General features: G+C 64.5%; 51 protein-coding genes and 2 pseudogenes (2 of these 53 only partly in view). 21 read left to right on the forward strand and 32 right to left on the reverse strand.

What is annotated here, in order from left to right:
• From P6U27_RS16825 to fabZ, 6 genes are all read left to right on the forward strand, one after another.
• Positions 1–347, forward strand: the 3' end of a protein-coding gene (locus P6U27_RS16825) for a phosphatidate cytidylyltransferase (RefSeq protein WP_122403049.1). 496 nt of this gene lie to the left of the window's left edge; 347 of the gene's 843 nt are visible here — the last part of the coding sequence; its start codon lies off the left edge, out of view; its stop codon occupies positions 345–347.
• Between the two features lie 4 nt (positions 348–351).
• A complete protein-coding gene (gene dxr, locus P6U27_RS16830; protein ID WP_122403050.1) occupies positions 352–1,575 on the forward strand; it encodes a 1-deoxy-D-xylulose-5-phosphate reductoisomerase in 1,224 nt (407 codons plus the stop codon).
• A 44-nt stretch (positions 1,576–1,619) separates the two neighbouring features.
• Positions 1,620–2,771: an RIP metalloprotease RseP gene (rseP, locus tag P6U27_RS16835; protein ID WP_122403051.1), complete on the forward strand. Its 1,152-nt coding sequence runs from the start codon at positions 1,620–1,622 to the stop codon at positions 2,769–2,771.
• A gap of 176 nt (positions 2,772–2,947) precedes the next feature.
• Positions 2,948–5,470: an outer membrane protein assembly factor BamA gene (bamA, locus tag P6U27_RS16840; RefSeq protein ID WP_122403052.1), complete on the forward strand. Its 2,523-nt coding sequence runs from the start codon at positions 2,948–2,950 to the stop codon at positions 5,468–5,470.
• A 124-nt stretch (positions 5,471–5,594) separates the two neighbouring features.
• Positions 5,595–6,662: a UDP-3-O-(3-hydroxymyristoyl)glucosamine N-acyltransferase gene (lpxD, locus tag P6U27_RS16845; RefSeq protein WP_122403053.1), complete on the forward strand. Its 1,068-nt coding sequence runs from the start codon at positions 5,595–5,597 to the stop codon at positions 6,660–6,662.
• The gene (gene fabZ / locus P6U27_RS16850; protein WP_122403054.1) at positions 6,659–7,120 is read left to right on the forward strand and encodes a 3-hydroxyacyl-ACP dehydratase FabZ; all 462 of its coding nucleotides are present in this window, start codon (positions 6,659–6,661) and stop codon (positions 7,118–7,120) included. Before lpxD ends, fabZ begins: the two co-directional genes overlap by 4 nt.
• A gap of 6 nt (positions 7,121–7,126) precedes the next feature.
• Here the strand turns inward: fabZ and P6U27_RS16855 are convergent, their stop codons facing one another.
• Positions 7,127–7,471 (reverse strand): KTSC domain-containing protein, encoded by a 345-nt coding sequence (locus P6U27_RS16855; protein WP_122403055.1) that lies wholly within the window; start codon positions 7,469–7,471, stop codon positions 7,127–7,129.
• Between the two features lie 177 nt (positions 7,472–7,648).
• Between P6U27_RS16855 and lpxA the strand changes: the two genes are divergently transcribed.
• From lpxA to lpxB, 3 genes are read left to right on the forward strand one after another with little or no spacing between them, the layout of a single operon-like run.
• Entirely contained in the window at positions 7,649–8,440 is a 792-nt protein-coding gene (gene lpxA / locus P6U27_RS16860) for an acyl-ACP--UDP-N-acetylglucosamine O-acyltransferase (protein ID WP_122403056.1), read from the forward strand.
• Positions 8,441–8,447: 7 nt separating this feature from the next.
• A complete protein-coding gene (locus P6U27_RS16865) occupies positions 8,448–9,317 on the forward strand; it encodes an LpxI family protein (protein WP_122403057.1) in 870 nt (289 codons plus the stop codon).
• Positions 9,314–10,498 carry a lipid-A-disaccharide synthase gene (gene lpxB, locus P6U27_RS16870; RefSeq protein WP_122403058.1) on the forward strand — a complete coding sequence of 395 codons (1,185 nt, stop codon included), beginning with the start codon at positions 9,314–9,316 and terminating at the stop codon, positions 10,496–10,498. The genes P6U27_RS16865 and lpxB overlap by 4 nt, the downstream gene beginning before the upstream one ends.
• A 53-nt stretch (positions 10,499–10,551) precedes the next feature.
• Here the strand turns inward: lpxB and P6U27_RS16875 are convergent.
• From P6U27_RS16875 to gltX, 9 genes and pseudogenes are all read right to left on the reverse strand, one after another.
• Positions 10,552–10,599, reverse strand: a pseudogene (locus P6U27_RS16875) (hypothetical protein); the annotation flags it as partial.
• Positions 10,600–10,797: 198 nt separating this feature from the next.
• The gene (locus tag P6U27_RS16880; RefSeq protein WP_122403059.1) at positions 10,798–11,565 is read right to left on the reverse strand and encodes an SDR family NAD(P)-dependent oxidoreductase; all 768 of its coding nucleotides are present in this window, start codon (positions 11,563–11,565) and stop codon (positions 10,798–10,800) included.
• On the reverse strand, positions 11,562–12,671 hold the full coding sequence (locus P6U27_RS16885; protein ID WP_122403060.1) for an ABC transporter ATP-binding protein: 1,110 nt from the start codon (positions 12,669–12,671) through the stop codon (positions 11,562–11,564). Before P6U27_RS16885 ends, P6U27_RS16880 begins: the two co-directional genes overlap by 4 nt.
• A gap of 10 nt (positions 12,672–12,681) precedes the next feature.
• Positions 12,682–13,539, reverse strand: a complete 858-nt coding sequence (locus P6U27_RS16890) for a carbohydrate ABC transporter permease (RefSeq protein ID WP_162500260.1) — start codon at positions 13,537–13,539, stop codon at positions 12,682–12,684.
• Positions 13,532–14,454: pseudogene (locus P6U27_RS16895) on the reverse strand (carbohydrate ABC transporter permease). Before P6U27_RS16895 ends, P6U27_RS16890 begins: the two are co-directional and overlap by 8 nt.
• A complete protein-coding gene (locus P6U27_RS16900; protein WP_407194314.1) occupies positions 14,451–15,737 on the reverse strand; it encodes an ABC transporter substrate-binding protein in 1,287 nt (428 codons plus the stop codon). The pseudogene P6U27_RS16895 and the gene P6U27_RS16900 overlap by 4 nt, the downstream one beginning before the upstream one ends.
• A 58-nt stretch (positions 15,738–15,795) precedes the next feature.
• Positions 15,796–16,974, reverse strand: a complete 1,179-nt coding sequence (locus P6U27_RS16905; protein ID WP_174221580.1) for an ROK family transcriptional regulator — start codon at positions 16,972–16,974, stop codon at positions 15,796–15,798.
• A 232-nt stretch (positions 16,975–17,206) separates the two neighbouring features.
• The gene (gene gltA, locus P6U27_RS16910; protein WP_122403065.1) at positions 17,207–18,508 is read right to left on the reverse strand and encodes a citrate synthase; all 1,302 of its coding nucleotides are present in this window, start codon (positions 18,506–18,508) and stop codon (positions 17,207–17,209) included.
• A gap of 146 nt (positions 18,509–18,654) precedes the next feature.
• Positions 18,655–20,079: a glutamate--tRNA ligase gene (gene gltX, locus P6U27_RS16915; protein ID WP_129145025.1), complete on the reverse strand. Its 1,425-nt coding sequence runs from the start codon at positions 20,077–20,079 to the stop codon at positions 18,655–18,657.
• Between the two features lie 149 nt (positions 20,080–20,228).
• Here gltX and P6U27_RS16920 point away from each other — a divergent pair, with 149 nt between their 5' ends.
• Positions 20,229–21,905 (forward strand): glutamine--tRNA ligase/YqeY domain fusion protein, encoded by a 1,677-nt coding sequence (locus P6U27_RS16920; RefSeq protein WP_407194315.1) that lies wholly within the window; start codon positions 20,229–20,231, stop codon positions 21,903–21,905.
• A gap of 97 nt (positions 21,906–22,002) precedes the next feature.
• On the opposite strand, the gene P6U27_RS16925 is transcribed toward P6U27_RS16920, so the two are convergent.
• Genes P6U27_RS16925 through P6U27_RS16935 form a run of 3 tightly spaced genes read right to left on the reverse strand, consistent with a single transcriptional unit; the run spans position 22,003 to position 24,225 of the window.
• Positions 22,003–22,488, reverse strand: coding sequence for an adenosine-specific kinase (locus P6U27_RS16925; protein WP_122403068.1), 486 nt, complete (start codon positions 22,486–22,488; stop codon positions 22,003–22,005).
• 34 nt (positions 22,489–22,522) lie between these two features.
• The gene (locus P6U27_RS16930) at positions 22,523–23,203 is read right to left on the reverse strand and encodes a phosphoribosylanthranilate isomerase (RefSeq protein ID WP_122403069.1); all 681 of its coding nucleotides are present in this window, start codon (positions 23,201–23,203) and stop codon (positions 22,523–22,525) included.
• A gap of 20 nt (positions 23,204–23,223) precedes the next feature.
• Entirely contained in the window at positions 23,224–24,225 is a 1,002-nt protein-coding gene (locus P6U27_RS16935; protein WP_122403070.1) for an MBL fold metallo-hydrolase, read from the reverse strand.
• Between the two features lie 118 nt (positions 24,226–24,343).
• Between P6U27_RS16935 and P6U27_RS16940 the strand changes: the two genes are divergently transcribed.
• Complete coding sequence (locus P6U27_RS16940) at positions 24,344–24,793, forward strand: YbhB/YbcL family Raf kinase inhibitor-like protein (protein WP_122406644.1); 450 nt, start codon at positions 24,344–24,346, stop codon at positions 24,791–24,793.
• An 18-nt stretch (positions 24,794–24,811) separates the two neighbouring features.
• Here P6U27_RS16940 and glnA read toward each other — a convergent pair whose 3' ends face one another.
• Both glnA and P6U27_RS16950 read right to left on the reverse strand, forming a co-directional pair.
• Positions 24,812–26,242, reverse strand: a complete 1,431-nt coding sequence (glnA, locus tag P6U27_RS16945; protein WP_122403071.1) for a type I glutamate--ammonia ligase — start codon at positions 26,240–26,242, stop codon at positions 24,812–24,814.
• A gap of 124 nt (positions 26,243–26,366) precedes the next feature.
• A complete protein-coding gene (locus P6U27_RS16950; protein ID WP_122403072.1) occupies positions 26,367–26,549 on the reverse strand; it encodes a hypothetical protein in 183 nt (60 codons plus the stop codon).
• Between the two features lie 243 nt (positions 26,550–26,792).
• Between P6U27_RS16950 and P6U27_RS16955 the strand changes: the two genes are divergently transcribed.
• Positions 26,793–27,155, forward strand: a complete 363-nt coding sequence (locus P6U27_RS16955) for an SPW repeat protein (RefSeq protein ID WP_162500593.1) — start codon at positions 26,793–26,795, stop codon at positions 27,153–27,155.
• A gap of 193 nt (positions 27,156–27,348) precedes the next feature.
• Here P6U27_RS16955 and P6U27_RS16960 read toward each other — a convergent pair whose 3' ends face one another.
• Positions 27,349–28,677, reverse strand: coding sequence for an MFS transporter (locus P6U27_RS16960; RefSeq protein ID WP_122403073.1), 1,329 nt, complete (start codon positions 28,675–28,677; stop codon positions 27,349–27,351).
• Positions 28,678–29,075: 398 nt separating this feature from the next.
• Here P6U27_RS16960 and P6U27_RS16965 point away from each other — a divergent pair, with 398 nt between their 5' ends.
• Both P6U27_RS16965 and P6U27_RS16970 read left to right on the forward strand, forming a co-directional pair.
• On the forward strand, positions 29,076–29,309 hold the full coding sequence (locus P6U27_RS16965) for a DUF2171 domain-containing protein (RefSeq protein ID WP_122403074.1): 234 nt from the start codon (positions 29,076–29,078) through the stop codon (positions 29,307–29,309).
• Between the two features lie 96 nt (positions 29,310–29,405).
• A complete protein-coding gene (locus tag P6U27_RS16970; RefSeq protein ID WP_407194316.1) occupies positions 29,406–31,685 on the forward strand; it encodes a ComEC/Rec2 family competence protein in 2,280 nt (759 codons plus the stop codon).
• A 122-nt stretch (positions 31,686–31,807) separates the two neighbouring features.
• Here the strand turns inward: P6U27_RS16970 and P6U27_RS16975 are convergent, their stop codons facing one another.
• From P6U27_RS16975 to P6U27_RS17000, 6 genes are all read right to left on the reverse strand, one after another.
• Positions 31,808–32,242 (reverse strand): hypothetical protein, encoded by a 435-nt coding sequence (locus tag P6U27_RS16975; RefSeq protein ID WP_162500262.1) that lies wholly within the window; start codon positions 32,240–32,242, stop codon positions 31,808–31,810.
• A 552-nt stretch (positions 32,243–32,794) separates the two neighbouring features.
• Positions 32,795–33,496 carry a transcriptional repressor LexA gene (gene lexA, locus P6U27_RS16980; RefSeq protein ID WP_122406646.1) on the reverse strand — a complete coding sequence of 234 codons (702 nt, stop codon included), beginning with the start codon at positions 33,494–33,496 and terminating at the stop codon, positions 32,795–32,797.
• 175 nt (positions 33,497–33,671) lie between these two features.
• Positions 33,672–34,883: a gephyrin-like molybdotransferase Glp gene (glp, locus tag P6U27_RS16985; protein ID WP_407194317.1), complete on the reverse strand. Its 1,212-nt coding sequence runs from the start codon at positions 34,881–34,883 to the stop codon at positions 33,672–33,674.
• A 549-nt stretch (positions 34,884–35,432) separates the two neighbouring features.
• The gene (locus tag P6U27_RS16990) at positions 35,433–35,636 is read right to left on the reverse strand and encodes a hypothetical protein (protein WP_122403076.1); all 204 of its coding nucleotides are present in this window, start codon (positions 35,634–35,636) and stop codon (positions 35,433–35,435) included.
• Between the two features lie 156 nt (positions 35,637–35,792).
• Positions 35,793–36,416, reverse strand: coding sequence for an HAD family phosphatase (locus P6U27_RS16995; RefSeq protein WP_122403077.1), 624 nt, complete (start codon positions 36,414–36,416; stop codon positions 35,793–35,795).
• Positions 36,417–36,445: 29 nt separating this feature from the next.
• Positions 36,446–37,579 carry an alpha-hydroxy acid oxidase gene (locus P6U27_RS17000; RefSeq protein ID WP_122403078.1) on the reverse strand — a complete coding sequence of 378 codons (1,134 nt, stop codon included), beginning with the start codon at positions 37,577–37,579 and terminating at the stop codon, positions 36,446–36,448.
• Positions 37,580–37,882: 303 nt separating this feature from the next.
• Here P6U27_RS17000 and P6U27_RS17005 point away from each other — a divergent pair, with 303 nt between their 5' ends.
• On the forward strand, positions 37,883–39,220 hold the full coding sequence (locus P6U27_RS17005) for a S41 family peptidase (RefSeq protein WP_122403079.1): 1,338 nt from the start codon (positions 37,883–37,885) through the stop codon (positions 39,218–39,220).
• An 83-nt stretch (positions 39,221–39,303) separates the two neighbouring features.
• Here P6U27_RS17005 and P6U27_RS17010 read toward each other — a convergent pair whose 3' ends face one another.
• The 5 genes from P6U27_RS17010 to P6U27_RS17030 form a co-directional block, all read right to left on the reverse strand.
• On the reverse strand, positions 39,304–42,039 hold the full coding sequence (locus P6U27_RS17010) for an EAL domain-containing protein (protein WP_162500594.1): 2,736 nt from the start codon (positions 42,037–42,039) through the stop codon (positions 39,304–39,306).
• A gap of 334 nt (positions 42,040–42,373) precedes the next feature.
• Positions 42,374–42,904, reverse strand: coding sequence for a cyclic pyranopterin monophosphate synthase MoaC (gene moaC, locus P6U27_RS17015; RefSeq protein WP_122403081.1), 531 nt, complete (start codon positions 42,902–42,904; stop codon positions 42,374–42,376).
• A gap of 1 nt (position 42,905) precedes the next feature.
• Positions 42,906–43,727: an indole-3-glycerol phosphate synthase TrpC gene (gene trpC, locus P6U27_RS17020; protein WP_122403082.1), complete on the reverse strand. Its 822-nt coding sequence runs from the start codon at positions 43,725–43,727 to the stop codon at positions 42,906–42,908.
• 7 nt (positions 43,728–43,734) lie between these two features.
• Complete coding sequence (gene trpD, locus P6U27_RS17025) at positions 43,735–44,748, reverse strand: anthranilate phosphoribosyltransferase (protein WP_122403083.1); 1,014 nt, start codon at positions 44,746–44,748, stop codon at positions 43,735–43,737.
• Between the two features lie 14 nt (positions 44,749–44,762).
• The gene (locus tag P6U27_RS17030) at positions 44,763–46,661 is read right to left on the reverse strand and encodes a SurA N-terminal domain-containing protein (protein ID WP_122403084.1); all 1,899 of its coding nucleotides are present in this window, start codon (positions 46,659–46,661) and stop codon (positions 44,763–44,765) included.
• A 221-nt stretch (positions 46,662–46,882) separates the two neighbouring features.
• On the opposite strand from P6U27_RS17030, the gene tpiA reads away from it, so the two are divergent.
• From tpiA to P6U27_RS17045, 3 genes are all read left to right on the forward strand, one after another.
• Complete coding sequence (gene tpiA / locus P6U27_RS17035; protein ID WP_122403085.1) at positions 46,883–47,638, forward strand: triose-phosphate isomerase; 756 nt, start codon at positions 46,883–46,885, stop codon at positions 47,636–47,638.
• A gap of 139 nt (positions 47,639–47,777) precedes the next feature.
• A complete protein-coding gene (gene secG, locus P6U27_RS17040; protein ID WP_122403086.1) occupies positions 47,778–48,161 on the forward strand; it encodes a preprotein translocase subunit SecG in 384 nt (127 codons plus the stop codon).
• A gap of 166 nt (positions 48,162–48,327) precedes the next feature.
• On the forward strand, positions 48,328–49,959 hold the full coding sequence (locus P6U27_RS17045; protein WP_122403087.1) for a CTP synthase: 1,632 nt from the start codon (positions 48,328–48,330) through the stop codon (positions 49,957–49,959).
• A gap of 4 nt (positions 49,960–49,963) precedes the next feature.
• On the opposite strand, the gene P6U27_RS17050 is transcribed toward P6U27_RS17045, so the two are convergent.
• The 3 genes from P6U27_RS17050 to P6U27_RS17060 form a co-directional block, all read right to left on the reverse strand.
• Complete coding sequence (locus P6U27_RS17050; protein ID WP_162500263.1) at positions 49,964–50,626, reverse strand: class I SAM-dependent methyltransferase; 663 nt, start codon at positions 50,624–50,626, stop codon at positions 49,964–49,966.
• A gap of 112 nt (positions 50,627–50,738) precedes the next feature.
• Complete coding sequence (locus P6U27_RS17055) at positions 50,739–52,115, reverse strand: sensor histidine kinase (RefSeq protein ID WP_407194318.1); 1,377 nt, start codon at positions 52,113–52,115, stop codon at positions 50,739–50,741.
• Complete coding sequence (locus P6U27_RS17060) at positions 52,112–52,786, reverse strand: response regulator transcription factor (protein WP_122403090.1); 675 nt, start codon at positions 52,784–52,786, stop codon at positions 52,112–52,114. Before P6U27_RS17060 ends, P6U27_RS17055 begins: the two co-directional genes overlap by 4 nt.
• 187 nt (positions 52,787–52,973) lie before the next feature.
• On the opposite strand from P6U27_RS17060, the gene P6U27_RS17065 reads away from it, so the two are divergent.
• From P6U27_RS17065 to P6U27_RS17075, 3 genes are all read left to right on the forward strand, one after another.
• Positions 52,974–53,300: an NIPSNAP family protein gene (locus P6U27_RS17065; protein WP_122403091.1), complete on the forward strand. Its 327-nt coding sequence runs from the start codon at positions 52,974–52,976 to the stop codon at positions 53,298–53,300.
• A gap of 116 nt (positions 53,301–53,416) precedes the next feature.
• A complete protein-coding gene (kdsA, locus tag P6U27_RS17070; RefSeq protein ID WP_122403092.1) occupies positions 53,417–54,265 on the forward strand; it encodes a 3-deoxy-8-phosphooctulonate synthase in 849 nt (282 codons plus the stop codon).
• Entirely contained in the window at positions 54,265–55,470 is a 1,206-nt protein-coding gene (locus tag P6U27_RS17075; RefSeq protein ID WP_122403093.1) for an MFS transporter, read from the forward strand. Before kdsA ends, P6U27_RS17075 begins: the two co-directional genes overlap by 1 nt.
• A gap of 222 nt (positions 55,471–55,692) precedes the next feature.
• On the opposite strand, the gene queF is transcribed toward P6U27_RS17075, so the two are convergent.
• Together queF and P6U27_RS17085 are read right to left on the reverse strand one after the other, a co-directional pair.
• On the reverse strand, positions 55,693–56,154 hold the full coding sequence (gene queF / locus P6U27_RS17080) for a preQ(1) synthase (RefSeq protein WP_122403094.1): 462 nt from the start codon (positions 56,152–56,154) through the stop codon (positions 55,693–55,695).
• A gap of 39 nt (positions 56,155–56,193) precedes the next feature.
• A protein-coding gene (locus P6U27_RS17085) for a lyase (RefSeq protein WP_122403095.1) crosses the window boundary here: on the reverse strand, positions 56,194–57,064 show its 3' portion. The gene runs 107 nt beyond the window's last position; 871 of the gene's 978 nt are visible here — the last part of the coding sequence; the start codon falls outside the window, past its right edge; the stop codon is at positions 56,194–56,196.

The following is a 57,064-nucleotide window of genomic DNA, read 5'->3' on the forward strand; positions in this document are numbered from 1 at the left end:
CGAAGCTGTGGCCGCGCGTCAGTCCGAAAAAGACCTGGGCCGGAGCGCTCGGCGGCTTTGCGGCGAGCCTTGTGGTTGCGGCCGGATTTGCCGCCTGCGGGATCGGAAAGGCGGTTCCACTGCTGCTCGTCAGCGCCGTCCTGTCGGTGGTTTCGCAGCTCGGCGATCTCTTCGAATCCGCCGTGAAGCGGCGCTTCGGGGTCAAGGATTCCAGTCACTTAATTCCCGGTCATGGCGGGCTTCTGGACCGTCTGGACGGTTTTGTCGCCGCCATCCTGGCGGCATGGATTATCGGCTTCGTCCGCCATGGTGTGCATAGCGCCGGAAGCGGTCTTATGGTTTGGTGAGGATATGAGCGCGGTCCCATTGCGTAACAACAGGCTTGCTGCGTCCGACGTCCGCAGCGTCACGGTCCTCGGCGCCACCGGCTCGATTGGCGACAGCACGATGGATCTGTTGCGCGCCTCGCCCGAGCGCTACCGCGTCGAAGCGCTGACGGCGAACGGCAATGTCGCAGCGCTGGCCAAGCTCGCCAGGGAATTCTCCGCGCGCTTTGTGGCGATCGCCGACACCTCCAAGCTCGCCGAGCTCAAGGCCGCACTGGCCGGCACCGGCACCGAATGCGGCGCCGGCGAAAGCGCGGTGATCGAGGCCGGCGCGCGTCCGGCCGATTGGGTGATGGCGGCCGTGAGCGGCGCTGCCGGACTGAAGCCGGCGCTGGCGGCGGTCGACCGCGGCGCCCATGTCGCGCTCGCCAACAAGGAATGCCTCGTTTGCGCCGGCGATTTCTTCATGCAGCGCGCGGCGAAAGCGGGTGCCTGCATCCTGCCCGCCGATTCCGAGCACAACGCGCTGTTCCAGGCGCTGAGCTCAGGTAACCGTGACGAGCTCGTCCGTGTCATCATCACGGCCTCCGGCGGCCCGTTCCGGACCTGGAAGCCTGCCGACATCGAGCAGGCGACGCTCGATCAGGCCCTGAAGCATCCGAACTGGAGCATGGGCCAGAAGATAACGATCGATTCCGCCTCGATGATGAACAAGGGCCTCGAGGTGATCGAGGCATCCTATCTGTTTGCGCTCTCGCCGGACGAGATCGACGTTCTCGTTCATCCGCAGTCGATCATCCACGGCATGGTCGAGTTTTCCGACTGCTCGGTGGTCGCCCAGCTCGGCGCGCCCGACATGCGCACGCCGATCGCGCATTGCCTCGGCTGGCCTGATCGCATCAAGGGGCCGGCGGCCAAGCTCGACCTTGCCAAGATCGGTCAGCTGACTTTCGAAGCGCCGGACTTCGAGCGGTTCCCCGGACTACGGCTGGCTTACGATTCGCTCCGAACCGGGAAGGGGGCGACCACGGTTTACAACGCCGCCAACGAGGTCGCGGTCGCCGCCTTCATCGCCGGCAAGATCCGGTTCGGTGCGATTGCCCGGCTGGTCGAGGCGACCCTTGACGATTGGATCAAGGGCGGGAATCAGGCGCCCCTGACGTCCGCCGACGATGCAATCTCCGTTGACCATGTTGCTCGAAATAGGGCTGCCGCCCTATTGCCTCAAATTGCCTTAAAGGCATCCTAGTTGGTTCGCGACCAGGGCCTTAAGGCGCTGGGTGAGGGAATTCGATGATCGACTTTTTCGTCCATAGTTTCAATACGTTGAGCCATGGGCTCCTCGGCTACGCGGTTCCCTTCCTGTTCGTCCTGACCATCGTCGTGTTCTTTCACGAGCTCGGCCATTTCCTGGTCGCGCGCTGGGCAGGCGTGCGCGTATTGACCTTTTCGCTCGGGTTCGGCCCTGAGCTGGTTGGTTTCAACGACCGCCATGGCACCCGCTGGAAGATCTCGGCCATCCCGCTCGGCGGCTACGTCAAGTTCTTCGGCGACGAGAGCGAGGCCTCGACCCCGTCGGCCGAGACGCTCGCGGCCATGACGGCTGAGGAGCGCGCCGGCAGCTTCCACCACAAGAAGGTCGGCCCGCGTGCGGCCATCGTCGCGGCAGGACCGATCGCCAATTTCATCCTGGGTGCGCTGATCTTCGCCGGCATGGCGCTCTATTACGGCAAGCCGAGCACGATCGCGCGTGTCGACGGCGTCGTTGCCGAGGGGGCGGCAGCAGCGGCCGGCTTCAAGGTCGGTGACGTCGTCGTCCAGATCGACGGCAAGCCGATCGAGAGCTTTGCCGACATGCAGCGAATCGTTGCGATGAACGCCGGTTCGGCGCTTAGATTCCAGGTGAAGCGGGACGGCGCCATCGTCTCGCTGACCGCGACCCCGGCGCTGCTCGAGCGCAAGGATCCGTTCGGCAACAGCCACCGTCTCGGCGTGCTCGGCGTCGAGCACAAATCGCAGGCCGGGGAGGCCTCGACCGCACCGGTCGGCGTCGGTGAAGCGCTCAAGATCGGCGGCGAGCAGGTCTGGTTCATCATTACCAGCACCTTCAAGTTCCTGGGGTCGCTGTTCGTCGGACAAGGCAATCCGAACGAGGTCAGCGGCGTCCTGGGCATCGCGAAAATGTCGGGGCAGGCGGCCAGCGCCGGGTTCCAGTTCGTGATCAATCTCTGTGCGGTGCTGTCGGTGTCGATCGGCCTGTTGAACCTGTTCCCGATCCCGCTGCTCGATGGCGGCCACCTTATGTTCTACGCGGCCGAAGTGGTCCGGGGGCGGCCCTTGTCCGAGCGGACTCAGGAAATGGGGTTCCGAATCGGGCTCGGCTTGGTGCTGATGCTGATGGTATTTGCGACCTACAACGACATCCTGCGGATGGCCGCATCCTGATAGAGGCTTTTTTGTGGCGTTGCTGTTGAGCAACGTCTTGGAATGAAATTGAAATTGCGGCGCTTTCGGCCGTTTGCGGCGTCGGCGAAATTGGCTACAAGCGGCCTGAAGTTGGGGAATCTCCGGACCGGCGTTGGGGTTGGGTCTGGCTCGGAATGATAAGGGCGCGTTGCGCAATGAAGTTTGGACTGCGACTCCGGGGGGGCTTGCTCGCAACCCTGATCTTGTTCGGCGCGCCGGTGGTTGCCCCGGTTGGGGCTGTTTTGGTGTCTTCGTCTGCGCTCGCTCAGACCGTTCAGTCGATTACCGTCGAGGGAAATCGCCGGGTCGAGGTGGAGACGATCCGCTCCTATTTCAAGCCCGGTCCGGGCGGCCGGCTGGATCAAGCCGCCATCGACGACGGCCTCAAGGCGTTGATCGAGACCGGCCTGTTCCAGGACGTCAGGATCAACCGCGGTTCCGGCGGCCAGCTCATCGTCTCCGTGGTGGAAAACCCGGTGATCGGCCGCATCGCCTTCGAAGGCAATAAGAAGATCAAGGACGAGCAGCTCACCGCTGAGGTCCAGTCCAAGGCGCGCGGCACCTTCTCCCGCGCCATGGTGCAGTCCGACACGCTGCGAATCGCCGAAATTTATCGCCGCTCCGGCCGCTATGACGTGCGCGTCACGCCCGAGATCATCGAGCAGCCGAACAACCGCGTCGACCTGATCTTCACGATCGAGGAGGGCGCCAAGACCGGCGTCAAGTCGATCGAGTTCGTCGGCAACAACGCCTTCTCGTCTTACCGTCTGCGCGACGTCATCAAGACGCGCGAATCGAATCTTTTGAGCTTCCTTGCCAGTGGCGACATCTATGACCCCGATCGTGTCGAGGCCGACCGCGACCTGATCCGCCGCTTCTACCTCAAGAACGGTTTCGCCGACGTCCAGGTGGTAGCCGCGCTTACCGAATACGATCCGGAGAAGAAGGGCTTCAACGTCACCTTCAAGATCGAGGAAGGCGCGCAATACCGCGTCGGCGCAGTCGACTTCCGCTCCAGCATCCCGAACTTCGATCCCTCCTCGATGCGCGCCTATTCGCGCGTCAATGTCGGCTCGCTCTACAACGTCGAATCGGTCGAGAAGTCGGTCGAGGAGATGCAGATCGAGGCGTCGCGCCGCGGCTACGCCTTCGCCGTGGTCCGGCCCGGCGGCGACCGCAACTTCGAAGCGCACACGGTGTCCGTCGTTTTCAACATCGACGAGGGCCCGCGTACCTATATTGAGCGCATCAACCTGCGCGGCAACACCCGCACACGCGACTACGTGATCCGCCGCGAGTTCGACATCTCGGAAGGTGACGCCTACAACCGCGCGCTGGTCGACCGTGCCGAGCGGCGCCTGAAGAACCTCGACTATTTCAAGAGCGTGAAGATCACGACCGAGCCGGGCTCGTCGAGCGACCGCGTCATCCTGATCGTCGACATGGAAGAGAAATCGACCGGCGACTTCTCGATCTCGGGCGGTTACTCCACCACCGACGGCGCGCTGGCCGAAGTCTCGGTCTCCGAGCGCAATCTGCTCGGCCGCGGCCTGTTCGCCAAGGCGTCGGTGACCTATGGCCAGTACGCCCGCGGCTACTCGCTGTCCTTCGTCGAACCGTATCTGCTCGACTACCGCGTCGCGCTCGGCCTCGACCTCTATCAGCGCCAGCAGCTGTCCAACAGCTACATCTCCTACGGCACCAAGACGCTCGGCTTCTCGCCGCGCCTCGGTTTCTCCTTGCGTGAAGATCTGGCGCTCCAGGTGCGCTATTCGATCTACCAGCAGGAAATCACGCTGCCGTTCTACCTGGCGAACTGTAACAACGTAGTCGGTTCGGCTGCGTTCAACCCGAGCCCTGCGTTTGCCAATGCCAACGGTATCAGCCTGGCCTCGACCAATGGCCTCGGCTGCTACAGCGACGGCGAAGCCTCGCTGCCGGTGCGCAAGGAGCTTGCCGCCGGCAAGGCGCTGACCTCGGCGCTCGGCTACACGCTGACCTACAACACGCTGGACAACAACAAGAACCCGACCGACGGTCTGCTCATCGACTTCCGGCAGGATTTCGCCGGCGTCGGCGGCGACGTCTCCTACCTGAAGTCGGTCATCGACGCGAAGTACTACACTCCGCTGGTGTCCGATATCGTCGGTCTCGTCCGCCTGCAGAGCGGCATGCTGAACAAGATCGGCAGCGATCTGCGCATGCTCGACCACTTCCAGATGGGCCCGAACCTCGTCCGCGGCTTTGCCCCGAACGGCATCGGCCCGCGCGACCTGAACCCGTTCGGTACGCAGGACGCGCTTGGCGGCACCAAATACTGGGGCGCTTCGCTCGAACTGCAGATGCCGTTCTGGTTCCTGCCGAAGGAAGTGGGTCTGAAGGGCGCGGTCTATGCCGACGCCGGCGGCCTCTACGACTACAAGGGACCGACGAGCTGGACGGCGACCAACGAGGTCAATGTGCCGGGCTGTATCCCGTCGACCGTCAATCCGTCGAGCGCGGGGACCTGTACCGGCCTCGTCTATGACGACAGCAAGGTGGTTCGCTCGTCGGTGGGTGTCGGCCTGATCTGGCAGTCCCCGTTCGGTCCGCTGCGCTTCGACTACGCCGTGCCGATCACCAAGGGGAAATACGACCGCGTGCAAGAGTTCCGGTTCGGCGGCGGCACCACGTTCTAGTTCGATCAGCACGGCACGATCCGGATCACCGGAGCCGGTTTCCGAAAGGGATCGTGCCAATCCAAGACATGAGGCATGATGCGGCCTGACCGCTTCATGCCGAAGCCGGACCGCGACGGGTGGAATGGCGCAGCCGACCTTCTTCACAAAGCCGCCTGCCACAGTATTGGCCGAGATTGCCACGCTGACCAAGGCGCAGCTGGTCGACCCCGAGAGGGGCGGCCACATCATCACGGGCCTAGCTTCGCTTGACGAGGCGGGCCCGATGCATCTGGCATTCTTCGACAACCTCAAATATGCCGATCAACTCAGGGCGACCAAGGCGGGCGCCTGTCTGGTCAGCCCGCGCTTCGAGGCCGAGGTGCCCGCGCATGTGGCCGTGCTGCGGGTGGCGCAGCCATTCCGCGCCTTCGTCAGGATCGCTCGGGAGTGGCACGGCGACGCGCTGCGGCCGCAGTCCTGGGTCGGCAATGACGGCATCGCACCCTCGGCAATCATCGACCCCTCGGCCCGGCTCGAGGACGGGGTGATCGTCGATCCGCTGGCCGTGATCGGCCCGGACGTCGAGATCGGCAGCGGCACCGTGATCGGCGTCGGAGCGGTGATCGGCCCCGGCGTGAAGATCGGCCGGGACTGCAATGTCGGCGCCCGCACGGCGATCCAGTGCGCCCTGATCGGCAACAACGTGCTGATCCATCCCGGCTGCTCCATCGGCCAGGACGGCTACGGCTTCATCTTCTTCGGCCCCGAGGGCCATCTGAAGGTACCGCAGACCGGGCGGGTGCTGATCCAGAACGACGTTGAGGTCGGGGCCAACACCACGATCGACCGGGGGTCCTTGCGCGACACCGTGATCGGCGAGGGGACCAAAATCGACAACCAGGTCCAGATCGGCCACAATGTGACGATCGGTCGGCACTGCCTGCTGGCGGCCCAGATCGGCCTCGCCGGCAGCCTGACCATCGGCGACAACGTGGCGCTCGGAGCGAAGGTTGGCATCAACAATCACCTCAAGATCGGCGATGGGGCTCAGGTGACCGCCATGAGCGCCGTCAAGGACGACATCCCGCCAGGCGGTCGCTGGGGCGGACATTTCGCCAAGCCGACCAAACAATGGTTCAAGGAGATCATCGCGGTGGAGCGCCTGGTACGCGACAGCAAGGCCGATCCGAAGGACGAGGGACGGGAATGACGGCGGAATCACCTGTTAAGTTCGAGCTGGTGGATATCAACGCGATCCTCCAGACCCTGCCGCACCGTTTTCCGATGCTGCTGATCGACCGCGTGATCAACATCCGCGCCGATTACAGCGGCATCGGCATCAAGAACGTCACCTTCAACGAGCCGGCCTTCCAGGGACATTTCCCCGAGCGCCCGGTCTATCCCGGCGTCATGATGATCGAGGCGATGGCGCAGACCGCCGGCGTGATCGGCATCAAGTCGGTCGAAGGCACGGAGAAGCCGCGCGCGGTCTATTTCCTCACCATCGACAAGTGCAAGTTCCGCAAGCCGGTGCTGCCCGGCGACACCATCGAGTATCACATGCGCTCGCTCGGGCGCCGCAAGGCCATGTGGTGGTTTCACGGCGACGCCAAGGTCAACGGCCAGATCGTCGCGGAGGCCGATGTTGGCGCCATGCTGACGGATTGAGCGGCCTCAACCCTTCCGGGCCGGCTCGCGCGTCCGGCACGCGTAGCGCCCGGCGGTCGTCTCGCGCTTGATATTCCGGTTGAAGAACTGGCCCATCGACGGCGCGCCGAGGAGGCGCTCGACCGTCTCGGCCGTCACGCCGCAATAGCGGTCATAGGCGCCGTGGCTCGCGACGATCAGGTCCTGCTGCGCGCGATCGTAACAGACCCGCTGAAGCACCGTGCTGCGGGTGATGTCCCGGCATTCGAATGTCTGGAGATCGACGAGGCGGTGTTCGTCGGTCTCGACCGTCTCGGACACGATCGGTGTGCCCGCGAGCTGCGCGAGCAGAAGGACGAAGGCCCTGACCACGATCGTTGAAGCTCCGCCTGAACGTGTTGAGGGGGGCGGGAGGGCCGCCTCATCCAGCACTTGAAACAGGACGAGATGATACGTCACTGGACAGATCGGGCATAGTCGCGCTAACCACCCGAAAACCAAGCGACTTCAATACATAACCAGACCTTCTTGACGAGTAAGATTGGCTTGATGAGCAAGATTGATCCCACCGCACGGGTCGCGGACGGCGCCGTGATCGGCGAGGGTACCGAGATCGGACCCTATTGCATCATCGGCCCGAACGTCGTGATCGGCGCGAACTGCAAGCTGATCGGACATGTCACCGTCATCGGCCACACCTCGCTCGGCAATGACTGCGTGATCTCGCCATTCGCAGTGCTCGGCGGCGCCCCGCAGGATCTCAGTTACAAGGGCGAGCCGACCCGGCTCGAGATCGGTTCGGGCTGCACCATCCGGGAAGGTGCGACGATGAATGTCGGCACGATCAAGGGTGGAGGGCTGACCCGCGTCGGCAGCGGCGGCTATTTCATGAACAACAGCCATGTCGGCCATGACTGCATGGTCGGCGACAACGTGATCTTCGCGACGTCGGCGACGCTCGGCGGCCACTGCGAGATCGGCGACGCCGTTTACATCGGCGGCCTGTCCGCCGTGCATCAGTTCACGCGCATCGGCCCCTATGTCATGGTCGGAGGCGTGTGCGGCGTGCGCGACGACGTCATCCCGTATGGACTGGTCAACGGCCAATATGCGGTGCTGGAGAGCCTCAATTTGATCGGCATGAAGCGCCGCAAATTCACCAAGCAGCGGCTCGCGACCGTGCGCGCGTTCTATCAGAAGCTCTTCCACGGGCCCGGCACCTTCGCCGAGCGGCTGGAGGCAGTGCGGCCGCTCGCGGGCGAAGACTCCGCGATCGCCGAAATTCTCGACTTCATCGGCAAGGGCAAGCGCCCGCTCTGTCTTCCCGCCATCGCAAAGTGATCCTGTGATGGCCGCGGGCACGACATCGGCGGCTTCGCAAGTTTCGTCACCGGTCGGTATCGTCGCCGGCGGTGGCGCCATGCCGTTCGCGGTCGCCGAGTCGCTTGCGGCGCGCGGCATCACGCCGGTGCTGTTTCCGCTACGCGGGGCCTGCGATCCGGCGCGGGTTGAGCAGTTCCGCCACCGCTGGATATCGGTCGGCCAGCTCGGCCGCGCGATGCGGCTGTTCCGCCAGGAAGGCTGCCGCGACCTGATCTTCATCGGCACCTTGGTGCGGCCCTCGCTGTCCGAGATCCGTTTCGACGTCAAGACGCTGCGCCTGCTCGGCAATGTCATCCGCGCGTTCCGCGGCGGCGACGATCATCTGCTGTCGGGTGTCGGCCGAATCCTCGAGCAGGACGGCTTCCGCATGGTCGGCATCAAGGATGTCGCGCCGGATCTGCTGATGCCCGAGGGCTGCATCAGCCGCACCTGGCCGAGCGGCACCAGCAAGAGTGACATCGAACGCGGCCGGGCAGTGCTGACCGCACTCGGTCCGTTCGACATCGGCCAGGCAGCGGTCGTGATCGACGGTCATGTGGTCGCGGTCGAGGACATCGAGGGCACCGACGCACTGCTTGCGCGCGTGGCGCGCCTGCGCGAGGAGGGGCGCATCCGCGCCGCCACGGGACGCGGCGTGCTGGTGAAGGCGCCGAAGAGCGGCCAGGATCTGCGCTTCGACCTGCCGACGATCGGCCCGCGCACGATCGAGGGCGTCGCGGCCGCCGGCCTTGCCGGCATCGCCGTCATCGCCGGCAACACCATCGCCGCCGAGCCGCAGGCGATGATCGCGCTTGCCGACGCGAAATATCTCTTCGTCATCGGCCTGCCCGCGTGATGCTGGACCGCGATCCCAAGCGCAAGATCTTCCTGATCGCGACGGAGGAATCCGGCGACAGGCTCGGCAGCGCCTTGATGAAGGTGCTGCGCCAGCGCCTCGGCGATGGCGTGCAGTTCGTCGGCGTCGGCGGCCGCACCATGGCGCGCGAGGGCCTCGAATCGCTGTTTCCGATCGAGGAGCTGTCGATCGTCGGCTTTGCCGCGGTGGTGCAGCAATTGCCGAAGATCCTGCGGCTGATCCGTAACACGGCTGACGCCGTGACCGAGGCTGCGCCCGACGCGCTCGTCATCATCGACAGCCCGGACTTCACCCACCGCGTCGCCCGGCGCGTGCGGTCGCGCAGTCCGGCGATTCCCATCGTCGATTACGTCTCGCCGCAGCTCTGGGCATGGCGGCCGGGACGGGCACGGACCATGCTCGGCTATGTCGATCACGTGCTCGGCCTGCTGCCGTTCGAGCCCGAGGAATACCGCAAGCTCGGCGGACCGCCATGCAGCTATGTCGGCCATCCCCTGATCGAGCAATTGGGCTCGCTGCGGCCGAACGCGGAGGAGCAGAAGCGCCGCAACAGTGAGCCCCCGGTGCTGCTGGTGCTGCCCGGCAGCCGCCGCAGCGAGATCCGGCATCATCTCGACGTGTTCGGCGCAACGCTGGGCCGGTTGCAGGCTAAGGGCTGCGCGTTCGAGCCGATGCTGCCGACCATGCCGCATCTCGAAACCACCATCCGCGAAGGCATAGCGCATTGGCCGGTCAAGCCTCACATCGTGATCGGCGAGAGCGAGAGGCGTGCGGCCTTCCGCATCGCGCATGCTGCGCTGGCCAAATCCGGCACGGTGACGCTCGAGCTCGCATTGTCGGGCATTCCGATGGTGACGGCCTATCGCGTCGGCGCCATCGAGGCCTTCATCCTGCGCCGCGCGATCCGCGTCTCCTCGGTGATCCTTGCCAATCTCGTGATCGGCAGGGATGTCATCCCGGAGTTCCTGCAGGAGGAGTGCACGCCGGAGAAGCTGGCGCCGGCGCTCTCTGCGCTGCTGACGGATTCGCCGCTCCGCCGTGAGCAGGTCGAGGCATTCGCCAAGCTCGATCAGATCATGTCAACCGGCAACAAATCGCCGAGCATGCTCGCCGCCGAAATCGTGCTCGCGACGATGCGCAAAGGACGTCGGGCGAGCTAGCACGTGTACTCATATCGCGTGCATCAGCCGCTAACTTGTTGAGACCTTAAGCGCTACGTTGTGGGCAAGGGAGACCGGTGCAGATGGACGATCATCCATTCCGAGCCACGTTTCGCAACTACGAAGGTGACGCGCCCCCTGCCGACTGTTTAGTGCTCCATCGAAAAAGCGGACCCGAGTCGATGTTGGGTACGCGCCCTGTAGCGCGATGAGATTTGGATGAATCGTCATCGCGCTTTAACTTGTTGTTTACGCATGAACTTTCCGGAAAACCGCTTCGCACTTTTCCGGATCATGCTTTAGCCGAGGCCCGCGTCGACCCGGAAACACTGGCTGGTGATGCGCCGGCTTTCGTCTGAGGCGAGGAACAGTGCCATGTTGGCGATGTCATCGGGCGTCACCGCGTCGGGAACGGCCTGGCGCGCACGCATCCCGGCGATGACCTGCTCGTCCGGATACCACAGCCGGCGCTGGCGCTCGGTGATCACCATGCCCGGCGCTATCGCGTTGACGCGAATGCGGTCGGGGCCGACCGACCGCGCCAGCGAGTTGGTGAAGCCGACGATCGCCGCTTTCGCCGCGGCATAGACCGGCAGCGCCGGCGCGCCGCGCATCCAGGCGATCGACGACATGTTGATGATGGAGCCGCCGCCGCGCGCCCGCATCTGCGGCACCACTGCCTGTGCGGCAAAGAAGACGTGCTTGAGATTGACACCGATCATCCAATCGAACTCGGCCGGCGTCACCTCGGCGAGAATCTGGCGTTGATCGTTGGCGGCGTTGTTGACGAGAACGGCGGCATCGCCGAGCGAACGGTGGGCCTCTGCCATCGCGGAGCGCAAGGCATCGATGTCGAGGAGATCGCAGGACACGAACAGCGGGGCGGTCCCGGACGAGGCCGCTACTTCCCGCACCAGCGTTCCGCCGGCGTCCGTATCGATGTCGAAGAAGGCGACCCGGGCCCCCTGGGCCGCAAAGGCCCGGACGAAGGCGGCGCCGATGCCACTGGCTCCTCCGGTAATCAACACCACGCGGCCCGCAAGGCCTGAATAGGTCGTCTTCGTCATGCGATCAGTCGCTCCGTCTCGGGGTCGAACAGGCAAATGCGGCGGGTGTCGAGCGCGAAGGCGGCGGTCGTGCCGGGCGCGGGACGGATATCCGGCGAGATCCGCGCCATCGCAGGCTCGCCCCCGAGCCGCAGCAACACCATCGTCTCGGCACCGGTCGGCTCGACCAACTCCACCGGCGCGTCGACGCGGACAGGCGCATCGCTGGAAAAGGTGCGGCTGGCCTCGGCAATGCATTCCGGTCTGATCCCGAACACCACCTCGCGCCCGACAAAGGAGGCTGCGGCGTCGTATCCCCTGAGGCGCAGACGAACCTCGTCGGGCCGTCCCGCGCCGATCACGACCACCGCCCCGTCACTGGCGGCCTCGAGCCGCGCCGGCATGGTGTTCATCGGCGGCGAGCCCATGAAGCGCGCCACGAACAGATTGGCGGGGTAGCGGTACACGGTATCGGGGTCGGCAAACTGTTGCACGCTGCCCTGATGCATCACGGCGATCCGCGTCGCCATCGTCATCGCCTCGATCTGGTCGTGGGTGACATAGACGATGGTGGCGCCGATGCGCTGATGCAGGCGCTTGATCTCCATCCGCATCTCGACGCGCAGCTTGGCGTCGAGATTGGAGAGCGGCTCGTCGAACAGGAAGAGCAGGGGATTGCGCACCAGCGCGCGCCCCATCGCCACGCGCTGGCGCTGGCCGCCGGACAATTGCGCCGGCTTGCGGCCGAGCAGCGGCTCGATCTGGAGCAGCTTTGCGACATTCGCGACCGCTTTCTCTTGCTCCGCCTTGGGCACGTGCCGGCATTCCATGCCGAAGGTGATGTTCTGGCGCACCGTCATCGAGGGATAGAGCGCGTAGGACTGAAACACCATCGCGATGTCGCGGTCTTTCGGCGCGACGTCGTTGACGATGCGCCCACCGATTTCGATCGTCCCCGCGCTCGGACGATCGAGCCCGGCGACCATGTTGAGCAGCGTGGACTTGCCGCAGCCGGACGGCCCGACCAGTACGGTGAACTCGCCGCTCTCGATGTCGAGATCGATGCCCTTCAGCACCTCCAGATTGGCGTAACGCTTGGATAAGGCGCGAATGCTCAGTGCTGCCATGATGGCCTCATCATTTCACGGCCCCGGCAGTCAGGCCGCGGACGAAGTACTTGCCGCCGAGGAGATAGATCAACAAAGTGGGCAGCGCCGCGATGATCACCGCGGCGCTCTGCACGCCATGCTGCGGGATGTCCGCGACTGCGGCCGATAGTGCGATCAGAGCCGCCGTGACGGGCTGCTGCTGGCCCGTCGTGAATGTCACGCCATAGAGGAACTCGTTCCAGATATGCGTGAACTGCCAGATCACCGTGACGATCAGGATGGGACCCGAGAGCGGCAGGATGATGCGCCAGAAGATACGAAAGAAGCCCGCCCCGTCGATGCGCGCGGCCCTAATCAATTCATGGGGAATGGCGACATAGTAGTTTCGGCAGAACAGCGTGGTGAAGGAGAGTCCCTGGATCGTGTGAATCAGCACGAGACCCGTCAGCGTGTTGATGAGACCGATGTCCCGCAGCACGATGGTCCAGGGCAAGAGGCGCATCTGCTGGGGAAGGAACAGGCCAAGGGTCACGATGCCGTAGATCCAGTTGTCGCCGCGAAAGCGCCAGAGCGACACGGCGTAGCCGGCGATCGCACCGAGCATGGTCGAGAAAATCGTCGCAGGGATCGTGACGAGCGCGGAGTTCAGCATGTACGGCCGGATGCCGGCGCAGGTCTCGGCGACGCAGAAGCCGCTCCAGGCTGCGGCGTAATTGCTCCAGGCCCATTGCCGCGGCCAACCGATCATCGAGGCCTGCGCGATCTCCTCGTTGCTACGGAGCGAGTTCAGCACCACAACGACCAGCGGCGCGAGCCAGGCCGCGGCGACCAGCGAAACGGCGAGATAGATCAAGATCCGGCTCGGTGCGAAGCTGCGATCACGCATGGGCGGCCCGCCGTCGCTGAACATATCGCCACGCCGCATAGGGCAACAGCACCGTGAGAAGAATGAGCAGCATGAGCACCGCCGCCGCCGCGCCGCGGCCGAGCAGGCTGCGCTGGAACATGAGGTCGTAGACGACGAGGGCCGGCAGCTGCGTCGCGATTCCCGGTCCACCGTTGGTGAGCGCGCGTACGAGATCGAACGTCGAAATCGCGAACTGCAACTGGATCACGACGACGGTGACGGTGATCGGCCGAGCGACGGCAGAATGATGCGCCGGTAGATTCGGACCGGGCCTGCACCGTCGATCTGAGCGGCCTTGATGATGTCGGCGTCGACGGACCGCAGGCCGGCAAGGAAGAGCGCCATGGCGAAGCCCGACGACTGCCAGATCGCAGCAATGACAATGGTCCAGATGGCCATGTCGCGGTCGATCAGCCAGTCGAACTTGAAGGAGGTCCAGCCGAGGTCGTGGACCAGCTTCTGGATCCCGAGGCCAGGATTGAGCAGCCAGCTCCAGACCGTGCCCGTGACCACGAAAGACACGGCAAGGGGATACAGGAAGATGGAGCGCAGCAGGTTCTCGCCGCGAATGCGCTGATCGAGCAGGATCGCAAGGATGAGCCCGGTCGCTGCGCTCAGCAGCACGAAAGCGCTGCCAAACAGCAGCAAATTGTCGAAGGCGATCTGCCAGTTCCGCGATGCCGTGACCGCCGTGTAGTTGCGCAAGCCGACCCAGCCCGCGACCGGGACCAGAGTGGATGGCGTGAACGATATCCAGATCGTCCACAGCGCGAACGACACGAGGTGCGCCGCGGACAGCAGCAGCGGCACCCAGATCAAGAGATATTCGGGCAGCCGGCGCACCAATTCGGTAGCCGCCGACCGCCCCGGTCTTGTCAGGACGGCATCGGTCAACGTGCGCCCTCGACGGCCTCGGCGAGGCGGGTGACCGCTTGCTCCGGCTTGATCGTCTTGTTCTTCACGTACTCCGTGATCACGTCGATCATCGCCGCGGTCATGCCGTTTTCCTGCGCCATGTTGTGCGCAAGGCTCAGGACCGCCTGATTGCTGGCGATCGCGTCCTTTAGAGCTGCTGCGGTCCGCCGTTGACCTTCTGACCAGCCTTCGCCGGAAAGGTCAACATCGGTGCGCACGGGGATCGATCCGGTGATCTGCGAATACATCGTCTGGATCGCCGGATCCATGACGAGCTGGGCCATCAGCATCTGGCCGGCTTGCAGGTCCGGCTCCTTGCGCTGCCAGAAGATGAAAGCATCGGCATTCAACAGGAAGACCGGCTTGCTGTTGTCGCTGGGGCCCGGTGCAATCATGAAGTCCTCGAACTTGAAGCCGGCATTGCGCAACACGCCCTGCGCCCAGCCGCCCATGATCATCATGCCCATGTCGCCGTCGACGAAGCGCTTCAGGTTGGTCGAAAAATGTTGGGCGCCGACGTTGGGGTCCATCCAGTCGGAGATCTTGCGCACCTGCGCGAACGCAGCCTTGATCTCGGGTCCCTCGAGAGCTTTCGTGTCGAGATTCATGATGGCTGCGCGGTATGCGGTGGGACTGATGCCCGCGAGCGCGGCCTCGAATTTCTGCCCGTCGTCGGGGCGGGTCCCACCGTTGGCAATGGGATAGGGGACACCGCCCGCTTTCATCTTTTCGGCGAGGTCATTGAAGTCGGCCCAGGTGACGGGGATCTTGTCGGCCTTGGCCTTGTCCATCGCGCGTTTGGACAGGAACAGCATGTTGGTGCTGTAGATCTGCAACGGCAATGCAATCCATTTGCCCGCCGGCTTGTGCAATCGCGCAAGATCGGGAGCGATGACCTTTTCGTAACCGGCGGCAGCGACGACGCCGTCGAGATCGACGGTCGGAGCAATCTTCGACCAGGCCGCAATCTCCGGACCCTTGAGCTGCGAGCAGGCCGGCGGATCGCCGGCCATGATCTGCGCGCGCAGCTTGTTCATCATCTCGGTGGTGAAGCCGGGGACGGGCGAGTGCTGCCAAACGCCGCCTTTCTCCTCGAATTTCTTGCCCAGCGCCGTGATCGCCGCTCCGTCGCTGCCCGCGGACCATTGCGAGATCGCGGTCAGGCGCGGCTTGACCGCGCCTTGCGCGCGGGCAAATGCCGGCAGGGCGAGTGTGGCGACGGATCCAGCGAGCAGACGGCGCCTTGTTGTTGTGATCGGCATTGCAATTCCTCCCGGTGTGAAGTCTCGGCACATATGGGACGTGCAGGTTCAGCGCATGTCAGGCCGCCTCCGTCGATGCCGCCGGCATGCCGCCGCGGCTGGCCAGACAAAAGGCGGCGAAAGCCAGTGCGGCTTGCGGATCGTTGCCCGTCGAGGGCGGCACGAAGGCGAGGGATAGCCGCGCCAGTTTGCGTCCGCCCAGCAGGCAGGCGTCGATCCCATCGACCACCGCCTTCCGATCCTCTTCGGACAGAAGCGAGGGCCAGCCGCTGATCGCGACGCCGCCGCATGGCTTGACGTTCAGCGTGTTGCCGACCGCAAGGCCAAGCCGGAACAAGCGTCGCCGCAACTCCTGGCGCACGCGCGCCGAGAGCGGGATCGTGTGCACCCATTCGCTGCCGTGCTGGAGCAATTCAGCCTCGGAGATGCCGAGGAGCGCGGCCAGAGCGGGAAGCGAGGTATAGGCCTCGACGCAGCCGTGATGGCCGCAGCGGCAGCGCGGTCCCTCAGGCCCGAACACCATGTGGCCGAGTTCGATCGGTTGCAGGGCATCGGCCTCGGCCGGATCATCCATCCAGGCGCCGGCAACGCCGTGGCTGACGAGGACGAACAGATGCGTGTCGCTGAACGGATAGTTCTGCGTGCGGCAGCGGTGAAAGATGGCGTGCGCCACCACCGAATTGGTGAATTCCAGCGGCACCCCGGCAAACATCTCGCCGATCATGCCACTGAGACGCGCGACATGGCAGGGGATGATCGGGTTGCCGGATACGGTGAGCCGGCCAAGGCCCGGAATGGAGACGCCGATTTGTGAGAGCGTGATGTGGCGGCGGCGTGTCCAGTCGCGCAGCAATGTCATCGCCTCGCCGAACACGCGGCCGACCGTTTCGACCGTGGGTACCTTCGGCAGTGGCAGACGCTCCGTGTAGTGCAATTCGCCGGCGAGACCGCCGACGCCGACGCTGAGCCATTGAGCGCTCAGCTCGACGGCTGCGAGCGCCACCGCACCGTCGAGTGACACGAGGCCCGTCGGGCCGCCGACGTAAGGAGCAGGGCGCCGCACTTCCTCGATCAGGCCTTCGGCCTTCAGGTCGAACAGGATGCGCGACAGGCTCGCTTCCGACAGGCGCACGGCCTTGGCCAGAGGCGGACGAAACGAGCCGCCCGACTGAAGCAGATGAGTCAAAATGGCAGCGCGCGTCTGCCGCCGACTTCGCGGCTGCTCCGGCATTTCCATCCCTGTCGTCATTCTTACTTAGTGTAAGAATTTGCGCGCGGAGCGCTTCGGCTGTCAAGCGGTGGCCGGCGCGGTGCGCCGACTTGTTGTTGTGCGCGGCAGCATGGTTGCCGCGTCAGCTGCCGAGGAAATCGTGAGGTTGGGCAGCTGCGCTTTACCACTCGACGGGTCCCGCAAACGAAAACGGCGCCATCTTTCGATGACGCCGCTTCGAAGCCGTTATGGCCGATTGTTAGCGCTTGTCGATCGGAACGTAATCGCGCTTGGCGACGCCGGTGTAGAGCTGGCGCGGACGGCCGATCTTCTGATGCGGATCCTCGATCATCTCGCTCCACTGGCTGATCCAGCCGACGGTGCGGGCGACCGCGAACAGCACGGTGAACATCGAGACCGGGAAGCCCATCGCCTTCAGCGTGATGCCCGAATAGAAGTCGACGTTCGGGTAGAGCTTGCGATCGATGAAGTACTGGTCGCTGAGCGCGATCTTCTCGAGCTCCATCGCCACCTTCAGCATCGGATCGTCGCCATGGCCGGTCTCCTTGAGCACGGCGTGACACATCTTCTGCATGATCTTGGCGCGCGGATCGTAGTTCTTGTAGACGCGGTGACCGAAGCCCATGAGGCGGACTTCCGAGTTCTTGTCCTTCACCTTGGCGATGAACTCGGGGATCTTATCGACCGTGCCGATCTCGTAGAGCATGTTGAGCGCGGCTTCGTTGGCGCCGCCATGCGCCGGGCCCCACAGGCAGGCGATGCCGGCTGCGATGCAGGCGAACGGGTTGGCGCCCGAGGAGCCGGCGATGCGCACCGTCGAGGTCGAGGCGTTCTGCTCGTGGTCGGCGTGCAGGATGAAGATCTTCTCCAGCGCGTCGGCGAGAACCGGGCTGACCTTGTAATCCTCGCAGGGCACCGCGAAGCACATGTTCAGGAAGTTCTCGGCAAAGCGCAGCGAGTTCTTCGGATAAACGAAGGGCTGGCCGACGGTATACTTGTAGGCCATCGCGGCCAGCGTCGGGATCTTGGCGATCATGCGCATGGAGGCGACCATGCGCTGCTTGGGATCGTTGATGTCGGTCGAGTCGTGATAGAACGCGGCCAGCGCGCCGACGGCCGCCACCATGATCGCCATCGGATGGGCGTCGCGGCGGAAGCCCTGGAAGAAGCGGGCCATCTGCTCGTGCACCATCGTGTGATGGGTCACGCGATAGTCGAAATCCTTCTTCTGCGCGGCGGTCGGCAGATCCCCGTAGAGCAGGAGATAGCAGGTCTCCAGGAAGTCGCCGTGCTCGGCGAGCTGCTCGATCGGGTAGCCGCGGTATTCCAGCACGCCCGCATCACCGTCGATATAGGTGATCTTGGACTGGCAGCTCGCGGTCGAGGTGAAGCCCGGATCGTAGGTGAACAGGCCGGATTGGCCGTAGAGCTTGCCGATATCGATGACGTCAGGCCCGACGCTACCGCTGAGGATCGGGAGATCGTAATTCTTGTTTCCGACCGTCAGCGTCGCGGTCTTTGGGCTTGGTTTTGCGTCCATCAGAGGTCCCCGATGTGTGGTGAAACGGGCCGGAGCCGGAGGCCCCCAGGGAGAGCATGGGGGCAGGCCGGATGTTCCAGAATGTACGGGGGAGATGGGTATATTATTGCTATGTGCGCTGCAAGATCGCCGCACGCATGGTCGACTTACGTCGTAGACTGATCCTTAAGCCGGCCGAGGCTCTCCTGGCGCCCCAGGACGTCCAAAACCTCAAATATACCAGGCGACGTCGTCCGTCCGGTGAGCGCCGCCCTGAGCGGCTGGGCGACCGCGCCGAGTTTGAGACTATTTTCCTCGGCAAAGGCGCGCAGCGCGGCTTCAGTTGCCGTACCGCTCCACGTCTCGACCTTCTCCAGCGCGGAATGAAGCTGGCCGATCAGCTTGCGATTTTCGGGCGTCAGCAATGCTTCCGCCTTGGGATCGAGCGCCAGCGGCCGGTCGGCAAAGATGAAATGGGCGCCGTCGATCAGCTCGATCAGCGTCTTGGCGCGCTCCTTCAGGGCCGGCATGGCCTTGAGGAGCTGCGAACGCGTGGTGTCGTTTAACTTGGCCTTGAGCTCGCTCCGTCCGGGCACATGGTCGAGCACGTCCTCGAACATCTTCACGAGCGATTGATCGTCGGTGTGGCGGATGTAGTGGCCGTTGAGGCTTTCCAGCTTGGCGAAGTCGAAGCGGGCGGCGGCCCGGCCGACGCTGGCGAGGTCGAACGCCGCGATCATCTCCTCGGTCGAGAAGATCTCCTGGTCGCCATGGCTCCAGCCGAGCCGGACCAGGTAGTTGCGCAGCGCCGCAGGCAGGTATCCCATGGCGCGGTAGGCATCGACGCCGAGCGCGCCATGCCGCTTCGACAGTTTCGAGCCGTCCGGGCCGTGGATCAGGGGGATGTGGGACATGCTCGGCAGTGCCCAGCCCATCGCATCGTAGATCTGCTTCTGGCGCGCGGCGTTGATCAGATGGTCGTCGCCGCGGATCACGTGGGTAACGCCCATGTCGTGGTCGTCGACGACCACCGCGAGCATATAGGTCGGGTTGCCATCGCCGCGCAGCAGGACGAGATCGTCGAGGTTCTCGTTCTGCCAGACCACGCGGCCCTGGACCTGGTCCTCGATCACGGTCTCGCCGGTCTGCGGCGCGCGCAGGCGGATGGTGGGCTTCACGTCGCTTGGCGCCGTCGCGGGATCCCGGTCGCGCCACATGCCATCATAGAGGCGGGTGCGGCCTTCCGCGCGCGCCTTCTCGCGCATGGCGGCGAGCTCCTCGGCCGTGGCGTAGCAGCGATAGGCCTTACCGTCGGCCAGCAGCTGCTCGGCGACCTCGCGGTGGCGGGCGGCGCGGCTGTACTGGTAGATCACCTCGCCGTCCCAGCCGAGCTCGAGCCACCTCAACCCGTCGAGGATGGCGCCGATCGCAGCCTCCGTGGAGCGCTCCCGGTCGGTATCCTCGATCCGGAGCAGCATCTTGCCGCCGTGCTTCTTGGCATAGAGCCAGTTGAACAGCGCCGTGCGGGCGCCCCCGATATGGAGAAAGCCGGTCGGGGAGGGAGCAAAGCGCGTGACGACGGAATCGGACATTCTTGGCAAGGCCTATGCATTGGAGGCGGTGGTGTATAGCAGGAACGGGACATAACTAAAGCCCGACGCGGACAGGCCTTGCTTAAGCTCTTGGCGCGGCCACGCGAATTTGGCAGAAGGACCGCTGATTTCCCTACAGGATTTTCGTAATGACAGAACCGGTGGCAGCTGAGGTTGGGCGCGATTTCATTCGTGACATCATCCAGGCCGATCTCGATCAGGGCAAGTACCAGGAGATCGTGACCCGGTTCCCGCCGGAGCCGAACGGCTACTTGCATATCGGCCACGCCAAGTCGATCGCACTCAACTTCGGCATCGCCCAGGAGTTTCCGGGCCGCTGCCATTTGCGTTTCGATGATACCAACCCGGTCAAGGAAGAGCAGGAATATATCGATTCCATCCAGGCCGACGTGCGCTGGCTCGGTTATGACTGGGGCAAGAACCTGTTCTTCGCCTCGGACTATTTCGACCGTCTGTACGAATGGGCGGAGCAGCTGATCCGCGACGGGCTCGCCTATGTCGACGACCAGACCCAGGAGGAGATCCGCCTCTCGCGCGGCACGCTGACCGAGCCGGGCAAGAACTCGCCGTTCCGGGACCGCAGCGTGGAGGAGAACCTCGACCTGTTCCGGCGGATGAAGGCCGGCGAATTCCCCAACGGGGCGCGTGTGCTGCGGGCCAAGATCGATATGGAAGCGGGCAACATCAATCTGCGCGATCCCGTGCTGTATCGCATCCTGCATGCGCACCACCCGCGCACCGGCAACGCCTGGTGCATCTATCCGAGCTACGACTACGCCCACGGCCAGTCGGACGCCATCGAAGGCATCACGCATTCGATCTGCACGTTGGAGTTCGAGGACCACCGGCCGCTCTACGACTGGTTCATCGAGAAGCTGCCGGTACCGTCCAAGCCGCACCAGTACGAATTCGCGCGGCTGAACCTGACCTACACGCTGCTGTCCAAGCGCGTGCTGACCCAGCTTGTCCGCGACGCCCATGTCGCGGGCTGGGACGATCCGCGCATGCCGACCATCGCGGGAATGCGCCGCCGCGGCGTGCCGCCGGCCGCCTTGCGCGAGTTCGTCAAGCGCATCGGCGTCGCCAAAGCCAACAGCGTGGTCGACGTCGGCATGCTGGAGTTCTGCATCCGCGAGGAGCTGAACCGCAGGGCGCAGCGCCGCATGGCGGTCTTGAGGCCGCTGAAGGTCGTGATCGAGAACTATCCGGAAGGGCAGACCGAGGAGCTCGAGGCGATCAACCATCCCGACGATCCGTCGGTCGGCACGCGCAAGATCACGTTCGGCCGCGAGCTCTATATCGAGCAGGACGACTTCATGGAGAACCCGCCGAAGAAGTTCTTCCGCTTGTCGCCGGGCAACGAGGTGCGGCTGCGCTATGCCTACTTCGTCAAGTGCACCGGCGTGATCAAGAACGACAAGGGCGAAGTGGTGGAGCTGCGCTGCACCTATGATCCCGCGACCAAGGGCGGCAACGCGCCCGACGGCCGCAAGGTCAAGGCGACCATGCACTGGCTGGCGGCGGCGACGTCGAAGCCGGCGGAGATCCGCATCTACAACCAGCTGTTCTCCAATCCGAGCCCGGACGCCTCGAATTTCGCAGCCGATCTCAATCCGAATTCGCTGGAGATCCTGTCCGATGCGCGGATCGAGGCTTGCGTTGCGGAGAGCAATTCGACCGAGCCGGTGCAGTTCGAGCGCCAGGGCTATTTCGTGCGCGACAAGGACTCGACGCCGGGCAAGCCGGTGTTCTCGCGCACCATCGGCCTGCGCGACACGTTCGCGAAGGAAGTCGCGAAAGGTTGAGGGCTGACCTGAGCAAGCGACGCCGACGCCATCGTTTCCGCCATCATCGCGAAATGGTGCGCCGGCTTCGCAAAGCTCGATGCAACGGCTCCGGTCGCTACAGCTTGTAGCCGATCTTCCTCAGGAGGTCCTTCCGCCACGCAATGTCGGCGTCGGTCTCGATACCCAGCGGTGAGGCGCCATCCACTACGCCGAGCACGCCACGGCCGAGCTCCGTTTGTGCGACGATCACCTGCGTGGGGTTGGCCGTCGCGCAGTAGATGCGGCAGACCTCCGGCACCGAGCGCACGGCAGCTAGGACGTTGACCGGAAAGAAGCCGTCGCCCAGGAAGATCAGAAAAGTGTGGCCGGCGCCAATGGCCAATGCGTTGTTGCGGGCGTGGGTGAGGGCCGCTTCGTCATTGCCCGACCAGCGCACCAGCCGCTTGCCGGAGGCCTCGCAGAAGGCCAGCCCGAATCGGATGCCCGGAACCGTGCCAACGAGCGCCTCGTGGAGATCTTCCACGGTCTTGATGAAATGCGACTGACCGAAGATGAAGTTGGCCGCCTCCGGCTTGACGATGGGTACGACGGTGAGTTCCATGGCCGCGCTCCGGGAGAGAGCTACACAATTCATGTTAGGCCGACGGAAAGCGATTGTCAGCCGCTGCCCGAGCCGCTTGGTGGAACCGGCGGACTCGCTCCAGGTCCTTCGCATGCGAACCGTCCTGGTCCGTTTTCGTCTTGGAGTCGACGCCGGCAGGACGGACCGTTCGGATCGCTCCTGCGACATTGTCCGGTCCGAGGCCGCCTGCGAGCACGACCGGTACACGGACGACATCCACGATGCGGCGACTGATGTTCCAATCATGCGTCACGCCGAGCGCGCCGATCTGCCTGTCCGTGCACCGATAGCTGTCGAGCAGCAGAAAGTCTGCGATGCCATCGTAGCTCTCGGCAATTGCGACGCTTTCCTCGGAGAACACCGGTATGCTTCTCATCACGACGATCCCGGGCAACATGCGCTTGAGGGAAGCAACATCTTGCGGGGAAAGCAGTTCGGCGCTGGCTCCCAAATGGACGATCGCGGGGTTGAGCTCGCGCGCCCACGACGCAATCAAGGCGAGATCGCAGGTCAGAAACAGTGCCGAGAATTTCGATGGCGGTACAATTGCCGCGCCGATCTTGGAAGCCGTTGAGATCGGCAGTTCGCGTGGAAATTGGCCTTCTCCGACGAGCACGCCGACATGGTCGACGCCAATGACTGAAAGTGCGGACGCCTCTTCGGGGGTAGAGATTTCATAGATCTGGGTCAACATCGGCGCAACCTCTCCGAGTCTCAGGGAGACGCCTCGAACGCTGCCATCACCTCGGCCAGCATCCGTTCCTGCTCTCCCGCATAGCGCGGAGAGAAGTGAAAAGGCTCGACGCGGCGGACCTTGGCTTCCCGTGCGACTTCTCCGGCAGCCGTGGTGGTAAGATGAGCCCGCTCCTTCGCTATTGCGGCGTCCGCGTCCGCAAACGCCGCCTCGATGAAGAGGATGTCTGCATTCTGAACCAGCGCCACGATGGCGGTGCGATTGGCCGGCGTGTCGGCAACATCGGTCACATAGGCGATTTTCTGGCCGGCAGTGACCGTCACGAGATCGCGCAGGCTTGAGAGTGGCACGAGGCGATCCGACTTGTTCGCTTCTTCGATACGGATCAAATGATCGTCCGCGCGACGCTCGACGACGGCCTTCTTTAGCGACAGCAACCAGGGACCGACGGGTAGTCCACGCTCCGACAGCCTGTTCTTCCATACGTTGACATGGGCCGCCTCCTGCAGCGCAAAGGCGAGGCAGGGCGTGCCATGCTCAAGGATCGCGGCTGACACGCGATGGGTCGGTTCATCGCAGAGTACGCCCGCAATGGTGTTGCCAGAGACGGATGGCTCTGCTGCGAAGCCTTTCCTCAGCCGGAACCGGGTGGTGAAGGTGGAATTTTCCGCTCCAAGTTCGCTGACGTCGAAAACAAGATCGCAGGAATAGTTTTCGACCAGGTTCCAGCGATAGGCCTGAAGCTTGTGAAAGACGTGCTCGGCTAAGCCGGCCGGACCGAACAGCTGTACCGATTTCTCGTGCCCGACGAGCAAACGCAGCAGATGGTCGAAGCCAACGAAATGATCGATATGCGCATGCGAGACAAAGACCTGGTCGACGCGTCGGATCTTCCGCGGCGCCAGTGAAGCAATCTCTCCAATGTCGAACAGCAGACTTCGCTTCTCGAACAGCGTTTCGACATAGACCGTAGGATCGCCGTAGCGACCGTTGACCAGGCTAGGATGGAAAAGCGGTCGCATGACAACAATTCTGCTGCAACAGTCCCAAATGCATCTCTCCTCATCTTAGGGGACGGCGATGGATTTCGCACCGGGCAGGATCGAGCTAGAATACATCTATCGGATCGAGGAGAGAGCCATGAAACTCGTTTCAAGCGCCTTCGCCGATGGTGCCGCAATTCCGCGACGGTTTACCTGTGATGGCGAAAATCTTTCGCCACCTCTGCAATGGAGCGACGCGCCGGAGGGGGCGCGGAGTCTTGTCCTGCTCTGCGATGATCCCGATGCGCCCGCCGGCAAATGGCATCATTGGGCAGTGTACGACATTCCGCCGGAGGTCACGCAATTTGCGATCAACGCCGCACAGAACGCCAGAATGAAGCAAGCCGTCAATGATTTTCGGAAGGCGGGTTATGGCGGCCCGTGTCCACCGCACGGCCATGGGCCTCATCACTATCATTTCCGACTGCTTGCCCTCTCGACGGAGGGCCTGCCGGTAAAGGCCAATGCATCCTGCGGCGACGTCGAGCGAGAGGCGCGCAAGCACGTGATCGCGGAAGCGACCCTCGTCGGTTGGTACGAGAGGTAAGCGAAAGAATGCCCTAAACTAGATATCGTAATACAGATGGAACTCGTAAGGATGCGGTCGCAGCCGGATCGGGTCGATCTCCTTCTTGCGCTTGTAATCGAGCCAGGTTTCGATCACGTCGGCGGTGAAGACATCCCCGCGTAGCATGAATGCGTGATCGCGCTCGAGCGCGTCGAGCGCCTGGTCCAGAGATCCCGGCGTGGACTTCACCTCCTTCGCCTCGGCAGTCGGGAGGTCGTAGAGATTCTTGTCGATCGGGCTGCCAGGGTCAATCCGCCTGTCGATACCGTCGAGGCCGGCCATCAGCATTGCAGCGAAGGCCAGGTAGGGATTGCAGGACGGATCGGGTGAACGAAATTCGACGCGCTTTGCGCGCGGATTCGGCGAATACATCGGAATCCGGCAGCAGGCGGAGCGATTGCGCTGGGAGTAGACGAGATTGATCGGAGCTTCATAACCCGGCACCAGGCGCCGGTAGGAGTTCGTGGTGGGGGCGCAGAGCCCGCACAACGCCCAGGCGTGGCTCAAAAGCCCGCCGATATAGTAGCGCGCGAGCTGGCTCAGCTCGGCGTAGTCGCCCTTGTCGTAGAACAAGTTGGTCTCGCCCTTCCAGAGCGACTGGTGAACGTGCATGCCCGAAGCGTTGTCCTCGAACAGCGGCTTCGGCATGAATGTCGCGGTCTTGCCATGCTGATGCGCGGTGTTCTTGACCACGTATTTGTAGATCATCAAATTGTCGGCCATGCGGGTCAGCGTGGTGAAGCGCATGTCGATCTCGTTCTGGCCGCCGGTCGCGACCTCATGGTGATGGGCTTCGATCTGGATCCCCAGAGATTCCATCGTCAGCACCATTTCGGTGCGTAGCGCCTGCATGCTGTCGGTCGGAGGAACGGGAAAGTATCCCTCTTTCGGGCGCGGCTTGTGGCCGAGATTCGGTCCTTCATCCGTGGCGGTGTTCCAGCTGCCTTCGCTGGAGTCGATTGCGTGCATGGCGAAGTTGATGCCCTGTCCGTAGCGGACCTCGTCGAAGACGAAGAACTCGGCCTCCGGGCCGAAATAGCTCGTATCGGCAAGCCCGGTACCCTTGAGGTAGGTTTCGGCCTTCTGGGCGATGTAGCGGGCGTCCCGGCTATAGGATTGGCCGGTCACGGGGTCGCGGATGTTGCAGATGAGAACCAGCGTCTTGGCCGGACTATAGGGGTCGACGAAGGCGGTCGTCGGATCCGGGACGACGAGCATGTCGCTTTCCTGGATCTCCTGGAAGCCGCGGATCGATGAGCCATCGAATCCAAGGCCCTCGTTGAGTGCATCGGCATTCACCGCGCTCGGCGGTACGGAAAAATGTTGCCACATCCCCGGCAGATCGGTGAACCGCAAATCGATCATCTGGACGTTCTCGTCCGTGATCGCCTTCACGAGGTCTTCGGCTGTCGTACATTTTGCAACCATGGCTTCGCTCCCAGGTCAGCGTCCCGAGATCGCGTAGCCGTTCGGCCGCAACCTGGCGGCTCGCGACGGACTGTGGTCCACGTTCGGCGTTGTCGCCGCAGTCAGGCAAGCTTTGCGCCGACTGTCAGCTTTGGTGTGGCCCGCGCATCAGCTTCATCGCATCTTCGATGTGCCGCCAGGTTCTTGCCAATTCGAGCTCGCCCTTCTGCTCGAGTTCGATGGCGTTTTGAGCGGCTTCCGCAATGGCCTTGGGGCCATGGGCTTCCAGCAACTGCCGCGCATAGTCGTGAATTTCCATTTCTCGCATGGCGTCATCTCCCTCTGCTCCGGGCGCGACCTTCCGCTGCGCCGGGAACGGTCGACATTGACACCTGTCTAGCGTCGTCAGTCTGCATCCGGGTGCGCCGCACTCGCAAGGGCCCTCTCCTGGATGCGCGGCCGGGCTTGGCGCCGGCTCCCGGACCGCCCTCGCGGCCACACAATGCAGGCCGGACGGATGATTTTTTCATCGGTGCGTCCCCAGATAAGTAGGAGAGGGGAGGTGAGCATTATGCGCATCCAACATTGGCAAGACGCTGCCAGCCTGTTGGTGGGCGTATGGCTGGTCCTGTCGTCCCCTATCCTTGGTTTATCCGGGGCGGCTGTCTGGATCACCATCGCGCTTGGGCTCGGCGTCATGCTGTTTGCCGTAGAGGCCTTTGTCATCCCGTCCTACCTGGAAGAGTGGGGCGAAATGCTGCTGGGACTGGCGCTGGTGCTGGTGCCTTGGACCATTGGCTATGACCAGGTAGCAGCCACGGCGAGCAGCGTATTGTCGGGCCTGCTGGTGATCTTGCTCAGTGGCTGGGAGCTGATGACCGATCGTGACTTCAGCGCCTGGTGGCACGATCGCTGGCATCACCCGGCCGGCTGACAAAGAGCAATCGGCCAAACTCGCCGCCGACCGCTATCGGCTGGCGGCCGGAGGCGAGGCTCGATTTGAGCACGCCAGGGACAACGCCTTGGCGCGACGGGGATTCCAATGGCCGTCGTCGCGCTGAAAGGCCGATGCGGCCATTGTGCAGGCCGTGCGGATCCTGCACCTAGACCTGCACAAGACCATTCCGTCACGATGCGGTTCTGGGCTCGATCGGCTGCCAGATGCTGATCTTGCGCGTCTCCGGCATCAGGAACAGCGCGAGCAGGAAGCATACCGCGGGGACCGCGATCGGGTAGATCAACGCGTAGCCGATGCTCCCGGTCGCCGCGAATGCCGCCGACGTGATGAACGGCACCAATCCACCACCCCAGCCGTTGCCGATGTGGTATGGCACCGATACCGACGTATACCGGATCCTGCCCGGAAAGAATTCCGCCAGGAACGCGCCGACCGGCCCATAGACCATCCCAACGTAGCAAACGAGGATGAAGATGATGAAGATCGCGGTCGGATAGTTGACGTTGCCGGGCTGCGTGACTGCTCCCAGCCATAGATACAGCGGATAGTACGTGATTGCGGCCAGCAGCATGCCGCCCAGGATTACCGGCTTGCGGCCGATCTGATCCGACAGCCAGCCGAAGAAAATCAGGCTCGGTGTGGCAATCAGCAGCGCGGCTCCCACGATATAGGCGGAGGTCAGCGGATCCAGCTTCGAGACCTGCTGAAGGAAGTACAGCGCCCAGAACTGACCGCTGTACCAGACCACCCCTTGCCCGATCAGGACCACGATTGCGATCCCGATGAATTTGATGTTCGAACTGAGGAAGGCCTCCCTCCACGGATTCGTCGTCATCTGGCCGCGGGCCCTGATTTCCTGGAAGATCGGCGTCTCCTGGAGCTGGAGCCGAATGTAGATTGCGATGGCCACAAGCAGGAAGGACACCAGGAACGGAACGCGCCACGCCCATTCGTCGAACGCCTGATTGCCGAACCAGGTCCGTGTCAGGATGATCACGGCCAGGGACACGACGATGCCGAGAGTCGGAGAGGTCTGCAGCCAGCCGGTGTAGTAGCCGCGCTTGTCGTCCGGAACATGCTCTGCGACATAGGTGATGGCGCCGCCATATTCGCCGCCCAAGCACAGACCCTGAATCATGCGCAGACCGAACAAAAGGAACGCCGCCGTCAGACCGATGGACTGGTAGGTCGGGATCAACCCGATTGCTCCCGTACCCAGTCCCATTCCGCTCAGCGTGATGAGGAACGTATATTTTCGCCCGACGCGGTCGCCCATCCATCCAAAGAGGAAAGCTCCCAACGGACGGATCAGGAATCCTGCAGTGAACAGCGCGATCGTGCTGAGGAGGGCTGCAACCGGGTGGGACTGCTCGAAGAACTTGACCGACAGAACTGCGGCCAGGCTGCCGAAGATATAGAAATCATACCATTCGATGACGTTTCCCACCGACGCAGCAACAATCACGCGGCGAAAATCGCTCGGTACTTGAATTGCCATGTGCTGCTCCTGTCAAATTCAAACGCTACTCTCGGCGCTTTTCAGCGTCCTTCGCTCGCGCGCTACGCTTGGTGCGCGACGCCACAGGCGAGAATTGCGAGTTGCGTCGGCAGCGCCAAATCTCAGGGAGGCTTGAGCCACCCGAGAAAGAGCTCCAGCGGTCGCTTCGTTACCGCGAGCTATCACAACCTGCCCGTATTGCCGGGGAGGCGGAGACGCAGTGTAGTCCCGCCGGGGCTGGCGTCTTATGAGACTTTCGGCTCAATCGACCGAACCGGGGCTGCCCAAGTCCTGCAAGTCCTGAGATGGAACGGGGTCGCCAACCGCGCTCGGCGATTTTGTCACGAACGAACGGAAAGGCCTCTCAGGCGTTGTGTGGGTCCAACGAGGATCCCGCCATGCAGAACATCGCAGAGCATATGGAAGTGATCGGCGCCGACGGCGTCCATGTCGGCACGGTCGACCGCGTCGAGGGCAATCGCATCAAGCTGACTAGGAAGGACAGTGGGGAAGGCAGCCACAAGGGGCACCATCACTTCATCGACAAGGGGCTCGTTGCCGATGTCGAAGGCAATAAGGTCCGGCTGTCCGCCAAGGCGTCGGTGGCCGTGACCATGGAAGAGGAAAAGTAGGGCCCGCCCGACTTCGTTCCTGATCTGTACCGCTATTCGCGCAGCCGCACGTTCCGGTAGCCTCCGCACCCGTCGCGTATCGTAAGGTGCAGGGGAATGGCGGAGCCGGGGCGGCCAGTACGCTCCCAGGGAGTTGCGGGGACGTGGCCGGTCGGCCGCGCCGCACCGGCTGGCGGCTTTGCGCCGGCGGGCTTTGGCGTCTGGCCGGCTAGCGTCGCAACGTTGCGCGAATGGGCCCGCGCCGAGGCCGGGCCTGGTCGGCTGTTGCCGTGGGTGCCGGTCGCCTTCGGCGGCGGCATCGCGCTTTATTTCGCCGCAGATCATGAGCCGGTGCCGTGGGTGGTCGTCGCGACCGCGGCCGTTCTCGCGCTTGGCGCCGTGCTGCTGCGGCGGAGCCGGTTGTTTGCGCCCGCGATCGTGATCGCGGCGGTCGCCGCCGGCTTTGCCACGGCGACCTGGAAGACGGCGCGCATCGCCCACATCGTTTTGGCCAAGCCGCTCTATTCGGTGTCGCTGTCGGGCTTTGTGGAAGCACGCGACATCCGCGAGCGCACCGATCGCTTCGTACTGCGTGTCAGCGCGATGGAGGCGCAACGCAGCGACGTGAAGCTCGAGCGCGTCCGCCTCTCGGTGCGCAAGGGCACGGCGCCTGAAGTCGGCAGCTTCGTGCAATTGAAGGCGCGGCTGTTGCCGCCGATCTCGCCGGTGCGACCTGGCAGCTATGATTTCTCGCGCGATATGTTCTTCCAGGGCATTGGTGCCTCCGGTTTCGTGATGGGCGCGATCACGGCTTCGGTGCCGCCGGATGCCGGCGGCTTGCGGCTGCGCTACGCCGCCTTCATGCAGGGCCTGCGCGATGCGATCGACGCGCGCATCCGCTCAACGCTCGAAGGCGACAACCGCGCGATTGCGACCGCGCTGCTCACGGGACGGCGCGATGCGATCAGCACGCCCGTCAACGACGCCATGTTCATCTCGGGGCTCGGCCATGTGCTGTCGATCTCCGGCTATCACATGGCGGTCGTCGCCGGCGTCGTCTTCTTCGCAGTGCGCGCGCTGCTGGCGCTGATCCCGGGAATGGCGGCCGGCTTCGCCATCAAGAAATGGTCGGCGGCCGCTGCGCTGGCGGCGGCAGCGTTCTACCTGCTGCTGTCAGGCGCGGAGGTCGCGACACAGAGATCGTTCTTCATGACCGCGGTGGTGTTGATCGCCGTGATGGTCGATCGCCGCGCCATCACCTTCCGAACCCTCGCTGTGGCCGCGCTGATCGTGCTCGCGGTCGCGCCCGAAGCGCTGGTGCATCCCAGCTTCCAGATGTCCTTCGTCGCGACGCTCGGGCTGGTGGCGCTGGTGCAGATCGGCATGCCGAACCTGCTTGCATCGCCCGATCATTCGACGACAGCGCGCATCGCGCTGTGGGGCGGCCGCGAGATCGCGATGCTGTTGCTGGCTTCGTTGATCGCGGGGCTTGCGACCACGCCCTATGCCGCTTTCCACTTCCATCGCGTGACGCCATACGGCGTGCTCGCCAATCTCGGCGCGATGCCGGTGGTCTCGGCGCTGGTGATGCCGGCGGGGCTTTTAGGGTTGCTCGCGGCGCCCTTCGGCCTCGACGGCGTGTTCTGGTGGCTGATGGGGATCGGCATTGACTGGATGGTCGCGGTCTCGCGCTGGGTGGCGGCCCTACCGGGCGCAGTTGGCCGCATTCCGGCGTTCGGAATCGCGCCGTTGATCGCGGCCAGCCTCGGGATCATCGTGATGGGCCTGTTGCGCACGCCCTTGCGCTTGTCCGGCGCCCTGGTGCTGCTGGTAGCGATCCTCTGGGGACTGTCGGTGCGGCAGCCCGATATCCTGATTGCCGGGGATGGCGCGAGCGTCGCGGTCCGGGGCGGCGACGGGCGTTTGCATGTGATCCGCGCGAGCAAGGATGGCTTTCTGCTGAGGGAATGGTTAGCCGCCGATGCCGATCCGCGCGATGCCGCCAACGCCTCGTTGGCGAGCGGTGTGTCATGTGACGAGTCCGGCTGCGTGGCGCCGCTTGCGGACGGGCGGCTGGTCGCGCTTTCTCTGCGCATCGACGCGCTGGCTGATGATTGCAGCCGCGCTGCGTTGGTGGTGACGGCGCGGCCCGCGCCGCCCGATTGCGCAGCGATGGTGGTCGATCGGTCGCGCCTTGCCAGTCAGGGCGCGCTGGCTCTGACGCAAAACGGAGAGGGTTTCTCGGTGCAGGTGGTGAGGGCGAGAGGCGCAAGCCGCCCTTGGCTGCCGGCCGGCGCCGGCGAGGGGGATTTCGACGGCAGCCTTGCGCCGAAGACGGCCGTGCCCCGCAATCGGGACGCAACGCCATCGGAGGCCGACTTGCAGGCTGACGATTGAGGATCGATGCGGAGGAGGCGCGGGATTCTGCAGGACGCAAACCATACCATCTCGCCGGCCTCAGCCGGCGATGGCATTTCAAGTTCTGGCCCTCGACAAATCGGCCGGGGGCGCGCCGACGATCAGCCGATCGGCAGGCGTGTGATCGTGGACCTCGTCTCGGCGACGATCTGCGGCTTGTGCTCGCGCTCGCCAACCGGCTGGGTCACCGGCAGTTGCAGCACGGTCGCGCGCTGGCCTTCGACGAGCTGCGTCACCAGCACGTACTTGCCGTCGGGAAATTCGATCGCGTCATGATGGCGATCGGGAATGTGCGGATCGATCTTGCCGAACTTGCCGACGCGGGAGTTGACGGTGCGCGTCCAGATCCAGCGGTTGTCGTAACGAACGTTGTCGGCGAAAGCGAGCTCCGTTCCCGGCAGCAGGCAGACCGCGACGGAGAGATCGGCTTCAGAGGCGAAGCCGCGTGTCGAGGTGCCGCGGAAGGTTGTCGTGACGATCGTCTCGCCGACTTCGGCAGGGCGCGTCGCGACGGCATGCAGGCTATAGTCACACATCGGGTGCTCCTCATGCGAAGATAGCAAGCCGCACCTCTCTTGGAGGCGCAGGCCTCTATCAGGGTGAAGCATACAACGTTCTGCTCGGTTGTGGGCAAATCTGCGGCTGGGCTTCGCGAGCCGCGATCACATTATCTTTCCCGGATTCGATAGGAACAAAGCCGACGCCTGTGCATTCGAACGGCGCCAATGTCAGCGCCCCGCGGGTGCTGACCGGCTCGCTTATTGCCGGCTCGATTGCGGAGAGCTGCGCATCACATTCCGCGCGTCGCGAATTCGTACTGGCTCGATTGCTTGCGCACATGGCGGTGCGACTGTGTGGCAATGGCCTGCGACGCTGATGCTGCGATCAGCGCTGCAATGATTGTCCATGAAACATCTGGCGGGTGGCGTCTCCTCGAAGCTGTGGCCGCGAAGCGATGTTGCTTCGTGCGGCGTGCCGAGGATCTCGCACCGGAAAAAGGACCGGATAGTCTGAGCAGAACCGGAAAGACCATCCAGCCAGAGCGGAAAATGATCCGCTCCAAGAGGTGTCCAACGACCGCAGACCGCTCAGTACTTCCGGTAGAGCCCGATCAGCTTGCCCTGAATCTTCACGCGGTTCGGCGGAAGAATGCGGACCTCGTAGGCGGCATTGGCTGGCTCGAGTGCGATCGAGGCGCCGCGGCGGCGGAAGCGCTTGAGCGTGGCCTCCTCGTCATCGATCAGCGCCACCACGATGTCGCCGGTATCGGCGCTCTCGTTGCGCTGGATCAGCGCCATGTCGCCATCGAGGATGCCGGCCTCGACCATCGAATCGCCGCGCACTTCGAGAGCGTAGTGCTCGCCCGCGCCGAGCATGTCGGGCGGTACGCTGATGGTGTGGCTGCGGGTCTGCAACGCCTCGATCGGCGTGCCGGCCGCGATGCGGCCCATCACGGGCACCGCGACGGGACGCTCGCCCTCGTCAACAGGCGGGCTGGAGCTCGCGCGCACCTTGCCGAGATTGCCCTCGATGACGCTCGGCGTGAAGCCGCGGCGATTGCCGGCAGCGGCCTGGAGTTCGGGCAGCTTGATCACCTCGATGGCGCGGGCGCGGTTGGGCAGGCGGCGGATGAAGCCGCGCTCCTCGAGCGCAGTGATCAGGCGATGAATGCCTGACTTCGAGCGCAGGTCGAGCGCATCCTTCATCTCGTCGAAAGACGGCGGCACGCCGCTTTCCTTCAGACGTTCGCTGATGAACCGCAGAAGCTCGTATTGTTTGCGCGTCAACATCTCGACCAAAGTCCCCCGGTTGATGTCGTTCGATTCCGAGACGATGAATTCAGCGATAAGCCGCTACATCCTCGAAACAAATCATGAACGGACACTATATGTTCGATATGTGTTCCGCAACTGCTTAATTTACGGTGAACGGGGCAAATCTCGCGGAATGCGTGTGCCGTGCAGCTCAGACGGGGAGCCGCAGCACCTCGCAAGGCGTGCCGGCCTCGGCCTTCGGCGCGAACGGCGCGCGTACGAGAAGTACCTGTGCCGCAGCGAGATTCGCAAGCAGAGAGGAGTCCTGATGGCGGACGGGAAGGGCGACGAGCGTGCCGTCGCCGCGCAGTTCCAGTCGCGCACGCAGATAATCCTCGCGCTGGTCATTGGCCCCGAGATCGCGGCCCAGCACGGCGCATTCGCGGCGATGATGAATCACCGAACGGCCTGACAGGGCGCGAATCAGCGGCACCATGAACAGGAAGGCGCACACGTATGATGACACGGGATTGCCGGGCAGGCCGATCACGCGCATGGCGCCGAGCCGTCCGTGCATCATCGGCTTGCCGGGCCGAATCGCGATCTTCCAGAACGCCATCGAGATGCCTTCGCCCTTCAGCGCCTGCTGAACCAGATCGTGATCACCGACCGATGCGCCACCGGTCGTGATCAGGATGTCGGCGCCGCTCTCGCGAGCGCGGCGGATGCCGGCGGAAGTGGCCTCCAGCGTGTCGGCGGCAACGCCGAGATCGATGGTCTCGGCGCCCTCGCTGCGGGCGAGCGCGTGCAGGGCATAGCCATTGGAATAGACGATCTGGCCGCGACCGGGCGCGGTGCCCGGCATCACCAGCTCATCGCCGGTGGCAAGGATCGCGACCCTCGGACGGCGGCAGACGGCGAGCTGCGGATGATTCATCGCAGCGGCGAGCGCGAGATCGCGCTCGGTGAGACGGGTTCCTTTGCGCAGCAGCACGTCGCCCTCGCGGAAGTCGACGCCGGCGGGACGAATGTGCCGTCCGGGAATCGCGGCTTCCTTGATCATGATGTGCTTGCCGTCGGCGACCGTGTCCTCCTGGATCACGACCGCATCGGCGCCGTCGGGAATAACGCCGCCGGTAAAGATCCGCACCGCTTCGCCGACGCCGACCGTTCCCGCGAACGGACGGCCCGCTGCGGCTTCGCCGATCACCGCCAGTCTGGAATCGATCGTTGCCGCGTCTGCCGCGCGCACGGCATAGCCGTCCATCGCCGACATCGCTTCCGGCGGCTGCGTGCGCCGCGCCGCGACGTCCCGCGCGAGCACGCGATGGTAGGCGGTGTCGAGGGCGACCGTCTCCTCGGCCAGCGGCTCTGTGCCTGCGAGCACGGCGGCAAGCGCGTCGGATACCGGCATCAGGGCCACGGCGAACTCCCGCAACAAATCGAACAAATCGAAGGACTCGGTCGGCAAAGTTCTAGCCGAGCGGAGGGGCTGAAGCAAAAGACCTCCTCAACCCGGCGAAAAGCCACACTTCCTTTCCGCACTGGCTGTCGATGACAAAACTGCTCGAAAAGGCACTTCAAGCCGTGCGGCGGCTTCCTGCGGATAGCCAGGACGAGATTGCGTGTTCGATATTGGCTTTGATCCTGACGTCGAAGCCCCGTTCCGCCGCTTCGAGCGAAGAGGCGCAGGTTCACGGAACGCGCGACCCACGATCTGATTAGCATTGCCGATTATGTTAGGGAGCACAGCCCGTAAGGCGCGTTGCGATCCTTGAATCGCTTCAACCGGCTGGACGAAAAGGCTGGCGAAATCGTCATTCTCACGATTCAGCATCCCGCACGGGAACGCGAGCACTCGGATGCCTAAGGTGGCTCAAGTCCGCCGCGGCATGATCCGGAAGGCGAGGCAGACCGGCACGAGGACGGCCATGGCGAGCACGAGAAGGACGAGCGCCACGGCCAGCATCGGTCAACGCTCCGTCGGATCGTCCGGACTGACGTCCGCGACGTCGGGCGCCCTGGGACCTTGATCCTTGTCGGGCAGCGGATCGGCCTGGGATTTCAGGTCGGCGGCCTTGCTGATCAGCTTGGCGGAGAGGTCAGAATCCGAGGTGGTTCTGGCGAATTCGAGCAGGAGCGAGGCTTGCTTGGTGAGATAGGTCTTGCCCAGCACGTCGATCAGTCCAATGTAGAAGTCCCAACGGACTCATGAGTCCGATGGGTGGTATTCCGTTCCCGGAACTCTGTATAAAAATGCACAAAGTGATTGGGTTCCTCATCGCGTGCAATTTAGTTTCGGGAACTGAGCACGAACCGGGCCTCCCGCGGCTCAGATACCCAGCGCTTTCAATGCGTTTCCGACGTCACGCGGCGAGGTGACATGCACGGTCTTCAAGCCGCGCGCCCGCGCTCCCTCGACGTTCTCGGCGAGGTCGTCGAAAAAGACAATGCGATCCGCCGGCACCCCGATCGCCGCCACGACGTGATCGAAAGCCTCCGCGTCCGGTTTGCGCAGTCCGATGCTGGACGACAAATACAGCTCGCGGAAATGGCCGAGCAGGCCGGCGTATTCTTTCGAGAAATAGTCCACATGCGGCCGATTGGTGTTGGAGAAGGCGTAGAGCGGCATCTGCTTCGCCGCGCGCGGCAGCAGCTCGGCGATATCTGGCATCTCACCGGCGAAGATCGCGTTCCAGCCTTCCAGGAACTGCGCGTCCGAGATGCCGATTCCGAGCGAGGCACGCAGCGAGGCGAAATAGTCCGCGTCGCTGATCTTGCCCATCTCGTGCAGCCGGTAGGCCTCGTCACGCACATAGCGCGCGACGATGGCCTCGGGCCGGCAGCCCGCATGTCCCGCCCAGCAGGCGATCGCCTTGGAGAAGTCGATGTCGAGCACCACGCGCCCGAGGTCGAACAGCAGCGCATCGGCGCTGCCGGGAGAGAGTGATGTCATTGCGTCCTTTTCACTTCAATATCGGCAACTCAGTAGCGATAGGGCTCATGGTCGAACAGCGGGAACGCGCTGAACACGCCGGGTGCGTTGGTGGCGGTCGCCGGATGCAGGCAGGATTTATCGATCTCGGCGAATGAGGTGGCGCCCAAGAGGCCAAGGCAGCGCAGCGCCTCGTCCTCCAGCAGCTCCAGCATTCGCGCGACGCCGCCTTCGCCGGCGGCCGCCAGCGCCCAGCACTGCAGCCGGCCGATGCCGACGAGGTCCGCGCCCGCCGCGATTGCCTTGACGATGTCGGTGCCGCGGCAAAAGCCGCCGTCGACCATGATCTTGGCGCGGCCCTTCACGGCATCGACGATCTCCGGCAGCACATGCATGGCGCCACGGCCGTGGTCGAGCTGGCGGCCGCCATGGTTCGAGACGTAGATCCATTCGACACCGTGCTCGAGCGCGATCTGCGCGTCCTCGGCGGTGGCGATGCCCTTCAGGATCAGAGGGATCTTGAACTTGTCCTTGATCATCTTGACGGTCCGCCACTCCAAGCCCTTCTGGAAATCGCCTCCGGTGGCGCGCAGGCGGCTCTCGCGCACATAGCGCTTGGCGATGTCACGTTCGCGACGGCTGTAATGCGCGGTGTCGACGGTCAGGCAGAAGGCGGCATAAGCGTTCTTTTCGGCCCGGCTGACGACATCGGCGACGAAGGCATCGTCGCCGCGGACATAGAGCTGATAGAGCCGCAGCGCGTCGGGCGCAGCCTCGGCGGTCTTCTCCAGGCCGGGCTCGGACACCGAGCTCAGCATGTGCGCCGCGCCGAAGGTGCCGGCGGCGCGCGCGACGCTTGCCGCGCCATCCGGATCGAAGATCTCGAGCGCGCCGACCGGGGCGAGCACCACCGGCAGGCGCATCCTGCGGCCGAGCTGCTCGACGGAACCATCGACCTTGCGGACGTCGCGCAACACGCGTGGCCGGAAGGCGATCTCGTCAAGCGCCATGCGGTTGCGCCGCATCGTGGTCTCGGTCTCGGCCGCTCCGACGATGTAGTCCCAGGCATTCTGGTTGAGGTTGGCGCGCGCCTTCCGGATGAACTCGTGCAGGTTCTGGAACGGCTCGTTGCTGGCGCCGAGTTCGACGTTCCGTTCCGGCCGGATGCGGGGCGCTTCATTCATTGTTGTCCTCCCGAGAATTTGAAGTCTTGTCGCCATCGCCTATCGCGTCCGGCCCTCCAAAACCATCCTAAAATCGCATAGCTGTGAGGCGCGGGCGGCCGACCGGTTTCCGCTTTGCGCGAAACAGTTTCGGAACGTTGCCAAAAGTTTAGGCCAAGGCGAAGGGATTTCTTCGGCGCGGCCGCTAGCGCGGCATCCGGCCTTGAAGAAACCGGAATGGTATTGTGAGAAGCGGGCTGGATCGCCATTTGCATGGCGCCCCCCAGCCCCAAGAGAACCGCCAAGCAAAAGGCTAGCCCATCCATGCGGAAAACCCTGCTGTTCCCCCTGGGCGCGCTCACTGGAGCGTGTCTGACCCTTCTGGTAGCCAGCCCGCACAGCGGAGTATGGGCGGCACGGGCGGCGGCGAGCGCGGATGATGCCTACTCCCAGCTCAATCTGTTCGGCGCGGTGTTCGAGCGCGTCAAGGCCAGCTATGTCGAGAAGCCCGACAATGCCAAGCTGATCGAGGGTGCGATCACCGGCATGGTGACCTCGCTCGATCCGCATTCACGCTACATGAACGCCAAGGCCTGGACCGAGATGCAGGAGACCACCTCCGGCGAGTTCGGCGGCCTCGGCATCGAGGTCACGATGGAGGACGGCCTCGTCAAGGTCGTCTCGCCGATCGACGATACGCCGGCCTCGAAGGCCGGCATCATGTCCGGCGACCTCATCAGCAAGATCGACGGCGAGGCCGTGCTGGGTATGACGCTCGAGCAGGCGGTCAACAAGATGAAGGGACCGGTCGACACCAAGACCAAGCTCACCATCGTGCGCAAGGGCGCGGACGCCCCGCTCGACGTCGCAATCACGCGCGAGATCATCCATGTGCGCCCCGTGCGCTTCCACGTCGAGAACGGCGACATCGGCTATATCCGCGTCACCTCGTTCAACGAACAGACCACCGACGGCCTGAAGAAGGCGATCGCCTCGATCTCCAAGCAGGTCGCCCAGGAGAAGCTCGTCGGCTACGTGCTTGATCTGCGCAACAATCCGGGCGGGCTGCTCGACCAGGCCGTGTCGGTGTCGAGCGCCTTCCTGCAGCGTGGGGAGGTCGTGTCGACCCGCGGCCGCAATCCGGAAGAGACCCAGCGCTTCACCGCGCATGGCGGCGATCTCACCAAGGGCAAGCCGCTCGTGGTGCTGATCAATGGCGGCTCGGCCTCGGCCTCGGAGATCGTGTCTGGCGCGCTTCACGACCACAAGCGCGCGACGCTGATCGGCACGCGCTCGTTCGGCAAGGGCTCGGTGCAGACCATCATTCCGCTCGGCGCCGGCAATGGCGCGCTGGCGCTGACCACGGCGCGCTACTACACGCCGTCGGGCCGTTCGATCCAGGCCCAGGGCATCGCGCCCGACATCGAGATCCTCCAGGACGTGCCGCCCGAGCTGAAGGGCCGGATGGACACCATGGCTGAATCCCAGATGCGCGGGCATTTGCAGGCCGCCGACGGCACCGAGCAGACTGGATCGCAGTCCTATGTCCCGCCGGAAGAGAAGGACGACAAGGCGCTGCACGCGGCCTATGACTTCCTGCACGGCGTCACCGCGAATGCGGTCGCCGCCAAGCGCGCGACGAAGGCTGCGGTTCCGAATTAAATCCGACGACCTCCAGATATGGATCGCCCGGGAGTGGATCACCGCTTCCGGGCGAATTCGTTTGGGGACGCGGTCTCGAACACCTAACCGGCCTCGCGGCGGCGACCCTCGCTGCCTTCGCGTCGCGCGAGCCGGCTGCGATGCAGCGCGAATAGCTCCAGCATCTTGTCGGCCGGCTTGGCGGCGCTGAACAGATAGCCCTGCATCTCGGCGCAGCCGAGCGTGCGAAGCAGGCGCCGCTGCTCCTCGGTCTCGACACCCTCGGCCGTGGTGGTCATGCGGCGGGCAGCCGCCAGATTGACGACGGCCTGGACGATGCTGGCGGAGCCGTCGGGGCGGGCGATGTCGTCGACGAAGCAGCGGTCGATCTTGATCTTGTCGAAGGGGAAGCGGTGCAGATAGCTCAGGGATGAGTAGCCGGTGCCGAAATCGTCGAGCGCGATGCGCACGCCGATGGCACGAAGCTGGTGCAGGATCGCGAGCGCGGCATCGTCGTCGCGGATCAGGACCGCCTCGGTGATCTCGAGCTCGAGCCGGCTCGCCGGCAGGTTCGACGCGGCGAGCGCGGCCATGATCTTCAGCGCCAGCGTGCCGCTCTTGAACTGCACCGGCGAGACGTTGACGGCGAGGCGGATGTCGTCGGGCCAACCCGCCGCGTCCCGGCACGCGGTCGCCAGCACCCATTCGCCGATCTCGTTGATCAGGCCGGTGTCCTCGGCGATCGGGATGAATTCGGCCGGCGAGATCATGCCGCGCTCGGGATGGCGCCAGCGCACCAGCGCTTCGCAGCCGGTGATGCGGTCGTCCTTGAGGCCGAGGCAGGGCTGGTAATACACCTCGAGTCCGCCTTCGCGCCCCCCTTGGGCAATGGCGTGGCGCAGGTCGCTCTCGAGCTGGCGCCGCTCGCGAACCTTGGCGTCCATGTCCGGCTCGAAGAAGCGGAAGGTACGCCGCCCGGTCGACTTGGCCGCGTACATCGCCATGTCTGCGTTCTTGAGGATCTGGTCCAGCATTGTTCCGTGTTCCGGCGCGAGCGCAATGCCGATGCTGGCGTCGGTGGTGAGATGATGGCCCATGCAGTCGAACGGCGTGCGGATGGCTTCGAAGACCCGCGCGACGAGCTCGTTGACCTGGTCCAGCGACGTCGCCGCGCTCTGTACTATGGCGAATTCGTCGCCGCCGAGTCGCGCCACGAAGTCCGCCGGGCCGGCACAGCGGCGAAGGTTCGCCGCGACCGATTTCAATAGCTCGTCGCCGACGAGATGGCCGAGCGCGTCGTTGACGCTCTTGAATTCGTCGATATCGATGTAGTGCACCGCGATCTGTTCGCCGTCGCCGACCGCAGCCAGCTGATGGCGCAGATGCTCGTGAAACATGGCGCGGTTGGGCAGGTCCGTCAGCGCGTCATAATGAGCGAGGTGGGTGATGCGCTCCTCGATGCGGCGGCGCTCGGTGATGTCTTCATGGGTCGCGACCCAGCCGCCATCAGCGAGCGGTTCGTTGAGGATGTGGATCGAGCGGCCGTCGGAAGTGTCGATCACCATTGAATTACGGACATGGATGTCCTTCAGCACGAGCGCGACGTAAGCGTCGACGTCGCCCGCGAACGAGCCGGTTGCCTTGCAATGGGCGATGGTGTCGTGGAAGCTGGAGCCGGGCTTTACGATCTCGGCCGACAATCCATACATCTCGATGTAGCGCTGGTTACAGACCACGAGCCGCTGCTCGGCGTCGAACAGCAACAGGCCTTGGGTCATGTTGTTGACGGCGCGGTCGAGCCGCTGCTTTTCCAGCGTGAGCCGCTCGCGCGAAAGGCGGTGCTGCTCCAGCAGCTTGCGAACGATCGCGATCAGCAGGCCTGCGATGGCGAGCGCTGACGAGGCGGCAACCGAGATCAGGATGCCGATCTGCTCGCGCCAGTCCGTCAGGGCCGCCGCGCGCGTCGTGGTGGCCATCATCAGGATCGGGAAATGGGGCAGGGCGCGCGAGGAGATCAGCCGGTCCTCTCCGTCGACAGGGCTTACGAAACGGCCGGCGAAGTGATCGAGCCCGAACACCCTCTGGAGCTCGAACGCGCCGCTTTTGAAATTCCGCCCCATCAATTCGCTGGAATGGGGATAACGGGCGAGCAGCGTGCCGTCCCGATGCAGCATCGAGATCGTCGCGCCTTCGCCGAGCACGACGGAGGCGAAGAATTTTTCGAAGTTGGCGGGCTCGATTCCGCGCCCGACGATACCGAGGAACTCGCCGCTTGGCCCGACGATCTTCCGGGCCACCAGAATGGTCCATGCGCCGGAGATGCGGCTATGCAACGGCTCGATCAGGACATCAGGCGCATTGGGATCATACTTGAAGGAGCGAAAATAGGCGCGGTCGGCCATCTTGACCCCGGGAACCGGCCATGCCGTCGACGAATTGATCAGATTGCCTTCGGCATCGATGATGTTGACACCGCCGATATAGGGCAGCGCCTCGATCTTCGACCGCAGCATCCGGTGGACGTCCTCGCCCGAGAGGCGCTTGCGAAAGTCTTCCGCGGTCGTGATTCCGGTCGTGCGGACGTGGTCGACGAAGTCCTTCTGGATGACCGCGAAATCCTGCAATTGCTGGTCGAAATGGTGAGCGAGCAGCAGCACCGTGTTTTCCAGCTCGCGGCCGGAGTTGCGCAGCGCGCGCTCGCGGAAGTTCTGTGCCATCAGCGTTGCGCCAACGGCGATCGCGGCGATCAGGAAGATCCCGCCCACCACCAGCCAGCGGATCGGCCCGCTGCGCGTGAGCACGGCCTGGTCGACGAGGCGGTTGCGGAATTTGGTCATGATCTCGATCGCTGTCGTACACACGCCAGGATCAATTCTTGAGCCCGGGCACATCCATTGGTTTACGGGAACGGCGTGGAGGTAAAGTTAGGAAGCGTGGTTAACGCAGGATGAAGGCGCGCGCACATGCAACGATGCGCGGCACGGCGAGATGCAGCAATTCCCCGAGTGTGCCGTGGTCTCGATCCCTGCCGGTCGTCGCAACGCAACCGGTGCTTAACCATCTCACGTGCGCGCTCAATGACGCGCTCGCGCCGTTTCCATTGCGGGTGGCGGCACGCGCCGGGCGCGGCGCGCTGCTGTCGGCAGCGCGCGAGGATGCGCTTGCCGCCTGCGATCAGACGCGATAATGGCCCGACTTGCCGCCGAGCTTCTCGACGAGATGGATGCCTTCTATGTGCACGCCGCGTTCGACCGCCTTGATCATGTCGTAGATGGTCAGGCAGGCAACCGAGACTGCGGTCAGGGCCTCCATCTCGACGCCGGTCGGGCCCGTGACCTTCACGCTGGCGCGAACGAGGCAGCCCGGCAGTTTTGCGTCCGGCTCGATGTCGACCGTCACCTTCGACAGCGCGAGGGGATGGCAGAGCGGGATCAGCTCGGAAGTGCGCTTGGCGGCCATGATGCCGGCGATGCGCGCGGTGCCGAGCACGTCACCCTTCTTGGCATTGCCGGAAACGATCAGGTCGAGCGTTGCCTTGGTCATGACGACGCGGCCTTCCGCGACCGCAAGCCGCTCGGTCGCGGGCTTGTCCGAGACGTCGACCATCCGCGCCTCGCCGGAGGCGCCGATATGGGTGAGCGCGGGACCGGCGTTGGATTTGGCCGTCCTCGTCGTGCCTGGCTTCTTGGCTGGCTTGCGCGCCATGTCAGCGCGTGCCCGTCGCGCGCGCCGTCGTCTCGCGCGCGAGCAGCGCGCGCGTCGCCGCGGTGACGTCGGCCTGCCGCATCAGGCTCTCGCCGACCAGGAAGGTCGACATGCCGACGCGCTCGAGCCGGGCGAGATCTTCGGGCGTGAAGATGCCGCTCTCGCCGACCATCAGCCGGTCGCCGGGGATGAGCGGCGCCAGGGCCTCGCTGGTCGCGAGCGTGGTCTCGAAGGTGCGCAGATTGCGGTTGTTGACGCCGATCATCGGCGACCGCAGCTTCAGCGCCCGGTCGAGCTCGGCGCGGTCGTGGATCTCGATCAGCACGTCCATGCCATAGGCGATGGCAGCCTCTTCGATATCCCTGGCAGCGGCATCATCGAGCGCCGCCATGATGATCAGGATGCAGTCGGCGCCGTGCGCGCGCGCCTCGACCACCTGATAGGTATCGAACATGAAATCCTTGCGCAGCACCGGCAGTGACGTTGCCGCGCGCGCCGCCACCATGAAGTCGAGATGGCCCTGGAACGACGGCGTGTCGGTCAGCACCGAAAGGCAGGCTGCGCCACCCGCCTCATAGGCTTTTGCGAGTGCCGGCGGGTCGAAATCGGCGCGAATGAGACCCTTGGAGGGCGAGGCCTTCTTGATCTCGGCGATCAACGCATAGTCGCCATCGGCATGCTTGCTCTTGATCGCTCGCAGGAAACCACGCGGCGCGGAGGCGGCCTTGGCTTGCGCCTCCACGGCGGAGAGCGGACGCGTCCGCTTCGCTGCCGCGATCTCCTCGCGCTTGTAGGTCTCGATCTTGGTCAGGATGTCGGACATGCGCAATTCAGCCGTTGGAGACCGTGACCAGGTGCTTCAGCTTCGCGTTGGCCGCGCCGCTGTCGATGGAGGCGGCGCCGATCGCGATGCCTTCCTTGAGGTCCTTGGCGCGGCCGGCCACGACCAGTGCGGCGGCGGCGTTGATCAGCGCCACGTCGCGATAGGGGCTCGGCTTGCCGTCGAGCACGCTTTGCAATGCGATCGCATTGGCGTCGGCGTCGCCGCCCCTGAGCGCACCGGCCTCGCAACGCGAGAGCCCGGCTTCCTCCGGCGTCACCTCGAAATTCCGGATCTCGCCATTGTGGAGCGCGGAGACGAAGGTCGGGCCGGTGAGGGTGATCTCGTCCAGACCGTCGGAGCCGTGCACCACCCAGGCGGATTCCGAGCCGAGGTTCTTGAGCACCTGCGCCAGCGGCTGCACCCATTGCCTTGAAAACACGCCGACCATCTGTCGCTTCACGCCGGCCGGGTTGGACAGGGGCCCAAGCAGGTTGAAGATCGTGCGGGTCGCGAGCTCGACCCGGGTCGGGCCGACGTTCTTCATGGCGGGATGGTGGGCGGGGGCGAACATGAAGCCGATGCCGCATTCGCGCACGCAGCGTCCGACCTGCTCCGGCTTGAGATCGATCTTCACCCCAAGCGATGCCAGCACGTCGGCGGCGCCCGAGCGCGAGGACAGCGCGCGGTTGCCGTGCTTGGCCACCGGCACGCCGGCGCCCGAGACGATGAAGGCGGCGCAGGTCGAGACGTTGACCGAGCCGGAGCCGTCGCCGCCGGTGCCGACGATGTCGACGGCGTCGGACGGCGCCGTCACGGTCAGCATCTTGGAGCGCATCGCCGCAACAGCGCCGGTGATCTCGTCCACGGTCTCGCCGCGCACCCGCAGCGCCATCAAGAGGCCGCCCATCTGCGAGGGCGTAGCCTCGCCACTCATCATGGCATCGAAGGCGGAAGCGGCTTCGTCACGCGACAGGCTGGCGCCGGTCGCCACTTTTCCAATGATAGATTTCAGGTCGTCCATCGCGTGCTTTCAACTCACTGGTTCGCGCCGGTCACCTGCGCGAAGGCGGCCTGATTAATGGTGGTCCCGATGTCGGTTTCAAGCTTGTTGACGTAGGATGCGACCTGCTCCTCGGTCTGGGCCCGGTCGAGGCTCTCCTTCAGCTTCTTGACAGCATCGGAGGCAAAGTCGACCGCGGGGTCGACGATGTCGGTGACGCGGAAGACGATCACCTCGCTGCCGCCGCTCACGGGCGTCTGTCCGACGCCGTCCTTGGCGGCACGGAACGCGGCCGACACGATGGTGGCGGGCACGCCGGCGGGCGTATCGTCGCGCTTGAAGCCGGTCGCGGTCTCGACCTTGGCGCCGGCCGCTGCCGCTTCATCCGCGAGCTTGCCGCCCGCTTCGAGCTTCTGCACCATCTCGGTCGCCGTGGCCTTCAGCTTGGTCGCGATCTGGTCCTGGCGCCAGCGTGCCTCGACCTGGTCGCGGACCTCGTCGAGATTGCGGTCGCGCGAGGGCGTGATGGCGAGCACGTCGTACCAGACATAGCCGCCCTTGAAGGAGATCGGGTCGTTGTCGACGCCGACATCGGTGTTGAAGGCCTGCGACACCACGTCGAGACCCTGCGGGATGTTGGCGACCGGTTGGCCGTTCGGGGCGCGGCCGGAGCGGTCGACGGCGTCGATGGTCACGGCGGTGAGGCCGAGCTTCTGTGCCGCGTCGATCACGCTGGCGCCGCCGCCGCGCTCGTCTTCCATCTTGTCGCGGAGATCGGCGACCTTGACGCGCGCGCGCTCGGTCGCGATCTCGCGCTTGATGTCGCCGGCGAGGCTGGCGTAGTCCGCCTCCTTGCCCGGCTCGATCTTGTCGACCCTGACGATGGACGTGCCGAGAGCGCCCTGGATCGGTTGGCTGATCTCACCGGCCGGAAGCGTGAAGGCGGCATCGCCAACCGCGGGGTCGAGCGAAGACTTGGTGACGAGGCCAAGGTCGACGTCGGAGGCGCTCAGCCCGCGTTCCTTGCCGAGATCCTCGAACGACGTCCCGCCGACGAGGCGCTCGCGTGCGGCTTGCGCTTCGGCAACGTTCGGAAACACGATCTGCTGGATCTGTCGCTTCTCCGGCGTGCCAAGCCGGTCCTTGCGCTGCTCGAATACCTTCTTGGCGTCCTCGTCGGAAACCTCGGTCCACTTGCCGATCTCTTCCGGTGAGATCACGACGAAGGCGATCTTGCGGTATTCGGGCGCGCGGAACTGGACCTTGTGATCCTCGAAATAGGTGGCCAGGGCTTCGGGCGAGGGCGCCTCGATGGTGCCTGCCTGTGCAGCGTCGAGCTTGACGAATTCAATGGTACGCTGCTCGTTCTGGTACCGCGTCAGGACGTCGATCATTGCCTTCGGCGGCTCGATGCCCGCGCCGATCGTGCCGGTGATCTGGCGGCGAAGCGACACCTTGCGCTGCTCGGCGACATAACGCGGTTCGGTGTAGCCAAAATTGCGGATCACGGCCTGGAAGCGGTTCGCATCGAAGTTGCCGCCGACGCCCTTGAAGTTGGGATCGTTCATGATGACTTGGCGGATCTGGTCATCGGACTGGCCGAGCCCGAGCCGGCGCGCCTCTTCGTCGAGGGCGGCTTCCGCGATGGTCTGCTGGAGGACCTGGCGGTCGAGGCCGAAGGCCCGCGCCTGGTCCGGCGTCAGCGGACGGCCGAACTGGCGGCTGATCTGCTGCAGGCGGTCGGTGTAGATCTGCCGGAACTCGTTCAGCGAAATCTCGGTGTGGCCGATCTTGGCGACCGTGGACTGCCCGAAGCCGCGGAAGATGTCGGCGATGCCCCAAATGCCGAAACTGATGATCAACACGCCCATCACCACGGCCATAATGGTCTTGCCGAGCCAGTTCGATGAGGCCTTGCGCATTCCTCGGAGCATTTGGTCCAACTTGTCTGGTCAGGAGGGAACGGGAGCGCGTCTTAATGCAGATTCCGCAAAAGCGCGTCACCAAATTGATAGATCATCATAAAGTGGCGGCTTTCCCCCCGCAACCTTGCCACGGGTCCCCCTTGAGACCTGCGGTTAAAGGCCTCTAGGTCTGGAACTGCCGCGACAGCTCTGCTAGCGCATGCACAAACCTCATTTTGCTGGACATTGACATGACCGACGCCATCCGACCGCTGATCGCCGGCAATTGGAAAATGAACGGCCTGAAGGCCCAGGCTGCCGAATTCGACGCCATGCTCGACGGTGCGGCAGACGTGGCCGGCAAGGCCGACTTGTTGGTTTGCCCGCCGGGGACCCTCGTTGCGGCGTTCGCCGAGAGGGCACGTGGCAGGAAGGTCGCGGTGGGAGCGCAGGATTGCCACCCCAAGGCCTCAGGTGCCCATACCGGCGATGTTGCCGCCGAAATGCTGGTGGATGCGGGCGCAACCGCCATCATCGTCGGCCATTCCGAGCGCCGCGCCGACCACGGCGAGGGGGATGCGCTGATCCGGCAGAAGGCCGAGGCCGCCTGGCGCGCCGGGGCGACGGCGATCGTCTGCATCGGCGAGACGCAAGGCCAGCGGGACGCCGGCCAGACCCTGGACATCGTGCGCGGCCAGCTTGACGGTTCTCTGCCTGACAGCTCGACCGCAGCCAATCTGGTCGTGGCCTATGAGCCGGTCTGGGCGATCGGCACCGGGCTGACCCCCACAGCCAAGGATGTCGAGCAGATTCATGGCTTTATCCGGGAACTCCTGATCTCCCGGTTCAAAGCCGAGGGAGCGAAGATGCGAATCCTCTATGGCGGCTCGGTCAAGCCCTCGAATGCGGCCGAGCTGATGGCGGTGAAAAACGTCAACGGCGCGCTGGTCGGTGGCGCCAGCCTGAAGGCGGCCGATTTCCTTGCGATCGCCAAAGGCTGTCCCTAGCTAATCCAATGCGTTGATCCCGACCCGATCGGGGGTGGCAATACCCCTCCCGATCGTGTAACACCGCGCAACTTCAGGAAAACCCGCGAAGCGCGATCGGCCGCCGTCAGGCGCCGCCCGCTTGTGACGGAAGGATATCATGCAGACCGTTGTCATCGTCATTCACCTCATGATCGTCGCTGTCATGATCGGTGCCGTGCTGCTCCAGAAGTCGGAAGGCGGCGGCCTCGGCATGGGCGGCGGCGCGGGCTTCATGTCGAGCCGCGGCACGGCGAACCTTCTGACGCGGACCACCGCGATCCTGGCCGTCGGGTTCTTCCTCACCAGCCTGTTCCTGTCCTGGTATGCGGGCTACGACCGCAAGCCGTCGTCGATCATCGGCCAGCCGGCGCAGACCCAGCCAACCGGTGGTTCGCCGGTCGCGCCGCCAACCTCGGGCGGCATCCTGGATTCGCTCAAGAAGGCCGACGAGCAGCAGCAGGCCCCGGCCCCGAGCGGCCCGCAGGTACCGCGCTCGCAATAAAGCAGGGGGGCCATGCAGGGCGGCCGCTACCGTCCTGCATCAAAAATCCCCATCAAGGCACTGTCACCACTCTTAGTTTTGGCTCACCCACAGGCCCGCAAAATCTTTGGGGCGGAATACGAATCGCTTTGGCGAATCGAATTCGAGGGATTAGAGGTTAAGTCCCATGGCGCGGTACATATTCATCACCGGCGGCGTGGTTTCCTCGCTCGGCAAGGGTCTGGCTTCGGCGGCACTGGGTGCTCTGTTGCAGGCCCGGGGCTACAAGGTTCGCCTCCGCAAGCTCGACCCCTATCTCAACCTCGATCCCGGAACGATGTCGCCGTATCAGCACGGCGAAGTGTTCGTGACCGACGACGGCGCGGAGACCGACCTCGATCTCGGTCACTACGAGCGCTTCACCGGCCGGCCGGCGACCAAGGCCGACAACATCACCACCGGGCGCATCTACCAGGACATCATCACCAAGGAGCGCCGCGGCGATTATCTCGGCGCGACCATCCAGGTGGTTCCGCACGTCACCAACGCGATCAAGGAATTCGTCCTCGACGGCAATGACGGCTACGACTTCGTGCTGGTGGAGATCGGCGGCACCGTCGGTGACATCGAGGGCCTGCCGTTCTTCGAGGCGATCCGCCAGCTCAAGAACGAGCTGCCGCGCGATCACGCCGTCTACATCCATCTGACGCTGCTGCCCTACATTCCGAGCGCCGGCGAATTGAAGACCAAGCCGACACAGCACTCGGTCAAGGAGCTGCGCTCGATCGGCATCCAGCCGGACATCCTGCTCTGCCGCACCGATCGCGCGATCCCGAAGGAAGAACGGCGCAAGCTCGGGCTGTTCTGCAACGTGCGCGAAAGCGCCGTGATCGAGGCGCGCGACGTCGACAACATCTATGCGGTGCCCGAGGCCTATCACAATGCGGGCCTCGACGATGAAGTGCTCGCCGCCTTCGGCATCGCCTCGCGGATTCCGCCGGAGCTGCGCAGCTGGCAAGAGATCAACGAGCGCATCCGCAACCCCGAGGGCAACGTCACCATCGCCATCGTCGGCAAATACACCGGCATGAAGGATGCGTATAAGTCGCTGATCGAGGCGCTCTCGCATGGCGGCATCGCCAACAAGGTGAAGGTCAACCTCGACTGGATCGAGAGCGAGATCTTCGAAAAGGAAGATCCGGCGCCGTTCCTCGAGCACGTCAACGGCATCCTGGTGCCCGGCGGTTTCGGTCAGCGCGGCGCCGAAGGCAAGATCAAGGCGGCGCAGTTCGCGCGTGAGCGCGACGTGCCGTATTTCGGCATCTGCTTCGGCATGCAGATGGCGGTGATCGAGGCTGCGCGAAACCTCGTCGGCATCGAGGACGCCAACTCCACCGAGTTCGGCCCGACCAAGGAACCCTTGGTCGGTCTGATGACGGAATGGCTGCGCGGCAACGAGCTCGAGAAGCGCTCGCAGGCCGGCGACCTCGGCGGCACGATGCGCCTCGGCGCCTATCCGGCAACGCTCAACCGCGGCAGCCGCGTCTCGCAGGTCTATGGCGGCGCGACCGAGATCTCCGAGCGTCACCGCCATCGCTACGAAGTCAACACCGCCTACAAGGATCGCCTCGAGCAGCACGGGCTGAAATTCTCGGGCCTGTCGCCCGACGGCGTGCTGCCTGAAATCGTCGAGTACGAGGATCATCCCTGGTTCATCGGGGTCCAGTTCCATCCCGAGCTGAAGTCGCGCCCCTTCGAGCCGCATCCGCTGTTCGCCTCGTTCATTCAGGCGGCGGTGGTGCAGTCGCGGCTGGTCTGACGGCTCAGCGCGCGGCGGAATAGTCGCGCGCGTGATGCATCGGCCCCAACGGGGCCCGCGCTGACGGTTCAGGCGCAACCGATCCCGTGATCAGCTTCATCTGTGGTCGCCGCGTCAGCCTGTAGACGGCCGCGGGCGGCACGTTCAGCAAGGCGCGATCCACCAGCCTTGCGCGCAGGCCCAGCCGGTCGAGCACGGGCCGCGGTACCGGGCAGCTCATGCCATAGGTGAACTGGTAGAAGGCGCCGCCGGGGCGGACATAGCTGAACGCGCCGCTGAGGATCGAGATGACCTTGCGCCTGCTCATGTTGAGCAGCGGCAGGCCGCTCACGACCGCGCCGACGGGGGCGCCGTCATAGAGGCGGTCGGTCGTCAGCCGCGCCGCGTCCATCCACAGCACGCGTGCGCCGGGAAAGCGCAGTTGCAGGAGCTTCATGAAGTCGGAGCCGTATTCGACCAGCGTGAGATCCTGCGGCCGCACGCCGCGTTTGAGCAGCTTGTAGGTGAAGGCGCCGGTGCCGGGCCCAAGCTCGAGAATCGGCCCCGTCGATGCGCTGATCTCGCGCGTGATGAGATCGGCGAGCGCCGCACTCGATGGTGCGACAGCGCCGACCCGACGCGGGGACGACATCCAGGACAGGAAGAAGGAAAGGAAATCGTTGGGCATGCGCACTCCGGCATCTTCGTTTGCACCTGCTGAGATCACAGGTGAGACGGATGCAGTGTTGCGGAGGCGCATTGCGACAGCATTGCGCCGCTAGAGGCGCATGCGGATTGAATCAACTCTGTCGGACCGGCGGCAACGTCATCCGGAAACAGGCGCCGCCCTCCGCTCCGTCCGGCACCGAAACGTGGCCGCCATGCAGCTGCACGATCTCGCGCACCATGTTGAGGCCGAGGCCGGCACCGCGATCGAGCGGCGCGAGCCGATAGAACGGCTCGAAGATCTGCTCGCGCTGATCGGCGGGAATGCCGGCGCCTTCATCGGTGACCTCGATATTTGCGGGCCTGCCGACGCGAATCCCGATCGTGCCGCGGCGAGGACCGTGCTGGATCGCATTCTGCACGAGATTGGTCAGTGCGCGCTCCAGGGCCGCCGCATCGCCGATCGTCTCGACCGGTGTCGAGGGCGCATCGAGCGCCAGCTCGTAGCCGGCGGCAATCGCCAGCGGCGCTAGGTCGGCGGCGACGCTTTGCGCAACGGCAACCAGATTGACGCGCGTGAAGGGATGGCCGCAGCGGTCGAGCCGCTGGATATCGAGCAATTGCTCGGCAAGAGTCGCCAGCCGCGCCGCATCCTCCAGCAGGCGATTCTTGTCCGGCCCAGGGGCAAGTGACTCCAGGCGCGTGTTCAGGATTGCGATCGGCGTGCGCAGCTCATGTGCGGCGTCCGCGACGAAGCGCTTGTGGCGGGCATAGCCCTGGTCGAGCCGGGCCAGCGCGTCGTTGATCGCGGTCACGAGGGGCACGACTTCGAGCGGAATCCGCTCCACCGGGAGCCGCGCGCCGCGTTGGTGGATGTCGATGCGCCGCGCCTCGTCCGCCGCGATATCGAGTCCTCCGAAGGCGCGCCGCACGATCATCGGCGTCGCGATGAACGTCGCCGTTCCCATCAGGAGCAGGCCGGGCAGGGCGATGCCGAGGAACGCAAGGGACGTCATGAACAGCGCCTTGGCGCCGGTCAGGCGTCCTTGTGTCGCCGTGATGACCTGCACGTTGCCCGCATCAGTGTCGACCCGCTTCATGCGCGCCGCCGGCTTGCGCGGATCGTCCTCGAACAACTGCCAACCGAGCCGCGCCTGGCTGATCCGGTCGAGACCTCCGCCGATCGCGGCGAATTCGGCCGGCACGGCGCCTTCGGTGAGGGAGCGTCCCTCCCGGTCGCGTACCAGGAACCAGAGGTCGGGTGTCTCGCTGCGCAACTGCTGCAGTTCGGCCGTTGACCGCAAGGCCAATCCACCTTGCGCATCGCGCGTGAGCGCACGCTGCACGACATCGATGACGCGGTCCTCATCGCGCGGCGCCAGCACGAAGCCGGAGGCGCAAAGCCCGGTGAGAACGACTGCAAGCAGCGCGACGAGGATGACCGCCTGAAGCGAGAGCAGGCGCCAGCTCAGCCGCGAGCGTAGGCAATAGGGATCGTCGTGTTTGCTCATGGCAACTTCTTGAGGAGATAGCCGACGCCGCGAATGCCGTGGATCTCGATACCCGCGTCGGCTTCCGCGAGCTTTCGCCGCAGCCGCGAGACATGCGTGTCGAGTGCGTTGGACTGGATCTCGTCGTCGAAATTGTAGACCGCCTCTTCCAGCGCCGAGCGCAGCACGGTCCGGCCCATGCGGCGAAGCAACGCTTCGAGCACCAGGAGCTCGCGGCGGGGCAACTCGAACGGCTCGCCGTCGATGCTGGCTTCGCGATGGCCGACATCGAACGCGAGGCGGCCGGCACGGATGATTTCGGGGGAGAGGCCCGCAGGCCGCCGCAGCACTGCACGCAGCCGCGCCAGCAGCTCCTCGACTGCAAACGGTTTTGCCAGATAGTCATCGGCGCCGCCGTCGAGGCCGGCGATGCGGTCGGCGAGCTCCCCGCGCGCAGTCAGGACGATGATGGGCACGCCGTCGGCACGCGCGCGGAGCTTGGGGATCAAGGCGAGGCCATCGCCGTCAGGAAGCTGGCGGTCGAGCAGGACGGCGGCATGGACGTCGGCGGAAATGGCTTCCTCCGCCTCGGCGAGCGTCGGAGCATGATCCACCACCATGTCATAGCGCTTCAGCGCCGAAGCCAGCGCGCCGGCCATTTCCGCTTCATCCTCGACCAGCAAAATCCGCATGTAAGGGCACCTGAACCGCATCTGACGCCTTTGTAGCGGCCCGATCATTGCGGCAGCATTGCGGGAGTCCGGCCCTGCGGCGGAAGCTCAAGCCATGCGCAGAACGCCACAGGGGCGGACGGGCAGGGCTCAAGACACCGTCGGGACCAACCGCTATAACCGCCGGACCTGTTCAGGGAGGCCGTGAATGATCTACGAAATGCGCGTCTACCGCTGCGTCCCCGGTCGCCTGCCGGCGCTCTTGAAGCGGTTCGAGACCGCCACGCTGAAGATCTGGGAGAAGCACGGCATCAAGCAGGCCGGCTTCTTCACGACGCTGATCGGTGAATCCAACCAGGAGCTGACCTATTTCCTGGCCTGGGACTCGCTCGCCGAGCGCGAGAAGAAGTGGGGCGCGTTCATGACCGACCCGGACTGGCTCGAGGCGCGGGCGAAATCGGAAGCGGACGGCCAGATCGTGGGCAACATCGTCAGCCAGATCCTGGCGCCGACCGCCTTCTCGGCGGTGAAGTAGCGATCACTGGCGCGGCGGGAACCATGGCGCAACCCTGATATTCGAGCGGCCCGGGCGGAAGAGGGTTGATCCGACCCTCATGGCGGCTATGGTCGCGCCGAAATGAGGGATTTGCCTTGAGCTCTTCAAATTCAGCGGCGCCGGTCGTCACCATTGGCACGGTCAAATTCGGCAATGATCTGCCGATCTCGGTGATTGCCGGGCCGTGCCAGCTCGAGAGCCGCCAGCATGCGCTGGAGGTCGCGTCCGCGCTGAAGGAGATCGCCGCGCGGCTGAACATCGGCCTCGTCTACAAAACCTCGTTCGACAAGGCCAACCGCACCAGCGCGGCTGCAGCGCGCGGCTTGGGCTTAGCGCAGTCGCTGCCGATCTTCGCGGAGATCCGATCCTCGTTCGGTTTGCCGGTGCTGACCGACGTGCACGAAGCCGCGCAATGCGCAGACGTGGCGCAGGCGGTGGACGTCTTGCAGATCCCGGCCTTCCTGTGCCGGCAGACCGATCTCCTTTTGGCGGCGGCCGCAACCGGCAAGGTCGTCAACGTCAAGAAGGGCCAGTTCCTGGCTCCCTGGGACATGGCCAATGTCGTCACCAAGCTCACGAGCGCTGGCAATCCCAACGTGCTCGTCACCGAGCGCGGTGCCTCATTCGGCTACAATACGCTGGTCTCCGACATGCGCGCACTGCCGATCTTGGCGCGCACCACCGGCGCGCCCGTGATCTTCGACGCCACCCATTCGGTGCAGCAGCCGGGCGGGAAAGGGACCTCGTCTGGCGGCGAGCGCGAATTCGTGCCCGTGCTGGCGCGCGCGGCTGTCGCGGTCGGCGTCGCCGGCGTCTTCATCGAGACCCATCCTGACCCTGATCACGCGCCCTCGGACGGACCCAACATGGTGCCGCTGCGCGAATTCGAGGGACTGATCGCCAGGCTGATGGCGTTCGACGCGCTCGCAAAGAATCCGCGCTGATGCAGCAAGGCGAGGCGCGGCCGCACGATCCCGGCTTGCCGACAGCACTCTACGTCATCTCAGGCGCAAGCTTCGCCGCGGCGCTGTCGGCACGCGCGCTCGATCCGGTGCTGCCGCACGTCGCCGAGGATTTTAGCGTGAGCATCGCGACCGCCGCCGGCTTTGCCGCGGTGTTCGCCTTCACCTTCTCCATCATCCAGCCGATCATCGGCGCCGCCGCCGACCTGTTCGGCAAGACGCGGCTGATGATCGGTTGCCTCGCGCTGCTCGGCCTTGCCAACATCCTGGGTGCGCTCTCAAGCTCGTTCTCATTGCTGTTCGTCACCCGCATCCTCGCGGGCATCGGCTCCGGAGGCGTGTTTCCGGTGGCGCTCAGCCTCACCAGCGATCTCGTCGGGCCCGAAAAACGCCAGGTCGCGATCAGCCGCACGCTGGCAGGCGCCATGACTGGAAATCTGCTGGGCGCCTCGGCCTCCGGCCTGATCGGCGATTTCCTCGGCTGGCGCGGCGTGCTCGCGGTGCTGGGTGCGCTCGTGATCGTCGCCTCGATCGCCGTTGCGGCCGGCTTCCACGGCGCCAAGGTCGAGCATCCGCCGAAGACGAGCCTTTCGGCGCTCAAGGCCGGCTACCGCACCATCTTCACCAATCCGAACGCCTATGTCTGCTATTCGGCGGTGTTCATCGAAGGCTGCTGCGTGCTCGGCCTGTTTCCCTACATCGCGTCGTTCCTGTTCGAGCTCGGTCAGACCTCGCTCTCGATCGCCGGCATCGTCATCGCCGGCTTTGCGGTCGGCGGCCTGTTCTACACGCTGACGGTGTCACGGCTGCTGCCGCGGCTCGGTATGAAGGGCATGATGATCGCCGGCATGACGCTGGTCGCCTCGCAGCTCATAGCCGTCGCTTTCGGCCTACGCTGGGAAGTGCAGGCGCTGAATCTCATCGTGATGGGATGGGGCTTCTACATCGCGCATGGCTGTCTTCAGGTCTTCGCCAGCGAGCTCTCGGTCGAGGCTCGCGCCACCGCGATGTCGCTGCATTCGTTCTTCTTCTTCATGGGCCAGACCGTGGGGCCACTCGCCTATGGCTTCGGCCTTCAGCACGCCGGCAAGATGCCGACCCTGTTCGCGAGCGCAGGGATCATGGTGGTGCTGGGCTTCGTCTGCGCCCGGCTGCTGAAGCAGCGGGCGCCGTCCGACGCGCGCTGAGGCATGGATGCTCGTTCCCCGGATGCAGTGCAGCGCGCCGCTGATCCGGGGTCCATAACGGCACTGGGCCCGGCTCAGCGGAGCAGTGCTTCACGCTGTGCAGCGTCCCGGACAAGAGAGGCTAAAGCATGATCCGGAAAAGTGCGAAGCGGTTTTCCGGAAAGATCATGCGTAAACAACAAGCTAAAGCGCGATGACGATTCATCCAAATCTCATCGCGCTTTAGCCCCGCCCGCGATAAGGCGCGACGCCTTGCTCGGGCACCCACAGGCCCTTCGGCACGCGGCCGGTCTGCCAGAACACGTCGATCGGGATGCCGCCACGCGGATACCAATAGCCGCCGATGCGCAGCCATTTCGGCTTGATCTCCGAGGCGATGCGCTTGCCGATCATCACGGTGCAGTCTTCGTGGAAGGCGCCGTGATTGCGAAAGCTCGCGATGTAGAGCTTGAGCGATTTCGATTCCAGCAGCCACGCGCCCGGCGCGTAGTCGATCATCAGATGCGCGAAATCCGGCTGGCCCGTGACCGGGCAGAGCGAGGTGAATTCCGGCACCGTGAAGCGCACCAGGTAATCGGTGCCCTTTTGCGGATTGGGCACGCGGTCGAGCTGGGCTTCTTCCGGTGTGTGCGGCCACTCGACCGCGCGGCCGAGCTGGAGGGATTTTTTCGCCATCATCGTCATCCTTTGCGGATGCCGGGATGGACGCAAATGCCGCTGCCGTCAACCGGCGGCAATCGTCTGGATCAGCACGATGCGGTCGTTGCCGGACTCGCAGCCCCAAAGCTCGCCCGGACGGCCGTCCAGCTGGCGCACATTGGCGTTGGGCTTGTCGCTGGCGAAGACGTTGAACTTTTCAGTAGCGGGATCGAAGCGCACGATGGCGTTGGCGGAAAAATCCGTCAGCCAGACCTTGTCCTTGTCGTCGACAAAGACAGCGTAGGCGCGGGGGCGTTCGCCCGGCAGCTTCCATGTCTTCCACGAGCCGTCGGCGGGATCGTGCACCGAGACATGCCCGCTGTTCCACTCGCTGACCCAGATCCGGCTCCTTGAATCCGACCAGACGCGCCGTGAGCCCGCATTCGGCGTCGGCGGCTGCACGACGCCGGCGCTGCCGGTCGCAAGATCGATCTTGGCGATGTAGCTGCCGGCAAGCGAGGCGTACCAGATGTCGCCCTTGGGCGTCACGGTGATGCCATAGGGTCCGATCCCCTTTGGCGCCTTGAACACCGTCATCTCGCCGGATTTCGGCGCAAGCCGCCCGTAATAGCCGGACTGTCCGGTGAACCAGTAGGTGCCGTCCTTGTCGAACACGCCGGTGTTGAGATTGGCGGACGCGAACTTTTCCGGGAGGCGAAACAGCGTCACCTTGAGATCGCCGGGGTCGACCCGCGCGATCGCGTTTTGGCCGCCTTCGGTAATCCAGGGTGCGCCGTCGGGCCCGATGGTTACGCCGTGCGGGGCAGCGCCCTGGCCGAGGCTGACCGTCTTGAAACTGCCATCTCGCGGATCGAGCCTGCCGAGCAGGCCCTTGCCCTGCGCCGTGAACCAAACCGTGCCGTCAGGGGCGGGCGTGAGATCGTGCAGGCCGATG

The sequence above is a fragment of the Bradyrhizobium sp. STM 3566 genome (genome assembly GCF_045571445.1).
In the GTDB taxonomy this organism is placed as follows: Bacteria; Pseudomonadota; Alphaproteobacteria; order Rhizobiales; family Xanthobacteraceae; genus Bradyrhizobium; species Bradyrhizobium vignae.

Coding starts and splice junctions, on each gene's coding strand:
- P6U27_RS16885 (WP_122403060.1), bottom strand. CDS start 12,671: ATGGCAGCACTGAGCATTCGCGCCTTATCCAAGCGTTACGCCAATCTG.
- lpxA (WP_122403056.1), top strand. CDS start 7,649: ATGAGCAAGATTGATCCCACCGCACGGGTCGCGGACGGCGCCGTGATC.
- P6U27_RS16935 (WP_122403070.1), bottom strand. CDS start 24,225: ATGCGACCGCTTTTCCATCCTAGCCTGGTCAACGGTCGCTACGGCGAT.
- lpxD (WP_122403053.1), top strand. CDS start 5,595: ATGGCGCAGCCGACCTTCTTCACAAAGCCGCCTGCCACAGTATTGGCC.
- P6U27_RS16960 (WP_122403073.1), bottom strand. CDS start 28,677: ATGGCAATTCAAGTACCGAGCGATTTTCGCCGCGTGATTGTTGCTGCG.
- secG (WP_122403086.1), top strand. CDS start 47,778: ATGCAGACCGTTGTCATCGTCATTCACCTCATGATCGTCGCTGTCATG.
- P6U27_RS16950 (WP_122403072.1), bottom strand. CDS start 26,549: ATGCGAGAAATGGAAATTCACGACTATGCGCGGCAGTTGCTGGAAGCC.
- P6U27_RS16940 (WP_122406644.1), top strand. CDS start 24,344: ATGAAACTCGTTTCAAGCGCCTTCGCCGATGGTGCCGCAATTCCGCGA.
- P6U27_RS16955 (WP_162500593.1), top strand. CDS start 26,793: ATGCGCATCCAACATTGGCAAGACGCTGCCAGCCTGTTGGTGGGCGTA.
- queF (WP_122403094.1), bottom strand. CDS start 56,154: ATGACGATGATGGCGAAAAAATCCCTCCAGCTCGGCCGCGCGGTCGAG.
- P6U27_RS16975 (WP_162500262.1), bottom strand. CDS start 32,242: ATGTGTGACTATAGCCTGCATGCCGTCGCGACGCGCCCTGCCGAAGTC.
- P6U27_RS16930 (WP_122403069.1), bottom strand. CDS start 23,203: ATGTTGACCCAGATCTATGAAATCTCTACCCCCGAAGAGGCGTCCGCA.
- P6U27_RS16880 (WP_122403059.1), bottom strand. CDS start 11,565: ATGACGAAGACGACCTATTCAGGCCTTGCGGGCCGCGTGGTGTTGATT.
- gltA (WP_122403065.1), bottom strand. CDS start 18,508: ATGGACGCAAAACCAAGCCCAAAGACCGCGACGCTGACGGTCGGAAAC.
- P6U27_RS16865 (WP_122403057.1), top strand. CDS start 8,448: ATGGCCGCGGGCACGACATCGGCGGCTTCGCAAGTTTCGTCACCGGTC.
- P6U27_RS17075 (WP_122403093.1), top strand. CDS start 54,265: ATGCAGCAAGGCGAGGCGCGGCCGCACGATCCCGGCTTGCCGACAGCA.
- fabZ (WP_122403054.1), top strand. CDS start 6,659: ATGACGGCGGAATCACCTGTTAAGTTCGAGCTGGTGGATATCAACGCG.
- P6U27_RS16965 (WP_122403074.1), top strand. CDS start 29,076: ATGCAGAACATCGCAGAGCATATGGAAGTGATCGGCGCCGACGGCGTC.
- P6U27_RS17060 (WP_122403090.1), bottom strand. CDS start 52,786: ATGCGGATTTTGCTGGTCGAGGATGAAGCGGAAATGGCCGGCGCGCTG.
- P6U27_RS17065 (WP_122403091.1), top strand. CDS start 52,974: ATGATCTACGAAATGCGCGTCTACCGCTGCGTCCCCGGTCGCCTGCCG.
- P6U27_RS16995 (WP_122403077.1), bottom strand. CDS start 36,416: ATGACATCACTCTCTCCCGGCAGCGCCGATGCGCTGCTGTTCGACCTC.
- rseP (WP_122403051.1), top strand. CDS start 1,620: ATGATCGACTTTTTCGTCCATAGTTTCAATACGTTGAGCCATGGGCTC.
- P6U27_RS17005 (WP_122403079.1), top strand. CDS start 37,883: ATGCGGAAAACCCTGCTGTTCCCCCTGGGCGCGCTCACTGGAGCGTGT.
- P6U27_RS16970 (WP_407194316.1), top strand. CDS start 29,406: ATGGCGGAGCCGGGGCGGCCAGTACGCTCCCAGGGAGTTGCGGGGACG.
- P6U27_RS16890 (WP_162500260.1), bottom strand. CDS start 13,539: ATGCGTGATCGCAGCTTCGCACCGAGCCGGATCTTGATCTATCTCGCC.
- P6U27_RS16925 (WP_122403068.1), bottom strand. CDS start 22,488: ATGGAACTCACCGTCGTACCCATCGTCAAGCCGGAGGCGGCCAACTTC.
- lexA (WP_122406646.1), bottom strand. CDS start 33,496: ATGTTGACGCGCAAACAATACGAGCTTCTGCGGTTCATCAGCGAACGT.
- P6U27_RS17000 (WP_122403078.1), bottom strand. CDS start 37,579: ATGAATGAAGCGCCCCGCATCCGGCCGGAACGGAACGTCGAACTCGGC.
- glnA (WP_122403071.1), bottom strand. CDS start 26,242: ATGGTTGCAAAATGTACGACAGCCGAAGACCTCGTGAAGGCGATCACG.
- P6U27_RS16920 (WP_407194315.1), top strand. CDS start 20,229: ATGACAGAACCGGTGGCAGCTGAGGTTGGGCGCGATTTCATTCGTGAC.
- dxr (WP_122403050.1), top strand. CDS start 352: ATGAGCGCGGTCCCATTGCGTAACAACAGGCTTGCTGCGTCCGACGTC.
- gltX (WP_129145025.1), bottom strand. CDS start 20,079: ATGTCCGATTCCGTCGTCACGCGCTTTGCTCCCTCCCCGACCGGCTTT.
- moaC (WP_122403081.1), bottom strand. CDS start 42,904: ATGGCGCGCAAGCCAGCCAAGAAGCCAGGCACGACGAGGACGGCCAAA.
- P6U27_RS17030 (WP_122403084.1), bottom strand. CDS start 46,661: ATGCTCCGAGGAATGCGCAAGGCCTCATCGAACTGGCTCGGCAAGACC.
- P6U27_RS17045 (WP_122403087.1), top strand. CDS start 48,328: ATGGCGCGGTACATATTCATCACCGGCGGCGTGGTTTCCTCGCTCGGC.
- P6U27_RS17050 (WP_162500263.1), bottom strand. CDS start 50,626: ATGCCCAACGATTTCCTTTCCTTCTTCCTGTCCTGGATGTCGTCCCCG.
- bamA (WP_122403052.1), top strand. CDS start 2,948: ATGAAGTTTGGACTGCGACTCCGGGGGGGCTTGCTCGCAACCCTGATC.
- trpD (WP_122403083.1), bottom strand. CDS start 44,748: ATGGACGACCTGAAATCTATCATTGGAAAAGTGGCGACCGGCGCCAGC.
- tpiA (WP_122403085.1), top strand. CDS start 46,883: ATGACCGACGCCATCCGACCGCTGATCGCCGGCAATTGGAAAATGAAC.
- trpC (WP_122403082.1), bottom strand. CDS start 43,727: ATGTCCGACATCCTGACCAAGATCGAGACCTACAAGCGCGAGGAGATC.
- P6U27_RS17055 (WP_407194318.1), bottom strand. CDS start 52,115: ATGAGCAAACACGACGATCCCTATTGCCTACGCTCGCGGCTGAGCTGG.
- P6U27_RS16905 (WP_174221580.1), bottom strand. CDS start 16,974: ATGGAAATGCCGGAGCAGCCGCGAAGTCGGCGGCAGACGCGCGCTGCC.
- P6U27_RS16900 (WP_407194314.1), bottom strand. CDS start 15,737: ATGCCGATCACAACAACAAGGCGCCGTCTGCTCGCTGGATCCGTCGCC.